Below are 42,959 nucleotides of genomic sequence, written 5' to 3'. Positions count from 1 at the left end.
TCGACGTCACCTCTTCCACCGAGAGGATCCGCACTTCTGGCGAGCTTGCGCGCAGCTCCACCTCCGGGAACACCGGCCGCATCGACGACGACCCGGGCCGCCGCACCTCCGGCGGCGCGACCGACTCCCGCGTGATCGGCCCCGACGACACCGGCGCGTACTCCTCGTGCACCGGCGGAAGCTCCATGTGCAGCGGCGGCGGCGGCGTGCTCTTCACCACCACCGACGCCTTGCGCGCCGCCCGCGGCGCATACGCCCCCGTCGGTGCCTTCATCGTCGCCGGCACGGCCTCTGGCCGCCCTTCCACGTCGAGCACCACGTGCGTCGCATCCACGCCATCCGCGTCCCCGGCGTCCCCCGCGTCCCCGGCGTCCCCCGCGTCCCCCGCGTCCCCGGCGTCCCCGGCGTCCCCCGCGTCCACCGCGTCCACCGCGCCATCCGCGTCCCCCGCGCGCGCCGCGTCCACCGAGCGTGCCGCCGAGCGCGCCGCGAGGGCCTCGCCCTCTTCCAGCGCGGCCACCACGCGCCGCGTGGACTGCGCCGAGTCGAGCTTCTCCCTGCCCACCCCCGGCACGACCGCCGCCCGCGACGTGGGCCGCGTCGCATCGACCCTCTCCCGCAGGCTCCCCACCTTCGCCGAAGACTTCCTCTCCGCACCCGGCGGCGCCTTCACGTCCCCCTTCGGCCCGCCCTTCGTCGAGCCCAGCGCCGTGATCGTCGACGTCGATGTCGACGCCGACGTCGGCGCCACGCCCTGCGCTACCACCGCGGACGCCACGCCCCCCAGCTCGAGCTTTGGCCTGGACCTCGGGGGCACTGACGCACTGCCCACCCCGGCGATCCTCGACCCTGACTTCACTGCCTTCGCGACCGACGCGACCGACGCGACCGGCGCGACCGGCGCGACCGGCGCGACCGACGCCGCCGCCGACGCTGGCGCGCCTTTGCCCTTCGTCCCCACCGGCGCGGACCCTGCAGACGCCACCGCCGGAGCCTTCCCCGCGGCCGCTTCCTTCGCCTGCGACGTCGACGAGACCGGCGCCGCCCCCGCGCTCTTCGCCTCCGGCTCCTCCGGTGCGGCCACGGCGCCCTCCGCCTCGGCGTCTGCCGTCATGGCGCCCGCCGTCTTCTCGTCCGCGAACGCCAGCGCCGCTCCATCGAACCGCCGCGTCGCCACGCTCACCTTCGCGAGCGCCTCCATCAGCTCCGCCCGCGAGCAAGGCCGCGTGGGCTCCTCGTCTGCCGAGCGTGGCCGCCGCAGCGTCGGCGGTCCATCCATGTGCACCCGCGGGAAGGCCCCCAGGATCTCCCGCGCGATCGACTCCTCGTCGTCCGGCACGTCCTCGAACCGCATCACCATCACGTCGCGCGGCAGCCCCGAGGGCTTCTTCGACGTCAACTCGACCACCAGGTCTCCCGACGCCTCCATGGTCCCATCGCACACCACCGCCGCCCACCGGACGTTGGAGCGCAGGAGCACCGACGCGATCCGCGCCGCCACCTGCGCCACGGCCGCGAACGGATCTTCCTCATCGTGGACGATGACGATCCGCCCCCGCGCCTGGTCCGGATTTGCAGTCCAGACCGGCCCTGGGGCCCCCGTCGACGGCGTGGGGATGTCCGTGAAGCTCTCCAGATACCGCCGCACCAGCGCTGGCGCCTGCAGCGGCGTGTGCGTCATGCACCGCGCGTAGGCCCGGTAGAAGGGCCGCGCCCCCCGCGAGCGCTCCCACGCCGACAGCGCCCCCGACCCTGCCACGTCGCTGCGCGGCTCTCCCGCCGCGTACCCCGCCACGTGGCTGTAGAGCGCCAGGGCCGACGACACCAGCGCCGCCGGGGTGAACTGCCGATCCACCGAGCAGATCGCGTGCGCGAACGCCGGCTCCTTGCCCCCCGGCGCCTCGATCATCCCGCTCACCCGCGTCCCGAAGATCAGCGCCACCGCGCCTTGCCCCGGCTCCCGCACGGCGTCGTCCCGTGACAGGTTCCCGATCGCGAACGCGAACCTGCTCCCTGACCTCGGCTCCAGCGACGCCATCAGCCGGGACAGGCGCGATACCCGCGTCCGGCTCAGATCCCCGCGCGAATCGGGCGCGCAGATGAAGTCGCGCCGGTGCCCGGGCACATCGCCATACAGCGCGTGCACCCACCCCGCGCCCTCGGGCGTCACATACTGCAGCGGTTCATACACCGCGACCTTGCTGGCGAGCATGTCTCCTCCGACCCGGACTGCCCCGTCTCCGCCTTCGGTCCCGGTGCAGCCTCCCCCCCCAGGGGTCCAAAAATCGGGCCGTCATCGGCCGCGCACCACCGTGCAAGGTCGGCGCGGCCTCGCCAGCCCACCGCCACTGTGATGACGCAGCCCCCGGCGGCGCTCGCTCGGATCGTACCGAAATCTTCCTTTGTCAGTGCGTGTCCCGAACGTGGATCCGGCGTGCCGAATCACACCTGCCCCGCCCAATCTCGATCTTCCTCCCTGAACCGGTGCCGCAGCGCCTCCATGTGATCCTGCGCGAGCGGCCCCTCCTCCACGATCTGCACATTGTGCAAAAGGCGCTCAAGGCTCGCTGTCCCCACCAGGCACGCGCTCACCCCGGGCTGGAACACCGCGAACCTCAGTGCGAGCGCATCCCACGCGAGCCCCCGCCTCTCGGGCGCCATCGCCCGCAGCCGCTCCCAGTACACCTCCGCGTAGTCCCCTGTGGGCCGCCCCTCGAACCGCCACGCCGCATTCGCCAGCGCACGCTTGCCGATCACCCCGAGCCCAGCCGCCGCCGCCGCGGGCACCACCCCATCCAGCACCCGCTGATCACACAGGTTCACCGACATCTGCACCGCCCCGAAGCGCCCCGACCCCACCGCCCACCGGAGCGCCTCTCCCTCCCCCGAGTACGCACCCACCCGCACCTTCCCCGCCTTCACCGCACCTTCCAGCGCCTCGATGACGTCCGAGTGCCACAGCGTCTCTGCCGGACACGAGTGGAAGTGGAACACATCCAGGTGATCGGTCCTCATGCGCCGCAGCGCCGCCTCGATCCCCGCGGTGATCACCGCCCCCGTCCAGTCCTGGACCCCGGGCACCCCGTACCCCCCCTTCGTCGACAGCACCACCCGCTGCCGCCTCCCCCCGAGATACCGCCCGATCCTCTCCTCCGCGAGCCCGTAGCTCGGCGCCGTATCGAGGAGCATCACCCCCGCATCCACCGCCCCGTGCAGCAGCCTCTCCGCCTCCGCCTCGGAGACCTCCTGCCCCCCGAGCCTCCCCGTCCCCAGCCCCAGCGGACTGACCGAGAACCCAGCACGACCGAACGCCCGCGGAGCAAAGTGAGCCATCGCCGCCATCGTCCGGGGAGACTACTCCGGCCCGCCGCGAGGTCGCTGACGATGTGAAGGTGACCGCGTCGCGGACTGCGTCGAGGATCGCGTCGAGGGCGCGCGCCCCGGTGCTGGCAGTGCCGGGGCGGCGAGGAGATGCAGGGGAGGGGAGCGCGCCGAGGGGAGGGGAGCGCGCCGAAGAGGCTCGAATCGAGGGGAGATCAGCCCGCCGGAGCCGCAGCCGGCGCTTCTTCCGCAGCGACGACGTCCGGCTTCACCGGGGCCTGCGCGGACGGCATCGCGGCAGCGTCTTGCCCGTCCCGTCCCGCCCCCCGCGCGCGCTTCCTCGACGTCTTCTCCGGCGTCGTCCCCGGCGCCTTGTCAGGCTGCGTGGGCGTGTCCGCCGCGCGCCGCTTCCCCGGCCGCAGCACCGACAGCCGCAGCACCGCCACCGTGGGATCCGTCTTCCGCGCGTCGCGCATCGCGCCCGTGAGCGCCCGCAGCTCGTGCAGGATGCGCCCATCGAGCACGTTCATGAGGTCGTACTGCGAGCGCACCGAACCGAACGCGTTCACCGCCCGCTCCCGCGACGCCAGCACCTGCCGCGCGTGCGCCCGCAGCCCCAGCAGGAGATCTGGCGTCGCCCCCGCGTCCGCCACCACCTCCTCCGGCACCACCGCCATCAGCGTCTCCAGCTCCAGCGCCAGCGTCTCCAGCGAGCGCGCCCGCGTATCCGGCCGCTCCACCTCCTCGCGGAGCTTCTTCACCCGGGCCTGCTGCTCCGCCGAGCGCCCCGACAGGTTCTTGAAGGCCCGCAGCCCTGCCCGCCGCAGCTCCCGCGAGTCGCGCAGCTCCGCGCCCCGCGCCGCGCCGGCGCCCGCCGCGTCCACCATCGTGACATCGAGCGCCGCCACCTGGACCGCGAGCGCCCGCGTCGTCTCCAGCAGGTACCGCAGCCGCAGCACCCCGTACCCGTGGAGCCGCGACGCCAGCACGAGCGGGAGCGCCCTGTTGCACGCATCGAGGCAGTCCTCGATCACCGCGGCCGACCCCACGTCGGCCCCGAGATTCCGCGCCTGATGCTCCTCGATGCGCGCGTCGAAGTACGCGCGCGCCTCCTCCGTGACCGTGGGCTCCTCCGGCAAGCGGAGCAGCACCTCGTCGACCCGCGTCGGGTAAGCCGCAAACGCGAGTGCCGGGGCATTGATATCGACCATGAGACATTCCTCCGGAAGCAACGTCGGTCGTCCATCGACCGCGCAACCTCCCTTTAGGAACCCCGCGCGCCCCGCGCCATAACAGCCTCTTTCACGCTCTTTCCCCGCTTCTGCGCCCGGCGATGGTCCTCTGAGATGCCTCCGTCCACGTCACAACGTTCGCGACGGAGCCACGCCGGCGCATGATGATCAGCCCTGCGTCCCGGAGCTCGCGGAGCGCACGCCCCGCTGTGCTCGCACTCAGGCCGCAGCGCTTCCCGAGCTGAGCGTTGGTGATCTCGCACTTCCCGTCCGCCGGGGTCATCAGCACGAGGTCAAAGGCCACGGCGCGAGCGAGACCGACCAGGCCAGCATGCCGGACGTTGTGCATCGCTGCGAAAGGCAAAAACCTGTTCTGCAACGGAATGGGACGCGCGGTCGTATCCTGTCCGAGCCCAGCGTGGTCTTCGCTTGCCTCGGACGCCCCGTCCGCGGTATCGTTCACTTCACCAGACACAGCACTACCTCCTCAGCCCCTCCGACACGCGCCGCTCAAAGCCACGTCGGGGGGGCTGCTCTTTTTGTCGCCCAGACATCGATAGGGCTACCGCGTCGCGGTGTGGCTGCGCAAGTGCGCGCGCGCGTCTCTCGCACGAGATGTAAAGCTCCGTATAAGGAGCGATCTTCTGTGGGGGCGAAGAGAAAATCTTCAGAGACCATCTGTTGCTCCCACGAGGCGATCAGTGTTTGACGTGGGGCAGGCGATGTGGGGGGCAGCCGTTGTCAGATCGCGTGCGCTCCCAGACGCCGGATCTATCGACGCTGCAGGCCTGTTTTCTGCGGAGATCCGAGATGTCAACACCGTCGATGCCAGACGTCGCCACCCCCACAGGAGCCGAGACGCCCAGCGCCGAGCTCGCGCCGCTGCGGCCTGCGTCGCTTGACCCAGCGACCGCCTACCTTCTCACGCTGCAGAGCGGGGGGTCGCGCAAGACACAGCGGTCAGCGCTGCGCGTCGTAGCCCGATTGTTCGGCCACAAGGATGAGAAGTCCATGCCCTGGGGCAGGCTGCGAGCGGTCCACACGGGACCGGTCCCCGCGCTGCTCGCTGAGCGATACACACCAGCCACGGCGAACCGCTACCTCGCGGCCCTTCGCGGCGTCCTCGCCCAGGCGCGGCGTCACGGTCAGATGACCTACGAGGAGTACGAGGATGCGACCGACTTCAAGCCTGTGCGCGGCGAGAGGTCAAAGCCTGGCAGGAAGCTCACTGGTGAGGAACTGCGGCGAATGTTCGCGTCGGCGCGCGGCGACGTGCGACGCCGCCGCGGGGCGCGGGATGCTGCAGTGCTGGCGCTGCTGAGCGGCGGCGGGCTGCGCCGCGCGGAGGTGGCAGGCCTCGAACTCGGCGGCTTCGACGGCGTGGCGGTCCAGGTGCTCGGCAAGGGCAACAAGCAGCGGCTGGTCCCGCTGCCGGACGGTGCGTTGCGAGCAGTTGAGGATTGGCTCGCGGTACGAGGCCGTCACCCTGGGCCGCTGGTGACCCATCTTCGAAACCAGAGGCGGGGGCTGTGTGCAGAGACCATCAACGATGTCGTGCAGGGGCTCGCGGAGCGCGCTGGCGTCCGGAAGCTGACCTCCCACGACGGCCGCCGGACGTACATCACCGACCTGCTGCTCGCCGGCGCCCCGGTTCGAGACGTCCAGGCCCTGGTCGGCCACGCGAGCCTGGAGCAGACGGAGAAATACCTGCGCGACAACCAGCGGGAGCAGGCGAAGGCGAGGACGGTCAAGCTCCTCGCCGTTCCGTACTAGATCCTCTGCGCGACGCCCTACGACGCGGGGGGCCAGACCAGAGACATGGCCTGCTCGGGGATGCCGATGAGGCGGAACAGCTCTTTCACCTCCTGGCTCGCGGCATGCGGATCGCGCTTCACGGCGGCGGCGCCGTACGTCGTCACCAGCATCCCCTCCACCGTCAGCGATTCCACCAGCTCGAGCGTTTCAACAGGGGGGATGGCGTGTGCTTCCATGTGGGAGTCCGCCAGTCTCTTCGCGGCTTCTGCGGTTGCACCCTCCTGGATCGCGTTGAGGATGATGGTGAAGTAGAGGGGAGCGATGCAGTCCAGGTCGGCGAGTTTCATTGTCGGACGCTACGACGCGCAGGCGCTGGTGACGACGCGCAACACGAAGGCCACCGAGCGCAACCGGCGCGCCCTCATCGCCGGCGAGGCCTGAAAACTGCCGTCCACACCTGGACCGAGCCCAGGACGAACACCAGCGACACCAGTGGTCCTGCCAGCTCCGTCACGAACGCCATCAGCGCGGCGCAGGAGGAGACGACGATGGAGAGCACCGCGAGCTGCACGGTGCGAAGCTTCTCCTGCTTCGTCGCCTCCCCGGCGGGAATGGCGTGCTCGAGCCTCGCCACTTTGACGGCGACCTCCTCTTCATCGTCAGCGTTCATTGTCGTCTCCGGGCTGTGGTGCTGGTGGCGTTTTGCCGTGTGGCCCCGATTCCTGTTTTGCGCCCTCATCTGAGGCGACGGTGGGCCAGCGGCTCACGTAGGAGACGGTGAAGCTCTCAGGCCGGACGCTTACGGACCCGACGTGGCAGGCGCCGTAGGTCACCCCCTCCGTGTGATCGACGAGCGAGAACGACTGCAGGAGGTAGCCCTGGGAGTAGGGGGCGAGCGAGGTGCGTCCGAGCGCCTCGGCGACCTCGTCGACACCGCCGGAGATCCGCAGGTACGTCGCCGAATGCAGCAACACCTGGCGAGGGGCGAGGAGGTGTGCGCGCCCTCCGACGACGGCCGAGAAGCGGTGAGCATCGTCCACTGGCGGCAGGGCGGCCAGGCTGCAGCGGCTGCACTTCAACCGCGGCTCGTACACACCGACGATCCACCCTCGGCCTTTGCACACCCCGCATGCCCTGCCATCGTACGCGTGGAGGACTCGCCGCACGCCGTCATGAAGCTCCCGCTCCCGCGGACTCTCGGCGTGGTCGAGAAGCTGCCGCAGCAGGGTGATCAACACGGCGGCCGCGCGCTCGGCGCTCTCCAGCGACGACTCGCGCAACTCGTCCGACCAGCGCACCCGTGCGAGCGAGTCATGCAGGGCGAAGAGCTGGTCAGCCGTCACGACGTCGCCGGCGACGAGCACGAGCTCCTGGTCGTCCCCGTCGCGGCCTGCGCACAGCTCCAGGCGCGTCACGCGCCGACCCTCGCCGTGGGTGACCCGCTGCCAGATGCCGCGGCGCCCGTCCGGAACCACCACGGGCTCGAACCCCTCCTGGAGGTGCCTGGTCACGCCGCGGCCGAGGCGACGAGCTGACCGGCGATCTCCAGGCGAGACAGCGCGCGGATCACGGCGAGCGGCTCGCCGTTGCAGGCGCGGAGAGCCGAGAGGATGACCTCCGGCCCGTGGGTCGCCCCGACGCTGTCCAGCATCGTGAGCACCGCGAGGCTCAAGCCCGACGGGGCGACTTTCGCGTTCTCCCACAGGTTGACGGTCGACACCGAGAAGCCGAGCAGCATTCCGAACTGGAGCTGGGTGAGCCCGAGGTGCTGTCGATTGGCGGCGATGCTGGTGCTTGCGTTCATGGCTTGCACATTCGCTCGCCAGGGGCGTCGAAGTCATTCCGCAACATCGACGACCGCGGCCGCAACACGAGCGGCGTTGCGAGCGACCGTCACGCATGGAGCGTGGCTGGGCGCCGACACCCAACAGCAGCACCCCCAGCCTGTGCCGCCGGCGCGAGCACGCACGATGCGCCGCCGCCGCTGGAGACCCGGCGCGGGGGGATGCAGGCAGCGGCGCGGCGCCGTGGCCGAGCGTGGCGGGAGTAGCGCACGGGCTGGGTCTGCGCCGTCTCGATCAGGATGAGCTGGGCACTCTCGAGGTCTTGAGGGTCGCGGCCCTGGGCTTTGGCCCAGAGGTCGCGCAGGCACCGGAGCATGTCCCACGTCACTCGCCCCCCCTTGGCCTCGAGGTCGCGGAGCCGCTGGCGCACCGCCTCACCGCAGACCTCGAAGCACTCCCGCAGGCTCAGGGCCTGCCGTCCGTGGTCGGTCCCGCATTCACACCCTCGGGGGAAGATGTCGAGCAGCTCGCTGCGGGGCATCGCCGCGAGCGCCGCGGCGCGCGAGGTGATGGGGCCGGAGAGGAGCAGGGTGAGCTCCTCGGCGGTCCCACCGAAGACGGCCGGTAGACAGTGAGGGCGCGAGGCGCAGACCACGAACCGCTCGTCGGCCAAGGTCAGGCAGTACTTCACACCTTCGAGGGACGGGTCTTGAGCGAGGAGGGTACGCACGCGCATCCCCACAGCCTACGAGACCGTGTCCGGCGGCTTCCAGGGGTGCGGTAGGGGGCAGCCGTGTTGCGCTTCCGGGCCCCTCCTGGTTGTGCACAACCAAGGTGCCCTGAACGCCCAACCGCGGCCGTCCGGTGTTGCAGGTCGATGACCGCGAACCGGTCCGGCATGGTCTCGGCATGGCAAGCACGACGACGGCCGCTCTGGCGCGGACCAAGACAGGGGCAGCGAATGTGATCCGCAAGGTCGCATCTCCATTCCGATCCCCCCTTTCGAGGGTGGGGCGGGGTGTGGCGACGGCGGGCGCGAGGGTGGGCGAGGCGATCAGGGGCGACGCAAAGCGCCTGCTGGCGCAGCGCGGCAAGGACGCCGCGGCGACGTTCGGCGTGGCCGCAGCCCGCGAGAGCGCCGCCGGGGCGAAGGTGGCCGCCAAGCTCGGCATCGAGCTCGACGTCCTCCTGGCGGGCCTCGCAGGCGCGGCGCTCTTCGTGGCGCGCGGCAAGCGGGTGCGCGGGGCGGCTGAGCACCTCTGCGTGGGCTCCCTCCACGCGGTCGCGGCGCGGATGGGCACGGCCCTCCCGGCGAAGATCGAAGCGGCGACTGCGGCCGTCGCCCCCCAGCGTCTCGCGGGCGCCGACGGCGGTGCGGACGTCGAGGAACCCGGCGAGGCCGGCTGAGCCAACAACAGGTCCCTGGCGTCACGCCAGCCCGAAAGGAAACACGGAACATGTCTCAGCATCTCAACATGCACTCCTCCGGCGGGAGGGACGCGGCCGCCATGCTCGGCGCCGCGCAGGTGGAGCTCGGCCAGGCGCGGGCGAACCTCGCCAAGGCCGAGAAGGAGCGCGACCGCGCGGTCGGGGGTGGGCGGGCCATCCTCGGCGCAGCGAAGGCCATGGGGGAGTACGCCGGCGCCATCACGGCCGCGCTGGGGGCCACGACCGCGGCGGGCCCGCGGAGGTTCTCGCAACGCGTGGTCACCCCGCAGGCGCTGGCGAAGGTCCGGGCCGCGGCGCAGCAGAGGATGCCGCAGCAGATCCCGGCGCAGCTCCAGCCGCTTTGGGAGGCGCTCCAGGCGAACAACGCGGCCGTGCAGACCGCGATGGACGCAGCCATCCAGCAGCGGGTGATCCTCAACTCCGAGCGGGCCCGCAAGCCCACCACCGCCGCGGGCGTGCTGCTCCAGATCCCCGCCGGTGGCGAGGCGACGGTCACCTTCCAGACGCCCTACGACGGAGAACCGTGGGTGATCACGGCGATGCACGCCTCCGGCGGTGGCGTGTTCGCCACGACCCCGTGCGTGCTGACGGCGGTCACGGTGGCCGGCATCAACCACTGCGCCAACTCGGGGGTTAAGTCCGTGGAAGGCGCGGGCGTGACGTCGGTGCCCAATGTGTGGACGCTCGACATCTTCTCGGCCACCGCGACGCGGCCCGCCGCGAAGCCCGAGCTCTCCCTGACTCCGTGGGCGCTCCTCAAGGGTTCGGCCCTGGCCCCCTCGGCGACGGTGGTCTTCAAGATCCTGAACCCCGGGAGCGTTACCCAGACGGTCATCCTCAAGCCCATGATCCAGGCCTCTCCCTGCGGTGGGCTCATCCGCAAGGAACACGCCCCGCAGATCCTGCCTCCCTCGGTGGGCTACCAGCTGTCGCGGCGGATCACCTCCGCCAAGCGACTGCTCGGCGGGTGGGACGAGGCGGACGTGACCACCGCGCTGCGGAAGTACGTCGCCGGTTCGGCCGGCCTCGACCTCGGCGAGATCGACGACTTCGACCTCGACTACTGAGGCCTGACTGGCCCTCTCACGCCTGCACGACGGAGGAGGCGATGCCGCTTCTCGACATCGAAACGGATCTCGACGGCTGCGTCGCCTCTCTCTGCGGGCTGGCTTTGACCAACCAGGTGGACGCCTCGAAGGACGAGGCGATCCGAAGGGCCCTGACGCGCCTGGTGGCGCAGCACGGCTACGGCGCCCCGGCGGGGTCCGAGGTGGTGCGCTGTCGGCGTGGAGACGTCGGGTGCAAAGGCGTGCTCTACGAGCTCGACCAGGGCCCCGACCGTTGGTCGAACTGGCGTGCAGCGCTTGCCCGCGCCGCGGGCGGCGTGATCGTCGTCGACTGTGAGGACCTGAGCGCCGCGGGCGTGGCGGGTGAATACATCCTGGCCGCGCAAGGCGGCTACGAGATCGAGTGCGAGCTGCGGATCACGCAGCCCGAACCCGGGGCGATCGCGCACGCGTACTACGCGACGCGAAGGCCACGAGACCGTGAATGGCGAATCGTCGATCTGAGCGTCGCAACCGGAATGGCCGACCCCGGATCCCATTGGTACGAGCGAGGCCAGACAAGCCGAATACCCGTGCCACAACTGATTTTGACGTGACGTACGAGAAAGGTGTGGAGCAATGGCAGCGACATTGGGAGCGACGTTTGGTGAGCTTGCCGTCAAGGCCTTGCTCGGAGGCGCCGCGGCGGAAGGGGGGCGGCGCGTCGTGCGTGCGATCTTCGACACCACGCCGCCGCAGGGACAGGTTGCCCTCGGTGCATCGGCGACGCCGCAGAGCGTGACCAGGGGCATCGCCAACGGCTTCCTCGATGTGTTCAGGCCCCGGAAAGAGCCTGCGCAGCGAGCTGCCGCCCCCACCGTGTTCGTGGTGTCCGCGCCGGCGGCGGCCGCGCCGCCGCCCCCCTCCTCGAGTGAGCCGCGGGGTGGGCGCCGCAACGCTCCCCCAGACGACGACGATTACGAGTACGTGCGGGTGCGGAAGACCGCGGCGCCGCCCCCCCCCGCCCCGCCCTCGGAGCAGGCCCAGCAGCAGCCGCTGCGGGTGAAGCTTGAGTGCCGCCAGGTCGAGCCGGGCCTCGCCGGCGTCCAGGATGTCGCGGCGCAGGTGCGCCACCTCGAGGCCGCTGTCGCCCGGACGAGCATGGCCACGCCCAACACCGGCTGCGCCACGGGGTGCAAGTGCGGCGGCGGTGGCGGCGGGTGCGCGTGCGGCGGCGGGAAGGAGCTCGGCAACGCTCATCTGGTGGCGCGGACGGCGAACAAGGCGAAGCGCCAGGCCGCCACGGCCAAGGCGAGCAAGGCGGCGGCGCACCGCGCAGACAAGGCTGAAACCGCGGTGCGGGAGCTGCAGCAGAAGATCTCCGACCGCGACGCGAAGGAAGCGGCGGACAAGCGTCTGCAGGCCACCAGGCTTGCCCTGTCGCGCAAGGCGAAGGCGAGCGACGAGAAGTCCGCCGCGGAGATCGCGGCACGCGACGCCGCGATCGCGGAACTCGAGACGAAGGTGAAGGAAAACGAGCTGTTCGCGCGACAGGTGGCTACGCAGTCGTCCGACCGCTTCGCCCTGGCCCTGGAGCAGATCGCCCAGCAGCGCGGGGGCACCCCTTCCGCGGTCCAGTACGCGGTGCCGCCGGCAAACCCTGCCCTGTGGGGGCAGTACGGCATGACCCAGCCGCCGTGGGCCGCGCTCGCAACCAACGTGGGGCCGTGGACGCAGGGCACCTACCCCGTCCCCGCCTACGGGTTCGACCCGTACGCTGCCCAGTACGCCCCTCAGGGGCCCGCCTACGGGTTCGAGCCCTACGGCGCGCAGTACCCCGGGCAGGGGTTCGACCCGACCCTGTCGATGCCCTACGCCCCCATCGACCAGGCGTCGGAGCTGGACACCCTTGATGCCCTCGCCGCGTCGATGCTCGCCGGGGCTGAGCAGGACCATGACCCCTTCGGGGCCGGCAGCGGCCTCGGGGAGGCCGAGGGCGGCCTTGGCGAGGCCTACGAGGACGTCGACCCCTTCGGGGCCGGCAGCGGCCTCGGGGAGGCCCTCGACCCTCTCGACGACGGCGCCGGCTGCGGGTGCGGCTGATGTCGCGCCCCGCCCGCGTCGGCTGGATCATCGGTCCGTCGGAGTCGGAGGTTTCGCGGCGCGGGGCGCTTCGCGATGCGTGGGCGCGGGCTGCGGATGTTGCGCGGAGGTTGCGCCTTGCGACGGCCAGCGACAACGCCGAGACTGCAGTGGTCAAGGCGTGGCCAAGCCTGCGGCTCCAAGCGGAGGAGTGGTCACGACTTGAGCGAGAGTGGGACGGCGGGATCATCCCAGGGTCCGAAGTTGCTGGCCGTCTAACTGGCGCAGAGGCCGACGTGCGGGTGGTCCTGGAGACGGTCCGCAGCGACGGGCGGGTCGACGCTGCATCCGGCGCGAAGGTGCCGAAGCAGGCCGACCCGCAAGGTGCGGACGTCGAATTGACGGACGCATGGACGAGAGCCGGAGCGCAGGCCCCGGCGATCGAGACGCTGCCAGAGCACGTGGCCGAGGCAGCACGGAAGGCCGACGCGGCGATCCCAACGAGCGCCAAGGTCGGCGTCGTCGCCGCCGTGTTCGGCGTCGGTGTGCTCGCGGTTGTCGGCGTTGCGGCCTACGCGCGGGTGGTTCTCCCCGGGTGGAAGTGAGGGACGACGATGCGGCTCGTGACGATGAAATCGCTGGTGGAGATCGCCCGCGCTCAGTCGCAGATCATTCGCCGCAACGCCTCCCCCACCGGTGGAGTGGGCAACGCCGTCGACCGCCACATGGTCGTGATCTTCCAGTCGCCCGACCAGCCGGAGATCCAGATGCTCGGCAGCGAGTTCCTGGAGTCCGAGGTTAACGACCTGCCGTTCGGAACCTACACCCTGATCGTCTACACGCTGGGCATCCCCGCCGACGGCGCGAGCCTCGCGGACGCGGCCGAGAATGACAACGTCGCGTGGTGCGGCCGGTGGGTGGAGGGGAACGCCGAGCGCGAGTCCGGCGGCGGCAGCGCGCTCGACGGCGTGAAGGCCTGCGTCGCCGCGAATGGGCTCCTTCAGCACACGCTGGTCACGACCGACCGAATGTTCAAGTCGGCCCAGAAAGCCCTGGCAGAGGAGCGAGAAGCTCTGCGTCACACGCACCGAGAGCTGCACGACGCGATGGTGCGGATCGACGACCTGACTCGCGAGGTCGAGGCGGCACGGCGCGAGGCTGCAGAGAGCGCGGTCTTGGTGCCCGATCGTGCGTGGGACGTGCTTATGAGGATCGCCGCTGCGTGGGGCGTCGACCTCGGGGATGGCGAAGGCGACATCCCCGAACCCATCATCACCTTCGTGGACGCCGCAGCAGCGGCCGCCAGGGAGGATCGGGCGGTCCGTGACGCGCTGCTGCGCCACGGCGCGCGCGACGGCCTGCGGCAGCTCGGTCTGCTGGAGGGAGACACGCCATGATCTACCGGCGCACGTGGCAGGGAGGCGGTTACATGGGACTGCCGGCGTGTGTCGCCCGGCCAGGTGACCTCCTGGTCGTCGAGTTCCAGGTCATCAGCGGTTCCGCGGCGACGAACTACGACACCGCCACCGGCCTCGGGCCTCACGTGGTGTACGAGCCGCGGTACGAGGCCGGCGCGACGCGCGACGACCACCCCGTCGGCTGGACTGGGCAGCGCGACGGCACGCAAAGCCCGACGAAGGGCCACCGCTTCACGGTCGACTCCCCTTTCGTGGTGCCGGTGGACGGCACGCTGGGGGTCGACGGCGGGCCGTCCGGCCCGGTCTACGGCGTCGTGTACAGCGTCTACCGCGCGCGCCAGCACGCCGTGGCGCCGCCGAGCATCAACCTCTTCGGCGCGCTGACCGCGCCGAAGCCGCTCCCGCACGGCACCTACGCCTTGCAGGCCGGCGCAGACGTGCGCGTGCGGCTCGAGAACGGCGCAACCGTGCAGGAGATCGACCTGCCACCGGGCTTGTTGGTCCCCATCGGGGCCCTCCATACGAGGGTCGACGGCGCCCCCGCGACCATCGAGCAGGTCGGCGGACGAGACACGCAGATCACCGCCTACCTGCTCCTGTGAGCGAGGCGAAGGCACCAGAAGGAGACGATGTCATGGGACTCTTGAAGCAGATCACCCGGAACCTGAAGGCGGGCACGCGCCTTCTCGACGCTCGCGCCTCCGAAGTCGAGGCCGCCCTCGAGGCCCGCCACGCGCACCGGGTGATGTCCGTGGCCGGTTTCGTGATCCGCGTCATGGGTCATGAGCACGCGAGCTCGGGGGACCTCGGTCTCGACAAGCTGGCGGACCAGGTTCGGCTCACCCTCCCCGTCGCGTGGCTGCAGGCCCTGATGCCGAGTCACAGCGACGTCCGGGCACTGGTGAAGCGGGTCCTGCCAGCGGCCGGAGTGCCGTTGGACGTGGCCCGGTCGGCTCTTGAAGCGTGGGACTGGGCCCTCGTCCATTCGCCCCGTTTCGGCGGCCCGCCGGGCGCGCCCGAGGCGGAGCAGGAGGAGTTCCGGGCGCGCCTGGTCCGCGTCCGCGACTACCTCGCGGGACAAGGGCTGACGCCTGCGTCTGACGATGCGCTCGCGCGTCAGGTGCTCGTCGCGACCATCTACCACACGCCGGGCACCCAGCTCGAGATCCCGTTCCTCCTGGGCCGAACCCAAGCGGGGACCCTGTGCGTGCGCACCTACGTGGAAGCCGGGGCGCCGTGAAGAATGCGATCATCCCTGCGGTCGCTGCCGTCGCCGGCGGCGTGGCTGGCATCGCTGGCGTCAAGCTCGCGCTCTCCGCGCGGGCGCAGGACGCGCGGGCGCACAAGGGCGATCCACGGTCGGGCAGCCAAGGGGCAGCCCCCTCTCCCGCGAGAGCCGAGGGCGATGTGCCGACGGCGCCCGCCGGAGCGTGCGAGGAGTATCCGCTCGACGCGGCGGTGAAGGTGCCCCCGAACTACGCCACGGCGGTCATCCGCTCCGCCCCGGTGATCCACGAGACGACGAAGATCGGCCTCCTGGAGCCTGGCACCCGGGTGGCCGTGGGCGACGTGGTGGTGATGCCGCCCGGCGAGCGCTGGATCCGCGTCCGCAAGCAAGACGGCCAGGAGGGGTTCATGCACGCGAACGTGCTTGAGCTCCCGGACGCCTACGCCACGCTCGGCGCCGCCAGCAGCATGCCCTCTTGGTGGCCCGCGGACCTGCCTCCCGACCACCGCTACAACTGGTCGTCCACGCCCGCGCCGGCGCCCCTCGAGGTGATCGAGAAGTGGAGGCGCCGCGGCGTCGTGCACTACCTCCGGGAGATCGGCGGGCAGGCCGCGGAGTTTGCCGAGCACGTCCTCGCCCACCAGCTCGCGGAGACCTCGGGCCGTGCTGGCAGCCCGCTGAAGGTCAGGGAGGGACACATCCCCTTTCAGATCGCCGCCCACTACGGGGGACGGCTCGCCGAGCTCGCCGCCCTCAACCCGGGCCTCGCGGCCAACAACTGGGCGGGGTGGCAACCCGGGAAGCTCCTGCTGCTCCCGCCGTCGTGGCTCTCCGAGGTCAAGCCGTACCCGCCGCGCGCGGGGGGGTCCGTCGCGCTCGGTGGAGGGGGGGCGTCGTGATCGACGACGATGTCGACATCGAGGGTGCGCCGAGCCGTTCTGGGGTCGGCCTCGGCGTGGTCCTCGTCGGCGTGGGCGCGCTCGCCGCGCTCCTCGCCGCCGCCGGCGCGTTTCTCCGCCGCCCCGGCGCGTTCGGGGAGCCTGCCGGCGCCGTCGACATGAGCCCCGCGAAGTCCGCGAGGCACAAGAGCGAACGCCAGGTGATGCGCGACGCCGCAGCCGCCATCCTCAAGAGGCCGCCGACTCTTGCGGAGATTCTTTACCTGCACGCCATCGCCGACCTCGAGTCGAGCTACGGCCGCGGGTGGAAGGGGGCGATGGTGGGCAGCAACAACTATGGCGCCGTGCAGTGCTCGGCATCGCAGGCGCGATCGGCTGGCGTCAGCGTCGCTGGAATTCCGCCGTGGCGCGCTGGCGGCGCGATCGGCGCAGCGCTCGGTGGTTTGCCGCAGGAGCGGCGCCTGGTCACCGGCCTGGTCACCCAGCACGCGCTGCACGCCGCCGCCGAGCGTGGCGACCTCGTCGTCTCCGAGCGTGTCGAGCTCGGCGCCGCTGGCGGCTCGGTCCGCTGCGTCCTCTACGAAGACAGCAGGGCCGACGGCTCGAAGTACTCCGTGTCGTTCAGGGCCTACGACACCCCGCTCGACGGCGCCACGGACCTCGCGAGGCATGTCTTCGGGCTGCGCCCGAGCGTTGCTGACGCTCTCTCGTCGCCTCAAGCAACCTGCTTCCGTGCGAGCTTCGCCATGAGGCGCGAGAAGTACTACGAGGGCTTCTGCCCCGCGGCGACGAAGGCGCACGGCGCAACGAACGTGCGGAAGAGCCTCGGCAACCCGGACGCCGACGCGGCGACGAAGGCCTGCGAGCAGGAAGCCGTCACCGCTCACGCCAAGCGCGCCTACCAGCTCGTCTCCGAGGCGGCGTTCGCCGCCGGCGACGCCAGGCGGATCCCTCTCGGCACGTTCGAGGACGCTAAGACCTGGTGGACGAAGCGCCGCGCGGCCGCGGGGGCGGGCAAGTGATCTCCTTCGTCGCCGCGCTCCGCCGAGCCGTCGCCTGCGCTATCGAGCCGGGCCCGCCAGCGGGTCCTCCCGTGGAGGGCTCCAGCGTGGGCTTGCTGGCCGACGCCGTGCGCGCCGGTGGGCACGACGAGCCTCGTTGGCTGCGGGTCCCGTGGTCCGCCGCCGGCGTGACCGTGGAGATCGGCGCCGCGCCGCTCTCGGTGACGGCGCCAGGCCTGCCGCGATGGCTCCCGGTCTCGTGGGACGAGACGCTGGAGATTTGCTCGCTGCTCGGGTGGGTCCCCTTCGCGGCCGACCTGGCGGACGCCGTGCACGCCGCCGCGGAGCTCAAGCTCGAGCCGGTGACGTTGGTCCGAACGGCCTCCGACGACACCGCGAAGTACATGCAGGCCCTCTCGACGTGCCGCACCTACAACGACCGGATGCGGGCGCAGATCCCGTGCGGCTTCCAGGGGCTCATCGGCTCCTGGGGAAAGCACTGGATCCTCAGCAATCGCAACCGCCACCTCCACGGTCGCGCGGGCACCACCTACGGCTGGCACCGCGCCAACGGGTCCCCCATTCAGGGACTCGGACCGGACGGCAAGGCACCGGCTCACGACGCCGTGTGGACCGACTACTCGCAGCTCCTCGTGCCCCTCCGACGCCACTGCACTGACGGCGACGGCCAGAGGCGCGAGCTCCTCGACGTGTACACCTCGCGGGGCCTGTCACGTGACGTCGCCTCGCGCCTCACCTGGAAGTGATCATCATGAGACCCAACATCCTCCCCATCCTCGCCGTCCTCTCCGAGATCGTCTGCATCGTCGCGATCGTGGTGCTATCCCTGGCCAACCTGTCGATCCCCGCTGCAGTGCTCGCGCCCATCCTGCTCACCCTCGCCGGGCACGTTGCAGGCGCCGGGCGCAACGCCCGGACGCCGAACGAGGCACCCCCGCCCGCGAGCAGCTCGACGCCGACCGTGGGCGGCGGCGGACGCTCGTCCCGGCGCGGCCCCCGCTTGCTCATGCGCGAGGCCTTCGCCGCCACCGGGCTCGGCTCTCTCTGCCGAGCGGTGGCGGGGACCCGCGGAGCTCGCGGGGCCGTGGTGGGCGCCGCCATGGCGTTCGCGGTGGTAGCCCTCGGCGCCGGCGACGCCCTCGCCGGCCCCACCGACTGCATGATCTGCAAGGCGCCGGACGGAACGCCGGCCCGGAACTTCGAGCCGTGCAACGACCACGGGGTCTGCGTGCAGGGGGTGTGCTGGCAGTTCTGCCAGAGCCCCAGCCTGTGCGCGGCGTACCCCCGCGGCGACGCCCTCTGTCACGAGGATGTCTGCGGCTACCACAGCCTCGAGGCCTGCCCGAGCCCGCCGGCGCCGCCGAGCTCGAGCTCGCCGGCGCCGCTGAGCTCGAGCTCCCCTCCGAACTCCTGACCCATCCGCCGTCCAAACGTTTCCATCCCTGCTTACACCCGCACACGCACAAGGATCACGCCATGCCCACCATCACTCTCACCCTGCCCGCCGCATTGGGATCCTCCAGCGCCGTGGACGCCACCGCCCTTGGGCCCGAGCGGCAGTTCACGTGGAACCCGTCCTCTGCGGAGGACCGCGTGGTGCTCGAGTCCTCAGCCAACGCGGCCTCCGGCAACAACTGGGCGCCTCTCGTCACGCTCGACGCGCAGAAGCGGGCCTGGTGCGCCACGGACCTGAGCTGCCACTACCGACTCACGCGGATCAAGGGCGCTGGCACCGGGGGCATCGTCCAGGTGTTCGGCCTCGCCCTCGACTGACCCCTCACCTCCCATCGAAGTTGCGCAGGACCGCCACAGTGTTGCGCGTTGTCCTGCGCGCCGTCGGCGGTGAAGCTGCCTTCACACCCCGCTCGACATCCGAAGGAGACACACCGTGAACCCGATCACCATGTACCTGGCCGCGTTCTGCGCTGCGCTCGAGGCCCTCGCGCCGCCCGCTGACGCAAAGCGGGCCGCCGAAGCGCAGCTCGTCCACGTCAACCTCCCGATCCCCACCGCGGCCGAGCTGCGCGACGGTGTCGAGCCCGGCGAGATCTACTGCGCCGTCTACCGCGTCTTCGCCGGGCAGCGCCCCTCCGACGCGCACCGGCTCGCGGCGAGCGCCGTGCAGGCTCTCGGCCTCGAGGTTCCCGCCTTCGGCCCATCGCCGGCGACGGTGGCAGCGTGAAGGGCGCCGTCGTCTTCCTCCTCTCGGCCCACGCCGTCGGCGCGCTCGCCCGCAGCGCCTGCAACGTCGCCATCACGCTGCACCGCCTGGGCGCCTTCGACCTCCGGCGTTCGTCCCTGGACGAGGCCTTCGGGTACGCGCAAGGGCAGGTCAGCTACGGGCCGCCCGACCAGCCTGACGCCGCTGACTGACCCCCTCCCTCCAGCACCACAGCAATCCGCGGGACTCGCGTCTCGCCCCCGGCGCCAACCACCCGGCCGCGAGGGAGGCGCATGTCCGTGGCGCACGTTACCCGGAGCGTCGTCGCGGTGGCACCGACGATCTCCACGTCGTACGTCACGACCCCGTGCCAGCCCACGACCCGCAACTTGCCGCGGTCAAAGTTCGAGGCCTCTACCTTGCTGGGTGAACCTTTCAAGCGCTCCTCCTCGAGGCCTCGAAACCCTGCCACCACCTGCGCTCAGTCGATGCGCACGAAGTGGAAAGACCACGTATCGCTGACCGTAAGCTCCGACTCTCTGACCGCTCGCGGCGGCATCGCCTCCACCAGGTCGGCGCGGGACAAGCTCACCAGTTCAGCCCTCTGCGCCCTGAGCAACTGCTGCTTGAACCTGGGCAGTTTGGCGCGCGTCTCCACCCGTCGCGTCATCTCCTCGTGCACGGCACAGATAAACACCTTGGCCCTGCCAAACACGACGCCTTCCCACTTCCGCTGGTGCTGCCCACCACGCCTCGCCTGCCGCAGGAGAGACTTCGCGCTGGCGTTGACCAACTGGGCGAATTCCTTGAGATCCTCGCCCACCTCCTCCATGTCACCCTCCACCACGGCCGGCTTTCTGGGCGGCAGCGGTTGCGGCGCGACCGACCTAGCGGGCGGCTTCATGGGCCTTGCCCTCCATGACGCAATCGTCCTCTCGCGAGTCGTCCACCAGCTCCGGCGCGCCGCCACTTCGAGCCGGTTTATCTCGTTTCGGTGCGTTCATTGCCACGCTGGACCTCCTTGCAGTTGAAGCTTAGGGCGAGCAGGTTTCGAGGCCTCAAGGCCTCGAAACCCTGTCACCACATGCGCTCAACCCACGCGCACGAAGTGGAACGTGGAGTCCCGATGCGTGATCAGGGACTCCGCCACCGCCTTGGCTGGCATGTGTTCCACGAGATCGGCCCTGGTGAGCTCCAGAAGGCCAGCGAGGTGCGCCTTCAGGAGCTTCTCCTTGAAACCCGGGAGCTGGGCCCGGGTCTCCACCCGGCGCACCATCTCGTCGTGGAGGGCCGAGACGAAGACCTTGTAACGGCCGTGCACGATCCCCGACCACTTCTTGTCGCCGCTGGCGGCCGGCCCAGCCTGCTTCACCAACGAGCGCGCGCTCGTGGCCACCAAGGTCGCGAACTCCTTCAAGTCCTCGGGCACCTCGTCGCTTGCGTACGCCTCTGCCATCCGTTTCTCGTGGGCGGACAGGCGCGGATGGACCGCCACCGGCTTGTGGGCCTCGAGCGCACTTTTTCGCACCGCGCGCGCCGGCTCCTGGAGTTCGTGAGACGGCGACCGCTTCGTCGCTGCCCCGGCACCATGCGCGCGGAGCCGCTCCTCGAGCGCCTTGGCGCGCGCCTGTCGGTCCGCTTCATCCCGCCGTTTCCGCTCTTCCCGCGCGCGCTCCTGAGCGGCGACCTTCTCGGGCGGCGCCTGCCGCTTCGGGATCGGCTCTCCTACATCTTTCGGCAACTTCGTTTGTCGAGGTTTCGGACCATGGTCATCGATTTTTTGAGACACGTTCGCCTCCATCACGGCCTCTCGGCCGCGACCTTCCAGTGAGCTGGGAGCGACGCCGAACCGCCGGCGGCGCTCGCTGCGGCGGGGAAGGCCCCGCCCCCGTTCGTCAGCGCGCCGCCGCCGCTCCCTGCGCGGTGCGCCGCCGTCTGAGCGCCGTGCACAGGCCCGCCCACCGGACGCGCTCGGGCTCAGAGCGATGCTGCAGGATCTCGTTCGCCCTGCGCAGCGTGGGGGCGACCCGCGGGTCGCCGTGGTCTCGGAGGAGCACGAGCTGCTCGACCGCGAGCTCGTATAGCCTCTCGACCACCAGGACCTCGACGAGCGCGACGACGCCTCGCGGCGGCGGCTCGACGCCAGCGCCGACCGGCGCGTGCTCCGGGCACCGCCAGCGGAGCCGGCCGTGAGTCCAGTCGTGCGCCCAGCCCGCGACGTAGGCGTTCGGGAACCCGCGCCAGGTCTTCACCAAGTCGCACTCCACGCACACGATGAGCCGTTGCCGCTCCGCCTTCTGCCGGAAGATGTCCGCGTAAGCGCGCCGCCCTGACTTCAGGGCATCCACCGCCGCCTTCCGGGTGGCCCTCATGTGCCCCCCTCGTCGTGGAGCGAACAAGGGCTGTCACCGGCCTCCCACTGGCACTGGCACCTCGACGACCGCGAGCCCTCGCGGCGCGCCTCCCGCTCTCGCTTCCAGCGCGTCAACTGCTCGCCGAGCTCGTCGGCGTCTCGCGCAGAGATCACGAAGCCCGCTCCCCGCCGGTCCCCCAGGAAGACGGAGCCCCCGATCCCACGGACCTCTTCTGAGAGTTCGTTCGTAACGGCGAGCACGGGCCCGTGGTCCCGCACGTCGGCGAAGTAGACCTTCATCGGTCACCCCCCTGGCGTGAAGGGGCCGGAGCGAGGAGATCTGGAACCTCCGGGGGTTCAGCCGCACCGCCGAGCGCCGCGCGCTGCTCGGCAATTTGCCCATCGACGACATGGTCCCTCCACGCCTCCCGGAGCTCCGCGAGCAAGACGGGCGGCGGCAACACGGCGTGGATGATGCGCACCGCCTCTCGCTGCGCTTCCCGCGCCCGCTCAGGCTCGTGGCCCTCCATGATCCCGTACAGCCTCGTCAGCGCCTCGACCGACCTCTGGACAGCCGCCTTTCCTCTCATCACGGCTGCTTGGTGGTCCCACACCGCGTCGTGTGGCGGCGCGCCGACGGACAGAACCCACCGCCACGACGCCGACACCGCGTGGGCGATGGCGTCGAGGCACGAAGCGTGAGGGAGGGCGTCCGCCCCTTCATCTCGCTCAATGACGATGGCTCTTCTCGCCGCCTCGTCTGCTTCACGTTCCCAGTCCTGGAGCAAGCGGCAGGCATCGCCTTCACGCCAGTCCTGCGCTCCACGAAGCGGACGCGTCTCGTGCCGCGTCAAGAAGCCCGTCGCCGCGTCCGCGACAGCAAGCACGGCACGCGACACGAGGAAGGGCGGGACGAAGCCTGGGGCGCGCCGTCGCAGGGCGCGTGCGGCGAGCAGCCCAGCCAGCACGATGAGCAGCACCGCATCACAGGTGGTGAGGAGGAATCCCGCCGCGCTCTTCGGGAGGACGCTCCCGCCCGTGCCGCTGTATTCGGTCCTGCTCGGTCGGAGCAGGGGCAATCCTTGTGGGATCTCGCTCGAGATCAGGCCCACCGCCTGACACTCGGCCTCCAGGAGCTGCACGTGATCCCGCAGGTCCCCTTGGGTCCGCGCGCTCACCACGGCACCCCGGCACTTTCCGCCGCGCGCCTCGACACCGCCTCGACCTCCGCGACGATGACCTCAACGGGCAGCTCGCGCACGAACGTCGACCGGAGAAGTCGTCGCCGCTCTGGGTTGGCGGCCAGGAGCCACGCGCCCTGAAGCGCCGCCCGGCCACGGGCCACCCCGATGCGCGTGATGCCGCCGTCGAGAGGTCCCCCTCGGTTCCACGCCTCAGCCGCGATCAAGGCGTCAGCGATCGCGGCGTGACGCACGCCCACGGTGCTCACCGGACTGCGTGCCCTCTCGTGATCCGCCCAGCGGAGGCCGGCGAATGGGTCACCGACCCGCCAACGCAGCGCGGCCTCTAGTGCGTCGTCAGGCTCTGCCAGGGTCGCCGCGGCGACCACCCGCAGGACAGCACGCCCGACCAGCCATGGAGTCACGAAGCCTCGCTCGCGGCTGTTCACGGCGCGCGCCGCCAGCAGCGCGACGACGCCGAAGAGTTCCTCGAGGGCGCACGAGCTGAGCGCCGCGTGGCCACTCATGCCGGGGAGGGTCGGAAGCCGATCCAAGACGGTGCCTGCCTCTCTGCTCGACTCCTGCAGGTCTCGCAGGATGCGCACCATCTCCGCCGCGGTGAGCCTGTCATGCTGGGGCCAGCCCACGACGGCGCCGAGCGTCGACCGCGCCTGGGCCCATGCGTGCCCAACGAGCGCTTGGTCGACGGCGGCGAGATCTTCCCGCAGCCTGTCCGCCGCCGCGAAGATCTCCGCGCGAGACGCTTCCGCCTCCGGAAGGCGTCGGAACCAGTCGTCGATCAAGTTCGTGAGGACGCGCCTCTCCTCGGGGGAAGCGTCGTGCCCTGGGTGGGGGTCCTCATGCGCCCTCGCGGCCGTGAGGACCGGGGTCCCGCCGCAGAAGCCACAGAGCCCCGAGTCGTCCCCCCGCGGGGCGTAGTCGCAGGTGCAGGTCACGCACCCCGCGCAGGGCTCGCCTCGGTGTTCGCGGGGGCGGGGCGCCTCGAGCTGCTCGACGCCTTCGAGCACAACCCGCTCCGGCGCGCCGCCATCCGTTGCCCGATCATCTCGTTTCGGTGTAATCATCTCCACGCTGGATCTCCTTTCAGTTCCGGCCACGCCCCCGGGTGTTTCCGCACCGCGGGGGCTCTTCGTTTCTCGACGCGATCTGCTCATGCGTCCCTCGCCCTGCGCGGCGCCGTCGGCGGCCCGCGCCCCCGAGCTGCTCCCAGGCACGGCGGCGAAACCTCTTGCGGCGTCCGTCGTTGCTGTCCGCTTCACCCCCGGGCCAGAGTTCGCCCTGCGCTGCCCCCTTGTCCGCGCCGCGGGCGCGCCGGCACCCAACGACGCGCGCCAACGAGAAGCCGCCCGTGATGCCCGACAGCAGGATCACAGGGGTCCCGTCGCCGAGCTGCCAGGGAGCGCTGCGCGCCACGGTGTGCATCACCTCGCCCCCGTCCCGCGCCACCAGCACCTCGCGACCCGTCGCGAAGCCCGGGCGCGACATCCGCGCGATGGCCACGAAGAGCGAGGCTGTGCGGCAAGATGCGCGGTGCGCGGCCTCGAGCGGCGCGCCGCAGCAGGGCCAGAACTTCACCCGCACCGCCGGGCAGCGGCGCCCCGTCGGAGCGCAGATGGAGCAGGGGTCGCTCATGACGCCCTCGCGTGGCGCCATTGGGTCTCTCGGTTGTTCACGATGCACCGCCCTGGTCGGTCAGCGACATCGCGCGTTGTTGCTCCTCGACTTGAGCTTCGATCTCCCTCGCGGGCTGTTCGAGAGCGATCTGGCGCTCGGTCACCTCACGCGCCGTGAGCGACTTGCGGCCGGCAGCCTCTCGGCGGACGTTCAACGCCGCGAGTGCATTCCACAGGGTCTCCTCGTCGTCGTCGCAAGAGGAGCCGTTCTGCAGCGACGCCAGATCCCAGACCACCTCGACCAGATCCGCCTTGCTCACCATCCCCGCGAGCACCGCGGCAACGCGGGGGACAGCGGGTTTCCTCTTGGTGCCGCTCATCGCTGCACCTTCCGGCCGTCGAGGAGTTCGACGCTGAGCCGCAGCCGCGCTCGCCCCCCCCGCACCCAAGGCACGAGCTGCGAAGCGAGGTCACCGAGTTCGGTCACCCCGCTCTCCGCTTCGCCGAGCACGCCATCTGCCCCCGTGAGGACCATCAGCACGCCACCGCCGGCGCCGCCGAGCTCACACGTGCCCAGGTCCAGCGCCGCCCTCGGGGCGGCTCGCCACTGGAGGATCAGCCTCTCCACCCTGGCGCGCTCCGTCGCCGTGAGGTCGGGGGCCGGGTGCGGATCCCCCGCCGCGTGCAGCACCGGCCGCCCTCCGCAGGAGACACACCGTCCCCCGCTGCCCACGTCCTCCGGCGCGATCGCACAGACGCAGGACACGCAATCGGGGCAACGCTCGTGCCCGGGCGGGCATTCGCCCAGCGGCAGCGCGCCGCCCTCCAGGAGCTCCTGCAGCTCGCTGATCGCCCTCCGAGCCCAGGCCGACGCCTCATCCCGGAGCAGCGGCGACGGGTGCGGCTCGGCCACACGACGACGGGCCGCCACCGCGGGCACACCACCGCATCGCCGACACAGGCCGCGGAGCATGGGAGGGTCGAAGGAGCAGACGCAGGTCACGCACCCGTCGCAGGGGCAACCCAGCGCCAGGGCCCTCCGATCGTCGCGGAGCTCCAACGCCGCATCACACCAGGCCAGCGCGTGATGCTGGCCGATCTCCACCAGCCTCGCGTGTCGGCGCTCGTCCCAAAACGGGTGCCGGACCATGGAGGCTGCCGCGTCCATGTACTTGTCGGCCGTCGCACGCGCGCTCGCCACACGCGCCTCGAGCGCCTTCACTCGGAGCGCGAGGGTCCGCCGGTTGGCGTCCGCGTCGCCGGGAGGCAACTGGAGCTGCTTCATCGGCTCACCTCGTTGACTTCCAGGTTGTCAAAGCGGGTGTACGACGCCGTGAACCGCAGCCAGACGCTGCCCGTCGGGCCGTTGCGCTGCTTCGCGAGGATCGCCTCTGCGCGCCCCTTCGACGTGCTGGTCTCCGGGTTGTAGTACTCATCCCGGTGGATGAAGATCACCGTGTCCGCGTCCTGCTCGAGGGCGCCGGATTCACGCAGGTCCGAGAGCTGGGGGCGCTTGTCGGCACGTGACTCAACGGCGCGGCTGAGCTGCGAGAGCGCGATGACGGGGACCCCGAGTTCATTCGCGAGCTGCTTCAGGCCCCGAGAGAGCTCGCTGACCTCCTGCTCCCGAGTCACCGCGCCGTCGCGGCCCTTCATGAGCTGGAGGTAGTCGACGACGACGAGGCCGACGCGCCGGCCGGTGACGCCCGGGGCTTCGGCGCGGTTGAACTCCGCCTGGAAGCGGCGCACCTTCGCGCGAAGCTCGAGCAGCCCGAGCGCTGGTGGTGCCTCGATCCGAATCGGCAGCCCAGCGAGGTACGTCGACGCGCCCGTGAGACGCCGCCAGTCCTCGGGGGTGAGCATCCCCTGCCGCACCTTCCCGAGGTCGACGCGCCCCTCCGAGCACGCCATGCGCTGGGCGAGCTGGTCCGCCGGCATCTCGAGCGAGCAGATGAGAACGGCCTGGTGCGGAAGGGCTCCTGGGCTGTCAGGCCCGCAAGAGGCCACGTTCACGGCGAGGTCGAGGACGAACGCGGTCTTGCCCATCCCGGGACGCCCAGCGACGATCGTGAACTCGCCGTCGTGCAGGCCCGCAGTCAGCGCGTCGATGCCGTGGAAGCCGGTTGAGGTGCCGGTGATGCGGTCGCGCCGTTCAGCCGCCGCTACGATTCGCGCCAACGCTGTGGTGAGGGCCTCGCCCATCGTGTGCGCGGACTTCTGCATCGACGTCCGCGCAAGCTCGTAGATCGACTGCTCCGCACCATCGATGAACGCCTCCGCGTCACCGACGTCTCCGTAGCCTTCCGCCGCGACACGCTGGCACGTCGCGATGAGCTGGCGCAGGCGCCACTTCTCCCGAACAATCGCCGCATGCGACTGCACGTTGGCGACGGCGGGCGTGGCGTCCGCGAGCACCGCGAGGTAGGCAGATCCGCCAATCTGGACCAGCCGCTCGCGGTCGCGCAGCCAGGACGCGACGGTGACGGTGTCGAGGGCTCGACCTGCGAGGGACAACTCCTGAGCCGCCTCGAACACCCACCCGTGTGCCCCGTGATAGAAGTGCTCCGGCTTCAGCACCTCCAGCACCTTGTCGAGAGCGCTGCGGTCGTTGAGGATCGCCGACAGAACCGCGGCCTCCGCGTCCAGGTCGTGCGGGGGCAAGCGCCCGGCGACCGCAACGGGCTTGAGGTGAGACGCCGTCCCCGCGCGTCGCCCGCGGGACTGCACTGCCACGGCGCCGTTCACGCCGCCCTCGCTGAGGCGGCGGACACCGACGCCAGTGCCCGGCGACCGTCGGCCGCGCTCCGCTCAGGGTCGTAATCACGCGGGGGCTCGGCGGAGGCGATGGGGGCCTGAACCAGCGTCGCCGGACGGCAGACCGTGATCGCAAGCTCACTGGTCACACGGTCGAGATCGCGCTCGAGTTCGTGGAGCGGGTGGCGCCGGTCCGACAGGTAGCCCCGCGCCCCCGGCTGGCCTATCCACCACCGGAACGCCGCGTCGCACACCCGCTCGAACGCCGCCCCGAACCTCTCGTCCTGAAGCTGCGCCCTCGCAGCGAGCAGCTCGAACCTCGCGAGGATCCGCGCGCGGGTCGAGTCCGAGATTCGCGACAGGTCAGCGACGACCTCGGCTGGGATCTTGTGCGCGCGCTCCCGCTGCGCCGCCCACGTCCGGGCGACGATGCCCCAGAGCTCAGCGGGCGAGAATGTGTCGCCCTCTGACGACCCTGCTCCGACGTGTACCGACGTGTCGGATGCACCCCCGAGAAACGCTCTTTCACGCGATAACACCGGGCCCTATGTGACCATATGTTATGCATGTCGAGGTGCGCCCGCCTCCCACCTCGTCCCAGCATGGTGCCAATCGGAGGCCCGCGCAGATTCACGAGCTGTTCTCCGTGCTTGGACCCGCATCCTGGAGCCATCCGAGGAGAGGCCCAGCCCATTTCGCGACGGATCCGCGACCACGCATGGGGGACCTGGCGACCACGCATGTGCGACCTGGCGACCACCCAAGGGCCACCTGGGGTGGTGGCCTACTTCGGCCACCCCGTCATCTGGGCCGCGTTGGGTCGGGCCCGTCGGGGAAGAGGGAGAGCTGGACGGGACGGCCGGTCTTGAGGGTCACGGGCTTGGCCGTGGGCGTCTCCGCGGCAGGCTCGGTGAGGAGCGCGGCGAGCAGCTCCTCCACGGTCCACACGTGGTCGGTGATGCCCGCTCGCATCGCGGGGCTGACCCGCAAGGTCTTCACCACGCGCGTCCTCGCGCCCGACGTCGCCGCGCTTCTCGAGGATCCTTCGCCCTGCGGGTGATCCGGCGGGCCCAGGAGCCTTTGCGCGCTCGCTCCCCTTCTCAGGTCGGCCTTCTCCAGCGTTGCGGCCATCCTCCCCCTGCCGGCCGAAGGTCGCGTCTCCGCTCTCGTCCTCCTCATTCTCTCCGCCGCCTGCGCGAGCGCCGCGAGCACCGGCCCTTTCGGCAGCTCCAACTCCACCCTGGTGTCCTCGCGGCGACGAGGTCGATCCGCGCGATGACGGGACACGCCGTGAGCCGCTCGGGCGCCTTCGCCATGAGCGCTGCGCCTTTCGCGACGGAAACCTCGTTGCATGTGCCCATCGGCCGCTCGGCCGGCGATACGCTCGACAGCGTTGGCGACGTGCACACGCATGGACGCCGCGCCCCATAAGCGCCGCCTATTGATCCATAAACAGAACGAAAGGGTGGAGAGGGCGGGCCACTGTTACAACACCTCTCGCCACGACGTGTGGTGCGCAGCGCGAACGCCTGGCAAGCGATCTCGCGGCGATCGCCCGCACCCACGCGATGCTCCATTCAGCATCGCGGGGGGGTGGTGATCTGCTGGTTCACGGGGTGATTCAACAGATCACTCTTCGTGTGATCTTGCAAATCGCGCTGACTACAGAGTTCGTCCAAATAAGCTGATTCGATACCGAGGAGAACACCACGATGAAGACCATGAAATTGCTTACGGGCATCCTCTTGTTCACGGGGTCCGCAACCATCAATGGCTGCTCGACGGCGGAACTCTCCGACAGCGCAGACGATGCGCTGGAACCGATCGGAGAGGCGAATCAATCCCTCCTGGGTCGTCCGCTGATCTATGGCCAGACCTACTCGATCAAGAACGGGCACGCCAGCTTCACGGGAGGCTATCTCGACGTCCGCGGGTCCGGCTGCAAGGAGAACAAGCTCTGCGTCTCGACGTCGGTCACTTCCACGAGAGACAACGGGAGCGGCACCTGGAAGATCCTGTCCGCGACCGGCAAGCAGGACGGCACCCAGGTGATGAACGGCGATCTGGTCCATTTGTTCAACATGTACGCCGGCAACGGTGGGTACCTCGACGTCCGTGGGTCCGGCTGCAATGGGAACAAGCTCTGCGTCTCGACGTCCGAGTCGAGCGGGCGAGACAGCAACAGCGGCACGTGGAGGATCTCGGTCGACGCCGGCGTCGGCACCGGCCCGGTGACGGAGAGTCAGGACGTCCACTTCCTGAATGCGTACAACAATTTCGACGGAGGCTACCTCGATACGAAGGATTACGGTTGTATGGGCAACTGGGAGTGTGTGTCCACCACCGCGAACTATGAGAGAGACAGCCTCAGCACACATTGGAGGGTTGAGGTGCCGGGAGACTACTCGACGAGGGATATCGCCGCCAGGTTCGCGCCGCAGCTCCGTTTCGACGGAGGCGCGTCGAGCTTCCCGATGTCGGCCAAGACCTACTACGATGAAGTCGTCGCCCATGGGAACGTGTCTGGCGACAACATGGAGAATACGAGCCTCGACCTGACGGCGCCCACGTACTACAGCGTGCAGACCAGCAGCACCGGCAACGTCCGCCAGACTCGAATCCTGTACTGGTGGTTCTACGGGCTCCAGCACTCCTGCTCAGGCGACGTGGCCGGCGGGGACTCGACGAATGGTGATTGGAACGGTTACCACAACGGGGACTGGGAGCGGGTGATGGTGACCCTTGGCGAGGACATGAGCACCATCGCGGCGGTCACGTACTGGCAGCACAGCGGGCGTTACACCAGGCTCGCCGCGCAGTCTGGGTTCGAGCTCATGAACGCCTCACACCCTGTCGTGTACGTCGGAAAAGTGAGCCACGGCAGCTATCACGACCAAGGCGGCAACGGCACCTGCCCCTACTACAAGGACTATCGCAACAACACCAACGCGAGCCTGCGCCTCGGCCCCCCCTACAACAATCTGGTCGACCTCAATCCCACGGAGCAAGGCAGCTACAGCGAGAGTTGGATGATCCGCGATGGTAATCCCAATGAGGAGTTCAGCTGGGGATATCGCGGGGTGAGCACCCACCCTGTGCGCCAAAGCCAGAATGCCTTCGACGTGACCGCGTGCGAGGGGTTGGATGGAGAGTGGGGCACACGGGGGTGCATGGATGGGAAGTCAGACTGCAGGTTCGGCGATGAGCCAGGGGCGCCGGGGCTGTGTTTCACGCCTTGCACGACAGGCTACCAACAGTACAGCTACGAGGATGAGATGGGCGTCACGTCGTATATGTGCCTCACCGGGAACCCAACACTTCATCCGCTCGCCTATCCTCGGAGGTATGCCAGTTACTATCAGATCCCGAGGACCGACGTCGGTCTCCTGAAGCAAGGCCACGAAGGCGCCGTCCCGTAGCGGCGCCCTCCCTCGGATCCACACCTCGGCGCCCGGCCGATCCGCCTCTTTGATCGATGGGCCCGAGGCCAGATTCAGGCAAAACCGGCCACCACCCCACCTGGCGACCACGCATGTGCGACCTGGCGACCACGCATGTGCGACCTGGCGACCACGCAAGGGCCACCTGGCGACCACGCATGGGGGACCTGGCGACCACGCATGGGGGACCTGGCGACCACGCATGGGCCACCTGGCGACCACGCAAGGGCCACCTGGCGACCACGCAAGGGCCACCTGGCGGCTAGCCCAGGAGGTCCGAACCTGGCGCGAACTGGTCCATGAGCAGTTCAAAGACCACCCACGTCACTCCGTAGGAGATCTGTACGAAGCCGCTGCTACTTCTTCTGACGTATCGTTCCCGGCTGCTGCTTTCGCGGACCTGCACTACCCCGAGGCTTGCTGGACGCCGACCCAGTCGGGGTTTTTACTGGAACTGCCTTCCTGGGAAGACGGATGCGGTACCTGGTGGTCGTCGTGGGGGCCACCATTCGATCCAGGAGATTTTGCACCTCCTCCGGAGCTTCACAGGGTCTCCGACCGAGTTTCTCGCAGCGTCCACGATGAGATCGATCAGGCTGCCTCGCACCGCGCGGCGTGCCTCCTTGGGGAGCCCGCTCCGGACCTTGTCGAGGATGAACGCCGCGCGCTTCTTGCCACGGTGCCACGTCTCAGGGGCCTTGCGGATCTCTTCGAGCGTCCGTTTCCGAGCCTCCGGCTCTGGAAGCGTCACCTTTCGCCTGGTCGTTTCCGTGAGGAGCTGACCGTCCTTGGTCCGGCGATGGAACGGGTAGCGACCCTCGTACGCTTCTTCCTCCAGCCCGCGGTCGGCATCGGCCTCCTCGATGGCCTTCGTGACCACCTCCTGCAAGGCGTCGGCTTTGACGACGTGCTCCGGGACATGCTCCCGCAGCCAGGCTGTGAGGCATTCGGCGTCGAGGAACAGCGACTCGATGCAGTTGCGCGACCAGACCGCCTCGATCGCCTCGAAATGCGGCGCGTCGCTGCTCGACGTGAGCTTCGGCGCGCGCTCGTAAACTCCTCGCCCACGTCACCCTGGAGGCGCGGGTGCAGGTGGGCCTCCGGCTCGTCGAGCAGGAAGACGACCGGCCGACGGGTGCCTTGCGCACGCTCCTTCCGGATCCGCTCCAGCGCGGCATACAGCGCGACGAGGCTCACCAGGCCCGCGCCCGCGGAGGACAGCTCCAGCTCGCCGTTGGAGTCGCGGTACGTCACCACCAGATCGGCACGTGCCTCTGCGTCGATCTGTGCAGTACGCTGGACGATCCGCGTCTGGAGTGTTCGTCCCAGGAACTCGTTCATGGCGAGGTGCACCCCCTCGCCCACGGCTGCGTCCCTGAAGATCTGGCGCCAGTCGGCGAGAGGAATGAGGCGCGACGGGTCGTGGACGACCTCCTTCGTGCACACCTCGATGACATCGTCTTCCTTGCGCACCCGCGGCTTGATGCTCTCGTCCGCGAGCGCGAGCCTGAAAGCTTCGCTGACCACCCGGACCGTGTGCAGGACCGAGGTCTTCCCGGCGCTGTTCTTGCCGATGATCCCGGTCACCGCGCCGCAGGGCACGTCGAGCGCGCTGAGCCCGCGAAAGTTCGAAATTTCGATCCGACGGAGCATGCCGGCGCCACGCTACCACGCTGCTGTTTGCTTGCGCAGGCTCCGCCCTTGCGCTGGCATGCCCCCTCATGCTCCCCGCTCCCGATCCTGCCGCCGCGCCTCTCCTCGCCGACCTCCTCCCGCGCCTCAAGCTCGGCCTCACCCAGGCCCGCGCTTACCGGGGGCACCTCCTCGGGCACTTCGGCCCGCCGGATGCGCTCACGCCCGAGGAGAGCTGGCACGTCGACCTCACGGAGCCTTCCTTTCACATCTACGACAACCACAAACCGCGCACCGACTTCGACGTGCAGCTCGTCGGTACCTGGTCGGGCAGGGATGGCTCCTTCGTCTGGGGGCATCACAACCCGAGCATCGCCAGCGTGGGCACCGAGCGCCTCGCCGCCTGGCTCGACCAGCAGCCCGACCTCGCGCCCCTCGCGCGCATCCCGCGCTTCCACCTCTCCAGGGAGGACGCCGACGATCTCACCTGCTGGATCACCATGCTCTTCGGCTGGATCGGGCCCTACCCTGGCGCGACCGGAGATGTCGTCGCCATGCTCGCGGTGAAGCCCCTCCCCCCACGGGGCAGCGCGCACCCGCTGCTCTGGTGCACCTTCTGCGGCAAGACCCAGCGGCAGGTGCAGAAGCTCATGGCCGGGAAGCTGTGCAACCTCTGCGATGGGGACGACTGCCTCGGGCTCTTCGCCGAGGTGCGCGAGACCATCGAGACGCCGAAGTCCGAGCGCACGGTGATCCCCCCCGGACTCGGCTGCTGTCTCTGTTACGGCGAGAGCCGGCCAGTCATCCAGCACAGGTACACGGGGGTCTGCGTCGACTGCATCGACCTCGTGAACGAGATCCTCACGGGGTGATTGCGCTGAGCGCGCGCGCCCTCGCGGAGCGTCCCCGCCTCAGTCCGCGTCGTGCCCGTCCACGAACGCCACCAGGCGCTCGATGTAGAGGGGCTCCACGATCGACGTGAGGTGCGTGCGCTTCGGGAGGATCACGTTCTCGAAGTCCGCAAGCTCGCGCTCCATCCGCGCGGTCTTCGAGTACGGGAAGTCGAACTCCCCGTTCACCGCCTGCACCGGGAAGTCGATGGCCGTCAGATCGATCGGCTGCGGCCACCAGCTCTCCCACGCGGCGGCGATCGCCCCCTGCACCTCGGTGTCCGGCTGCGGCATGTCCTCCTGGGCCTCGGCGAAGGCCGCCAGGATCTCCCCCTCCTCGGGATCGGTGCCCACCGGGTCGCGCGCCTCCGCCTCGGCCTTGAGCGCTTCGTCGGTCTCCTCCACCCCGCCGCCCCCGAGGTGCGCCGTGATGAACCGCCCCGGCACCCGGGCCATCAAGACCCGCGTCATGGCGCTCCCCATCGAGTAGCCGCCGAGGTGCGCCCTGTCGAGGTGCAGGTGATCGAGCAGCTCGACGACATCCGTGACCATCCGCTCCCCGTACGCCTCCGGCACGCGGGGCTTGTCGCTCTCCCCGTGCCCCCGCTGATCGAGCAGGATGACCTGGTGGCGCGCGCCGAGCGCCTCCGCCGCAGGGGTCGGCGTACCGGGTTTTTCCGGCTCCGAGGCGCAGCCAGCGAGCGTGACGAGGGCCATTGCAGAGGCGACGACGAATGCTTTCACCATGCACATCTCCAGTCGTTTTCCAGGCGCCATTTTCCAGGCGCCATGGGGCAATGAGGCCGATCGAGCCGACACGCAGTGGCGAACCCTCACGCAATGACGGACCGAGGGCCTCGGGGTGCTCTCCCCGGCGCCGCTCTCTTCAAGCCTTGTGCCTGACCGAGCGTGCAACTTTTCTGACCGATCGTACAGAAAGAGGAGCCACAAACCTGGCCGATCGGTCAAAACAGGGACGCGCGCGGCCACCGCCGGTGTGAACGCGCGGCCACCATCCCCTCCCAACGCGCGAACACAGTGGGCTGGCGCGCGCGGCGGGGGGCGGCGGTGCGCCGCTCCCCGGGCTCAGCCTTCTGGTGCTGCAGGGGCCGTCGGGGCGGGCTTCTTTCCGAACCTCTCCACGAGGAGCCGCTCGACCATGTCGCTGAACACATCCCTGTCGAGCCGCCCCTCGTCCCCGAAGAAGTGCGCCCCCACCCGACCGTCGAGCGCGTGGGTCGCGAGCAGCTCGAACGCGCTCTCCTCCGTGAGCGTCGCCTCCGAGGCGAGCACCCGCTTGTCCGGGCGGAGATCCTCCTGGTCGAAGCGCCCTTCCCACCGGTCGCCGAGCACCACCGAGAAGTACTGGAATGCGGCATTCCCGAGGCGCGCCGCGTGCGACACCGCCACCACCGCCAGCATCTGGTCGTGCTCCTCCGGCGTCATCTCGGACCTCCAGCGCTCCATCGTGGCGTGCATGGTGTCGAGCTGATCCCGCGCCGCCCCCTCCAGGTTCTGCAGCACGACCGGCATCTGCTCCCGGACGTACGCGATCAGCGCCCCGCGCGTGAGCCCCGCCTCCGCGTCGGCGAGCGCCCGGTCGAGCATCGCCAGCGCGCCCTCGAAGAGCCGGAGCTGCCCCGGGAGCTCCGCGGCCGTGAAGGTGCGGTGCGCGGCGTCGGCGTGCCCCGCCACGATCCGCGTCCGCAGCGCTTCGATCCGCGCCCGCGCCTCCTCGTCGAGCGGCGCGCGCACCCCGGAGAGCGCCAGGTACACGGCGAGCGGCAGGTGGCTCATCGCCTTGAAATCGTGGTATCGCCGCGTGCGCGCCGGCCCCTCGAAGCGCTTGCCCCGGAGGCGCAGGACGAGGCTGTCGTCGATGTTCGCCACGAGGGGCCCCATGCGTTCCAGCGTCTCCGCCCGCCGCGCCGCGTACGCCTCGTGGAACGCCTCGTCGATGGCGCCGAGCGGATCGGTCGGATCGAGCCCGACCTGGATCAAGGCGCCTTCTCCGTGTCCACCACCGCGTCCGCCTCGATCTCGATGAGCATCGCCGGATCGATGAGCCCCTTCACTTCCAGCATCGACGCCGCCGGCGGGTGCCCGGCGAAGAAGTCGCGGTGCGCCCTGCCGAACTCCTCCCACCGTGAGATGTCGGTGACGAACATGCGGGTGCGCACGATGGCGCGCCGATCGGTGCCGAGCTTCCGCAGGGCCTGCTCGATGATCTCCAGGCACCGGCGCGCCTGCGCCTCACCATCGCCGGGCGCATACACCCCACCGCCCTCGGCCACGGCAGTGGTGCCCGAGATGTAGATGTGATGGCCAGCCCGGACAGCCCGGCAGTAGCTGATCCTCTCCTCCCACGTCGCCCCCGAGAACACCCGCTCGAATGCCATGGGGCGACCGTAGCATCGGCGCCCGGCCGCTGGCGCGCTCGGTGCACGGCCGGTGCATGACCGGCACCCGGCAGGCGCGCGGCTGGCGCGTGGCGCGGGGAGGACTTACGATCACGGTTCGCATGCGAGCCCGCCCGCCCCGCTCTGCCCGCACCGCGGAGATCGCGGCCGTGCTCGTCGCGGCGGCGCTGCACCTCGGGGTGATGGGCGTGGGGCTGCTGATCGAGGGCCAGCGCCCGCTCCTCGCGCGCTCCAGCCACGAAGGAGATGCCGACACCTGGCTGGATCTCGAGCCGCTGCCCGCGGACGCTCCGCCGGCCGGCACGCCCGAGCCCTCACCGGCGCCTGCCGCCCTCGCACCACCCTCGCCTGCAGCTCTCGGGGGGTCGGCACCCGCCGCGGAGCCAGCCACACCTGCCGCCGCGACGCCCGAGCCAGCCGCACCTGCCGCCGTGACGCCCGAGCCAGCCGCGACGCCTGCCCCGGAGCCTCCTCCAGCCGCAGAGCCGCCCCCGGCCGCAGAGCCTCCGCCGCCCTCTCCTGCGCCTGCCGCGCCCGAGCCGGTTGCGCCTGCGGCCCCCGAGCCTGTCGCCGCAGCCCCTGCGCCGCCTGCACCACCTGCACCACCTGCGCCGCCTGCATCCCCCGAGCCCGGAGCTGCCTCCGAACCTCCTTCCTCTCCGGCAACGGCCCCTCCGGATGCGCCGGCGGCGCCTGCGCCGGGGAGTCCCGACGAGTATGGCAGCGCGCCGCTTCCCGACGTCGCCGTCGCTCCGGGACTCGGCGGTACGCCCATCTGGTCGGTGCCAGGGGTCATCGCTCCGAGGGCCGCGTCGACGGCGGCGCCGACCACCGCGCCCGCCGCGCGTCCGGTGGACACCGCGGTCGCGGGCAAGGTCCTCAACGCCACCCTGCAGACCCGCGACAAGGAGCTGGGCTTGCAGATGCCGGCCGCGGGGGTGGTGGCCAGCTCCCTCGCGGATGTGGTGCGCAACTCCACGGCGCCGCTCGACGCGCGCGCCAAGTTCGAGGTCAAGCTGTCGGGGGATGGTCGCGTCCAGGGGGTGAAGGTCCTCAGCGCCACCTCGGGCGATGCGGCGCACTGGGATGACGTGGCCAGGAAGACCGCCGCGGGCCTTGCTTCGCGCACCCTCCAGGTCGGGGAGGCGGGGCGCGAGGGGGTCACCGTGGTCGTCAAGATCGAGTCCAAGGTGGTCTACCCCGCGGGCACCAAGGAGAAGGTCGACATCGAGCCGGTCTGCGCCGAGGACGTGCTGCTCGAAGCGATCCAGAACATGGAGCAGCTCGGCTCCAGCTCGAACAAGACGCCTCCCCGCATCCAGCTTCCCGACGGCAGCTTCTGCATCCCCATCGGCATCCGCGGCCGCGGCGACGTCGCCAACATCGGGGCCGTGCAGCAGCGGGTGGTCAGCTCGAGCTTCGACGTGGTGCTGCCCGGCGCGATGAAGCTCCAGGCCGAGGAGGTGCTGCCCGTCGACACCCGGGCCCCCTGGCTGAAGAACCTCCCCTCACGGGGCCCTCGCCTGCCACCCCCGAAGAAGTGGCAGAAGAAGCCGAAGAAGAAGAAGAAGACCTGAGGGCGGGGAGGGGCGAGGGAGCGCGCGTCCCGTCGTGGCGGCTCTTGCACGCGGCCGGGGACAGTGTCCGCTTCCCGAGGCGACGGGCGTCAGGCCCGAAGCGGCAAAGCGCTCTGGAAAGCTCGGGTGGATCGCGGGGAGTGGGGCTCCGCCGGGATTCACTCCCGGCGGGGCGAGGGGACGCGAGTCCCCTCGTGGAGACTAGAAGATGCGGTTCAAGCCGTTCAAGGCGGCGACGCGGTAGGCCTCGGCCATGGTCGGGTAGTTGAACGTGGTGTTCACGAAGTAGTTGAGGGTGTTGGCCTCGCCCTTCTGGCTCATGATGGCCTGGCCGATGTGGATGATCTCGGCGGCGCCGTCGCCGAAGCAGTGGATGCCGAGCAGCTCCAGCGTCTCGCGGTGGAAGAGGATCTTCAGCATGCCCACGGTGCGGCCGGTGATCTGGGCGCGGGCGAGAGATTTGAACTGGGCCTGGCCCACCTCGTAGGGGACACCGGCGGCGGTCAGCTCGCGCTCGGTGCGGCCGAGGGAGGAGATCTCGGGGGAGGTGTAGATGCCGGTGGGGATGTCCTCCACCAGCTTGTGCTCCAGGCGGCCCTCCACGATGAAGGTTCCGGCGAAGCGGCCCTGGTCGTAGGCGGCGCTGGCGAGGGAGGGAGGGCCCACCACGTCGCCGACGGCGAGGATGTGGGGCACGGAGGTCTGGTAGGCCTCGTTCACCTGGAGGTTGCCGCGGCTGTCGATGGTGATGCCGAGCTTCTCCAGGCCCATGTCCAGCGTGTTGCCGGAGCGGCCGTTGGCCCAGAGGAGCACGTCGGTCTTCAGGCGCTTGCCGCTCTTCAGCTCCATGACCACGCCGTCGGGCAGGGTCTCGACGTGCGCCATCTCCTCGTTGTGGCGGATGAGGCAGCCGAGATCGCGCAGGTGGTAGGAGAGGGCGTCGATGATCTCGTCGTCGAGGAAGGAGAGGAGCTTGTCCCGGGTGTTGACGAGGTTCACCTTGACCCCGAGCATCCGGAACATGCTCGCGTACTCGCAGCCGATGACGCCGGCGCCGTAGATGGTCATCGACTGGGGCATCTCCACCATGCCGAGGATGGTGTCGGAGTCGAAGATGGCCGGGTGGGAGAAGTCGATTTCCGGCGGGTGGTACGGGCGGGAGCCGGTGGCGATGACGAAGTGCTTGGCGGTGAGGACGTCGACCGCGCCCTTCGGCTGGATCACCTCGATGGTGGTGGGGTCGACGAAGCGCGCCCGGCCCTCGACGACCTCCACCCGGTTGCGCTCGTAGAAGACCTCGCGCATCCCGGACTGCTTCTTCATCACCGAGCCCGCGGTCTGCGCGAGCTCCTTGAAGGTGGGGCCAGCGGCGGTCGCGGCGCGGTAGCCAGGGAAGTGGCGCATGTCCACGAGGCGCTGGATGGCGTGGCGCAGCGTCTTCGAGGGGATGGTGGCGGTGTGGGTGCACGCGCCGCCGACCGAGGTGCGGTCCTCGATCACGCACACGCGCAAGTCGGCCTTGGAGCACTTCATGGCGGCACCTTCGCCCCCAGGGCCGGTGCCGATGACGACGACGTCGAAGGGACGGATGCTCATCAGGATCGGCATCCTAGTCGCTCGACCCCCGTTCCCCAAAGTACTCCCCGCGTACTCCCCGCGTACTCCCCGCGTCATCCCCGCGCCGCCCCATGCGCGAGGCGGGCCGTGCCGGCGGATCTCCAGGGCAGATCTACAGGAACGAGCTGCCCACGGGGAACACGAGGCCCGCGCTGAGGGTGAAGCCGAGGCTCGACGCCTCCCACTGCCGGACGTGGTTGATCCACACCTCCGGCTTGCCGATCACCAGGTTCGCCTCGAGCGACGTGCGCAGCGCGAGGCGCGAGAGGAACACCAGGTCGAAGCCCGCGCGCGCGCCGATCGCGACGAGCCACGGGCGCACCGTCTCCACCGGCACGTCGCCGTCCGTCGCTGCGTGCAGCTCTCCGATGCCCAGCGATCCGCAGGCGAACCACCGCCCGCCGTAGCCGCACGCCGAGGGGACGGCCATCACCAGCTCGGCCCTGCTGCGGAGGCCGTTCACCACCCACGCATTGTCGAGCGTGAACAGCGCCCGCGCCTCGATCGCGACGGACAGCGTCGGCCAGCGGTAGCTCGCATACGGCGCCATGCCCAGCGCCGGCGCGGGCAGCAAGCCGAGGGCGAAGAGCGACGAGGTGCTCAGCTCCGCGCGAGGGAAGCGCGCCTCGGTGGCCTCTTCCGGGACCGGAGGCCACACGCGCGGCACCTTGCGAGGGCGTGCCCCGCGCTCCAGCGGCGGCGCGGGCGTGATGCTCGTACTTGCAGGGGTGCTCTTCGCAGGCGTGTTCGTCGAAGGAGGGCTGCCTTCGGCCGCGCTGCGCTCGGAGGTCGCTCCTGTCGATGCATGGAGGACCGTCGCGAGCGCCGCTGGTGCAATCAGCAGCTTCACGGGCGCACCTTAGGTCGCCACCGGGGCTGCCTGGAAGGTGCTTGGTTACGCACCGCAGCGCATTTGACACCATTGTGCTGTTCGTATTTTCTTTGCCACAATTTTCATTGGCGTACCCGTGGCGAACTCCAGACGAAGGGTCGCGCGCGATACGCGAAGACCTCTCCGTGCGACATCGCAAACCGTGGCAAGTCCGCGGACAGCACCGCCAGTTGGCCCCTCCCGTTGGCCAAACCACCGCTCTCCGAGGGGGGCCGCGATGGGGAAACGAGGCATGCACCTGGACCATGGGTCGTCAGGGAGTCATGCGAATTCTGGATGGTCCGGGGTGGGTCATGCGGCGCGATGCGGCGTGATCTGCGGAGGAACGCGACGGCGGCCGCGGGAGCCGGGGAGCCCCGGTAGAAACCCCATCCGCTGGCCGGAATTAAGCTGGGTATGAGGCGTGCTCGCCGCAAGCTCAGCCAGAATGGGCCCCTGGACAAGGACCGGGCCTTCCAGGTTCTGTTTCGCAAGAAGACCTTCGCGTCGGTGTGGCACTGGCTGGAGCGGCTCGGGGTGCCCATCCGGGACCGCAGGGACGTTTCTCAGGAAGTGCTGATGGCCGCGCACCAGAGCTTTCACACCTACGACCCGATGCGGTCGCGGCCCGAGCGCTGGCTGAACAAGATCACGGTGCACGTCGCCGCGCACTACCGGGACCGCGCCCAGCACCGGCGCGAGGAGCTGACACCCGACGACGCCTTCGAGGTGATCGACGAGCAGCCCGGACCCGACGAGCAGATCATGCTGGAGCAAGATCGCCTGGAGGTGATCGACGTGCTCCAGACGCTGGAGGTCGATCTGCGCTCGGTGCTGATCGCACACGACATCGACGGCATCCCGATGATGGAGATCGCCGACCAGCACGGGATCCCTCTGTCCACGGCCTACAAGTGGCGGGCACGCGCAGTGACGGCCTTCAAGGCCGCCGTGGAGCAGCGACGCCGCGAGGAGAACGAGCGCATCGGCAGCGGGGTGGTCATGGTGCCTTTCTTCGGTCTGGGGGCGTTCTTCACGAAGCTGCGGGCCACGCTGGGAGGTCTGCGCGCACTGCCAGGCAAGGTGGCCGCAGCGCCGCTCGGTCTGGTGGCGAAGGTCGCGCCAGGGTCGTTCGTGGCACTCGGGGTGGCCATGGCGCTGCTGTCGTCAGCGCCAGAGGAACCTGCGCCGCCCCCCCTGTCCCTGCGCGACGAGAGGGTGGCTCACGACGACATGCCAGCTCCAGAGCCTGCGCCGTCTCCTGTTCCGCCATCGACGAGCCCCCCCGTGGTCGCTCCCCCCTCCGGAGGGGCGCTCCTGCCGTCCACGCCCGCGAGCAACGCGAGCAACGCGATCGCGTTCACACCCTCGCGCGCGCTCACCTCCTCGCGTGCTCTCCAGGGCTGGGCCAGCGCGAGGGCACAGGCACGCGCAAGCTCGGCACCTCTCTCCGCAGCGCCCGAAGCAGCAGCGCCCGAAGCAGCGCCCGAGGTCGGTGCAGCCGTCCAGCCCACCATGGGGTCCAGCGCCTCTCCAGCCCGCGAGGCCAACGGGGCAGACGCCAGCCAGACCGCGCGCGACCACGACTACGAGAGAGCAGCACGTCGCGTCAGGCTGCTGGACTCGGCCCGCAGCGCGATCAAGAGCGGCAACGCCGAGGAGACCCTCGGGGTGCTCGCTCGGTACGAGAGCGAGTTCGGCACAGACAGCTTCGCCCCCGACTGCATGCGTCTGCGGGGAGAGGCGCTGCTGCTCCTCGGTCAGCAGCAGGGGCAGGGGCGCCGCGAGGCCCAGCACCCGGTGGGGGTCTCTCCGATCGAGAGAACGCGGCCTCAGAGCAGGGAGCTGCTAGGCAGCAAGCCCTGAGCCCAGCAGCGGCGATCCCGGTGGGCTGGCGTCACACCCCACCGGGCTCGGCCCCCGTCTGGATCCCAGAGCGATGGTCCCGGGAGCTGTGTTAACGTGCCAGGATGCGTCCCCCGGTAGTCTTGGTGTGGGCTGGGATGGCAGCCGCGATCGTGTGCGCTTCCAGGCCAGCAGCGGCGTATCTCGCGTATGCACAGGCCATCCCGAACGGGATGGACCAGAACGGGCGCTGCGACTACTGCCACGTGGTCGGGACACCCGGCGGGACCGTCGGAGGCGATCAGAGCGACTTCGGGAAAAATTTCGTGGGCTCCGGCAACGATACGAGCAAGGCCTTCTCCAAGTGGCGGGCCGCCTCGCAGCTCAACGACGACAACGACAAGCAGACCAACGGGGAAGAACTCGGCGACCCGTGCGGGAGATGGACGATGGGCGGTACCCCCGAGCGCACCACGGACATCACCGACCCGAGCAACGCGCAGGAGTTCACCGATCTTGTCTCGACAGAGGAGTGTGTGATGGGAGATAGCCTCGGCGCCGGCCCAGCCACGCCACACCCCGAGTTCGAACAGGGCTTCTGCTCCCTCAGTACGGGCGGTCCCGGCACCCCCGGCACCGGCAACACCCCGTGGCTTCTCCTCGGCGCCGCCTCCGCCCTCGCCACCCTCATCGTCCGTCGCCGGTACTGCGTACCCTAGTGCAGGGACCTCCGGTCCCTACGCTCCCGATGGTCGCTACCCCGCAGAGAAGAGGAATGGGGGGGCTGCGAGCAGGAGCGTCAGCCCGACGTTCCTGATGGTCGCTACCACGCAGAGAAGAGGAATGGGGGGGCTGCGAGCAGGAGCGTCAGCCCGACGTTCCTGATGGTCGCTACCCCGCAGAGAAGAGGAATGGGGGGGCTGTGAGCGGGAGCGTCAGCCCTTGGGAGGGGTAGGGGCGGGGCGGGGCTTGCGGGCGTCGTAGCGGACGAAGACCACGTGGCCATGGCCGTCGCTGGGGCTGGTGTTGAGCGCGAGCTGCTCACCCGCGACGAGCTTGCGGAAGCCCGCAGCAGGGATGAGCACCGCGTGGGAGTGGGAGGCAATGCCCTGGATGTCGTAGGTGCGATCCTCGGGGCTGGCGAGGTGCGCTTCGGGGATGACGAACTCGTGCTCGTCCTTGCCGCCGATCTCGATGGTGCAGGCGTTGATGCTCTCCGGCGGCTCGACGGTCGGGGCACAGCGGACCAGGAGGCGGTGGATGTGGCCACCGACGCGGGTGCTGGTGGTGCGGAGGATCTCGCCCTTGCCGAGCCGCTTGAAGTCGTCGGCGCTGAGGGTGACGGCGT

General features: G+C 70.1%; 49 protein-coding genes and 1 pseudogene (1 of these 50 cut by a window edge). 21 read left to right on the top strand and 29 right to left on the bottom strand.

Annotated elements, in window-relative coordinates:
* The 4 genes from CAP_RS09830 to CAP_RS55685 form a co-directional block, all read right to left on the bottom strand.
* A partial coding sequence (locus CAP_RS09830) for a hypothetical protein (protein WP_044238932.1) occupies positions 1 to 2,212 on the bottom strand: 2,212 nt, incomplete at its 3' end.
* 230 nt (positions 2,213 to 2,442) lie between these two features.
* Positions 2,443 to 3,333: an aldo/keto reductase gene (locus tag CAP_RS09825; RefSeq protein WP_044239037.1), complete on the bottom strand. Its 891-nt coding sequence runs from the start codon at positions 3,331 to 3,333 to the stop codon at positions 2,443 to 2,445.
* A 203-nt stretch (positions 3,334 to 3,536) separates the two neighbouring features.
* Positions 3,537 to 4,532, bottom strand: coding sequence for a hypothetical protein (locus CAP_RS09820; RefSeq protein WP_044238931.1), 996 nt, complete (start codon positions 4,530 to 4,532; stop codon positions 3,537 to 3,539).
* 91 nt (positions 4,533 to 4,623) lie between these two features.
* On the bottom strand, positions 4,624 to 4,836 hold the full coding sequence (locus tag CAP_RS55685; RefSeq protein ID WP_370865972.1) for a winged helix-turn-helix domain-containing protein: 213 nt from the start codon (positions 4,834 to 4,836) through the stop codon (positions 4,624 to 4,626).
* A gap of 728 nt (positions 4,837 to 5,564) precedes the next feature.
* On the opposite strand from CAP_RS55685, the gene CAP_RS09810 reads away from it, so the two are divergent.
* Entirely contained in the window at positions 5,565 to 6,326 is a 762-nt protein-coding gene (locus CAP_RS09810) for a tyrosine-type recombinase/integrase (RefSeq protein ID WP_197041098.1), read from the top strand.
* A 17-nt stretch (positions 6,327 to 6,343) separates the two neighbouring features.
* Here CAP_RS09810 and CAP_RS09805 read toward each other — a convergent pair whose 3' ends face one another.
* The 5 genes from CAP_RS09805 to CAP_RS09785 all read right to left on the bottom strand — a co-directional run bounded on the left by CAP_RS09805 (position 6,344) and on the right by CAP_RS09785 (position 8,828).
* Positions 6,344 to 6,655: a hypothetical protein gene (locus tag CAP_RS09805; protein ID WP_044238926.1), complete on the bottom strand. Its 312-nt coding sequence runs from the start codon at positions 6,653 to 6,655 to the stop codon at positions 6,344 to 6,346.
* 74 nt (positions 6,656 to 6,729) lie between these two features.
* Positions 6,730 to 6,978, bottom strand: a complete 249-nt coding sequence (locus CAP_RS09800) for a hypothetical protein (RefSeq protein WP_044238924.1) — start codon at positions 6,976 to 6,978, stop codon at positions 6,730 to 6,732.
* Complete coding sequence (locus CAP_RS09795; RefSeq protein WP_044238921.1) at positions 6,968 to 7,819, bottom strand: hypothetical protein; 852 nt, start codon at positions 7,817 to 7,819, stop codon at positions 6,968 to 6,970. Before CAP_RS09795 ends, CAP_RS09800 begins: the two co-directional genes overlap by 11 nt.
* A complete protein-coding gene (locus CAP_RS09790) occupies positions 7,816 to 8,112 on the bottom strand; it encodes a helix-turn-helix domain-containing protein (RefSeq protein WP_044238919.1) in 297 nt (98 codons plus the stop codon). Before CAP_RS09790 ends, CAP_RS09795 begins: the two co-directional genes overlap by 4 nt.
* An 89-nt stretch (positions 8,113 to 8,201) precedes the next feature.
* Positions 8,202 to 8,828 (bottom strand): hypothetical protein, encoded by a 627-nt coding sequence (locus tag CAP_RS09785; protein WP_044238917.1) that lies wholly within the window; start codon positions 8,826 to 8,828, stop codon positions 8,202 to 8,204.
* Between the two features lie 284 nt (positions 8,829 to 9,112).
* On the opposite strand from CAP_RS09785, the gene CAP_RS09780 reads away from it, so the two are divergent.
* The 15 genes from CAP_RS09780 (at position 9,113) to CAP_RS09710 (ending at position 19,609) form a co-directional block, all read left to right on the top strand.
* Positions 9,113 to 9,499, top strand: a complete 387-nt coding sequence (locus CAP_RS09780) for a hypothetical protein (protein WP_044238914.1) — start codon at positions 9,113 to 9,115, stop codon at positions 9,497 to 9,499.
* 50 nt (positions 9,500 to 9,549) lie between these two features.
* Positions 9,550 to 10,608: a hypothetical protein gene (locus tag CAP_RS09775; protein ID WP_044238912.1), complete on the top strand. Its 1,059-nt coding sequence runs from the start codon at positions 9,550 to 9,552 to the stop codon at positions 10,606 to 10,608.
* Positions 10,609 to 10,649: 41 nt separating this feature from the next.
* The gene (locus tag CAP_RS09770) at positions 10,650 to 11,204 is read left to right on the top strand and encodes a hypothetical protein (RefSeq protein WP_044238910.1); all 555 of its coding nucleotides are present in this window, start codon (positions 10,650 to 10,652) and stop codon (positions 11,202 to 11,204) included.
* A 22-nt stretch (positions 11,205 to 11,226) separates the two neighbouring features.
* The gene (locus tag CAP_RS09765; RefSeq protein WP_156040653.1) at positions 11,227 to 12,690 is read left to right on the top strand and encodes a hypothetical protein; all 1,464 of its coding nucleotides are present in this window, start codon (positions 11,227 to 11,229) and stop codon (positions 12,688 to 12,690) included.
* A 275-nt stretch (positions 12,691 to 12,965) separates the two neighbouring features.
* Positions 12,966 to 13,274 (top strand): hypothetical protein, encoded by a 309-nt coding sequence (locus CAP_RS50170; protein WP_156040652.1) that lies wholly within the window; start codon positions 12,966 to 12,968, stop codon positions 13,272 to 13,274.
* 9 nt (positions 13,275 to 13,283) lie between these two features.
* The gene (locus CAP_RS09755; protein WP_044238903.1) at positions 13,284 to 14,066 is read left to right on the top strand and encodes a hypothetical protein; all 783 of its coding nucleotides are present in this window, start codon (positions 13,284 to 13,286) and stop codon (positions 14,064 to 14,066) included.
* Entirely contained in the window at positions 14,063 to 14,689 is a 627-nt protein-coding gene (locus CAP_RS09750; protein ID WP_044238902.1) for a hypothetical protein, read from the top strand. Before CAP_RS09755 ends, CAP_RS09750 begins: the two co-directional genes overlap by 4 nt.
* A gap of 41 nt (positions 14,690 to 14,730) precedes the next feature.
* The gene (locus CAP_RS09745) at positions 14,731 to 15,327 is read left to right on the top strand and encodes a hypothetical protein (protein ID WP_156040651.1); all 597 of its coding nucleotides are present in this window, start codon (positions 14,731 to 14,733) and stop codon (positions 15,325 to 15,327) included.
* Positions 15,324 to 16,214 carry an SH3 domain-containing protein gene (locus tag CAP_RS09740; RefSeq protein WP_044238899.1) on the top strand — a complete coding sequence of 297 codons (891 nt, stop codon included), beginning with the start codon at positions 15,324 to 15,326 and terminating at the stop codon, positions 16,212 to 16,214. The genes CAP_RS09745 and CAP_RS09740 overlap by 4 nt, the downstream gene beginning before the upstream one ends.
* Complete coding sequence (locus CAP_RS09735; RefSeq protein WP_044238897.1) at positions 16,211 to 17,236, top strand: hypothetical protein; 1,026 nt, start codon at positions 16,211 to 16,213, stop codon at positions 17,234 to 17,236. Before CAP_RS09740 ends, CAP_RS09735 begins: the two co-directional genes overlap by 4 nt.
* Positions 17,197 to 17,982 (top strand): hypothetical protein, encoded by a 786-nt coding sequence (locus tag CAP_RS09730; protein WP_044238896.1) that lies wholly within the window; start codon positions 17,197 to 17,199, stop codon positions 17,980 to 17,982. Before CAP_RS09735 ends, CAP_RS09730 begins: the two co-directional genes overlap by 40 nt.
* Positions 17,983 to 17,987: 5 nt before the next feature.
* On the top strand, positions 17,988 to 18,650 hold the full coding sequence (locus CAP_RS09725) for a hypothetical protein (protein WP_156040650.1): 663 nt from the start codon (positions 17,988 to 17,990) through the stop codon (positions 18,648 to 18,650).
* A 62-nt stretch (positions 18,651 to 18,712) separates the two neighbouring features.
* Positions 18,713 to 19,009 (top strand): hypothetical protein, encoded by a 297-nt coding sequence (locus CAP_RS09720; protein WP_044238892.1) that lies wholly within the window; start codon positions 18,713 to 18,715, stop codon positions 19,007 to 19,009.
* Between the two features lie 115 nt (positions 19,010 to 19,124).
* A complete protein-coding gene (locus tag CAP_RS09715; RefSeq protein ID WP_044238890.1) occupies positions 19,125 to 19,418 on the top strand; it encodes a hypothetical protein in 294 nt (97 codons plus the stop codon).
* Complete coding sequence (locus CAP_RS09710) at positions 19,415 to 19,609, top strand: hypothetical protein (protein WP_044238887.1); 195 nt, start codon at positions 19,415 to 19,417, stop codon at positions 19,607 to 19,609. Before CAP_RS09715 ends, CAP_RS09710 begins: the two co-directional genes overlap by 4 nt.
* Positions 19,610 to 19,878: 269 nt before the next feature.
* On the opposite strand, the gene CAP_RS09705 is transcribed toward CAP_RS09710, so the two are convergent.
* The 12 genes from CAP_RS09705 to CAP_RS50155 form a co-directional block, all read right to left on the bottom strand.
* Positions 19,879 to 20,301, bottom strand: a complete 423-nt coding sequence (locus tag CAP_RS09705; protein ID WP_156040649.1) for a hypothetical protein — start codon at positions 20,299 to 20,301, stop codon at positions 19,879 to 19,881.
* Positions 20,302 to 20,487: 186 nt separating this feature from the next.
* Positions 20,488 to 21,138, bottom strand: coding sequence for a hypothetical protein (locus tag CAP_RS50165; protein WP_156040648.1), 651 nt, complete (start codon positions 21,136 to 21,138; stop codon positions 20,488 to 20,490).
* A gap of 154 nt (positions 21,139 to 21,292) precedes the next feature.
* Entirely contained in the window at positions 21,293 to 21,769 is a 477-nt protein-coding gene (locus CAP_RS09690) for a hypothetical protein (RefSeq protein ID WP_044238878.1), read from the bottom strand.
* Positions 21,766 to 22,050 carry a hypothetical protein gene (locus CAP_RS09685; protein WP_044238875.1) on the bottom strand — a complete coding sequence of 95 codons (285 nt, stop codon included), beginning with the start codon at positions 22,048 to 22,050 and terminating at the stop codon, positions 21,766 to 21,768. Before CAP_RS09685 ends, CAP_RS09690 begins: the two co-directional genes overlap by 4 nt.
* Entirely contained in the window at positions 22,047 to 22,928 is an 882-nt protein-coding gene (locus CAP_RS09680; RefSeq protein WP_156040647.1) for a hypothetical protein, read from the bottom strand. Before CAP_RS09680 ends, CAP_RS09685 begins: the two co-directional genes overlap by 4 nt.
* Entirely contained in the window at positions 22,925 to 24,022 is a 1,098-nt protein-coding gene (locus CAP_RS50160; RefSeq protein ID WP_231511263.1) for a hypothetical protein, read from the bottom strand. The genes CAP_RS09680 and CAP_RS50160 overlap by 4 nt, the downstream gene beginning before the upstream one ends.
* Positions 24,023 to 24,035: 13 nt before the next feature.
* Entirely contained in the window at positions 24,036 to 24,584 is a 549-nt protein-coding gene (locus CAP_RS09670) for an abhydrolase domain-containing protein (protein WP_156040645.1), read from the bottom strand.
* 37 nt (positions 24,585 to 24,621) lie between these two features.
* Positions 24,622 to 24,945: a hypothetical protein gene (locus tag CAP_RS09665; RefSeq protein WP_156040644.1), complete on the bottom strand. Its 324-nt coding sequence runs from the start codon at positions 24,943 to 24,945 to the stop codon at positions 24,622 to 24,624.
* Positions 24,942 to 25,850, bottom strand: coding sequence for a hypothetical protein (locus tag CAP_RS44150; protein WP_052374642.1), 909 nt, complete (start codon positions 25,848 to 25,850; stop codon positions 24,942 to 24,944). Before CAP_RS44150 ends, CAP_RS09665 begins: the two co-directional genes overlap by 4 nt.
* The gene (dnaB, locus tag CAP_RS09650; RefSeq protein WP_231511261.1) at positions 25,847 to 27,310 is read right to left on the bottom strand and encodes a replicative DNA helicase; all 1,464 of its coding nucleotides are present in this window, start codon (positions 27,308 to 27,310) and stop codon (positions 25,847 to 25,849) included. Before dnaB ends, CAP_RS44150 begins: the two co-directional genes overlap by 4 nt.
* Positions 27,307 to 27,858 (bottom strand): hypothetical protein, encoded by a 552-nt coding sequence (locus CAP_RS09645; protein ID WP_044238855.1) that lies wholly within the window; start codon positions 27,856 to 27,858, stop codon positions 27,307 to 27,309. The genes dnaB and CAP_RS09645 overlap by 4 nt, the downstream gene beginning before the upstream one ends.
* Before the next feature lie 262 nt (positions 27,859 to 28,120).
* Positions 28,121 to 28,318, bottom strand: coding sequence for a hypothetical protein (locus CAP_RS50155; protein WP_156040643.1), 198 nt, complete (start codon positions 28,316 to 28,318; stop codon positions 28,121 to 28,123).
* A 713-nt stretch (positions 28,319 to 29,031) separates the two neighbouring features.
* Between CAP_RS50155 and CAP_RS44145 the strand changes: the two genes are divergently transcribed.
* The gene (locus tag CAP_RS44145) at positions 29,032 to 30,738 is read left to right on the top strand and encodes a hypothetical protein (RefSeq protein ID WP_052374640.1); all 1,707 of its coding nucleotides are present in this window, start codon (positions 29,032 to 29,034) and stop codon (positions 30,736 to 30,738) included.
* Between the two features lie 466 nt (positions 30,739 to 31,204).
* Here CAP_RS44145 and CAP_RS53485 read toward each other — a convergent pair whose 3' ends face one another.
* Together CAP_RS53485 and CAP_RS56080 are read right to left on the bottom strand one after the other, a co-directional pair.
* Positions 31,205 to 31,648 carry a hypothetical protein gene (locus CAP_RS53485; protein ID WP_044238851.1) on the bottom strand — a complete coding sequence of 148 codons (444 nt, stop codon included), beginning with the start codon at positions 31,646 to 31,648 and terminating at the stop codon, positions 31,205 to 31,207.
* 161 nt (positions 31,649 to 31,809) lie between these two features.
* Positions 31,810 to 32,412, bottom strand: a pseudogene (locus tag CAP_RS56080) (ATP-dependent nuclease); the annotation flags it as partial.
* A 68-nt stretch (positions 32,413 to 32,480) separates the two neighbouring features.
* On the opposite strand from CAP_RS56080, the gene CAP_RS09630 reads away from it, so the two are divergent.
* Entirely contained in the window at positions 32,481 to 33,263 is a 783-nt protein-coding gene (locus tag CAP_RS09630; protein WP_044238848.1) for a DUF6882 domain-containing protein, read from the top strand.
* Between the two features lie 39 nt (positions 33,264 to 33,302).
* On the opposite strand, the gene CAP_RS44140 is transcribed toward CAP_RS09630, so the two are convergent.
* The 3 genes from CAP_RS44140 to CAP_RS09615 form a co-directional block, all read right to left on the bottom strand.
* On the bottom strand, positions 33,303 to 34,028 hold the full coding sequence (locus tag CAP_RS44140) for an alpha/beta fold hydrolase (protein WP_197041096.1): 726 nt from the start codon (positions 34,026 to 34,028) through the stop codon (positions 33,303 to 33,305).
* 339 nt (positions 34,029 to 34,367) lie between these two features.
* Positions 34,368 to 35,282 (bottom strand): hypothetical protein, encoded by a 915-nt coding sequence (locus tag CAP_RS09620; RefSeq protein WP_044238844.1) that lies wholly within the window; start codon positions 35,280 to 35,282, stop codon positions 34,368 to 34,370.
* Positions 35,279 to 35,680: a RidA family protein gene (locus CAP_RS09615; RefSeq protein ID WP_044238840.1), complete on the bottom strand. Its 402-nt coding sequence runs from the start codon at positions 35,678 to 35,680 to the stop codon at positions 35,279 to 35,281. Before CAP_RS09615 ends, CAP_RS09620 begins: the two co-directional genes overlap by 4 nt.
* A 122-nt stretch (positions 35,681 to 35,802) precedes the next feature.
* On the opposite strand from CAP_RS09615, the gene CAP_RS44135 reads away from it, so the two are divergent.
* Positions 35,803 to 37,278 carry a hypothetical protein gene (locus CAP_RS44135; RefSeq protein WP_052374636.1) on the top strand — a complete coding sequence of 492 codons (1,476 nt, stop codon included), beginning with the start codon at positions 35,803 to 35,805 and terminating at the stop codon, positions 37,276 to 37,278.
* A 201-nt stretch (positions 37,279 to 37,479) separates the two neighbouring features.
* On the opposite strand, the gene sthA is transcribed toward CAP_RS44135, so the two are convergent.
* Positions 37,480 to 38,874: a Si-specific NAD(P)(+) transhydrogenase gene (gene sthA / locus CAP_RS09605; RefSeq protein ID WP_044239027.1), complete on the bottom strand. Its 1,395-nt coding sequence runs from the start codon at positions 38,872 to 38,874 to the stop codon at positions 37,480 to 37,482.
* A 133-nt stretch (positions 38,875 to 39,007) separates the two neighbouring features.
* Positions 39,008 to 39,745: a hypothetical protein gene (locus CAP_RS09600; RefSeq protein ID WP_044238837.1), complete on the bottom strand. Its 738-nt coding sequence runs from the start codon at positions 39,743 to 39,745 to the stop codon at positions 39,008 to 39,010.
* 438 nt (positions 39,746 to 40,183) lie between these two features.
* Between CAP_RS09600 and CAP_RS44130 the strand changes: the two genes are divergently transcribed.
* A complete protein-coding gene (locus CAP_RS44130; protein WP_052374634.1) occupies positions 40,184 to 41,632 on the top strand; it encodes an RNA polymerase sigma factor in 1,449 nt (482 codons plus the stop codon).
* 137 nt (positions 41,633 to 41,769) lie between these two features.
* Complete coding sequence (locus CAP_RS09590) at positions 41,770 to 42,330, top strand: hypothetical protein (protein WP_044238834.1); 561 nt, start codon at positions 41,770 to 41,772, stop codon at positions 42,328 to 42,330.
* Positions 42,331 to 42,546: 216 nt separating this feature from the next.
* Here the strand turns inward: CAP_RS09590 and CAP_RS09585 are convergent, their stop codons facing one another.
* Positions 42,547 to 42,959: the 3' portion of a hypothetical protein gene (locus CAP_RS09585; protein WP_044238831.1), read on the bottom strand. 226 nt of this gene lie beyond the right edge of the window; the window shows 413 of its 639 coding nt (coding positions 227–639); the start codon falls outside the window, past its right edge; its stop codon occupies positions 42,547 to 42,549.

The organism is Chondromyces apiculatus DSM 436 (assembly GCF_000601485.1).
Classification (GTDB): Bacteria; Myxococcota_A; Polyangia; order Polyangiales; family Polyangiaceae; genus Chondromyces; species Chondromyces apiculatus.
Note: the sequence above shows the minus strand (reverse complement) of the source record. Positions and strands in the feature narration are given on the sequence as shown.

Bases quoted from the DNA above. Each gene is read 5' to 3' on its own strand.
- CAP_RS09685 (WP_044238875.1), bottom strand. From the start codon at position 22,050: ATGAAGGTCTACTTCGCCGACGTGCGGGACCACGGGCCCGTGCTCGCC.
- CAP_RS09750 (WP_044238902.1), top strand. From the start codon at position 14,063: ATGATCTACCGGCGCACGTGGCAGGGAGGCGGTTACATGGGACTGCCG.
- CAP_RS09590 (WP_044238834.1), top strand. From the start codon at position 41,770: ATGGCAGCCGCGATCGTGTGCGCTTCCAGGCCAGCAGCGGCGTATCTC.
- CAP_RS09725 (WP_156040650.1), top strand. From the start codon at position 17,988: ATGAGACCCAACATCCTCCCCATCCTCGCCGTCCTCTCCGAGATCGTC.
- CAP_RS44135 (WP_052374636.1), top strand. From the start codon at position 35,803: ATGCGAGCCCGCCCGCCCCGCTCTGCCCGCACCGCGGAGATCGCGGCC.
- CAP_RS09805 (WP_044238926.1), bottom strand. From the start codon at position 6,655: ATGAAACTCGCCGACCTGGACTGCATCGCTCCCCTCTACTTCACCATC.
- CAP_RS09800 (WP_044238924.1), bottom strand. From the start codon at position 6,978: ATGAACGCTGACGATGAAGAGGAGGTCGCCGTCAAAGTGGCGAGGCTC.
- CAP_RS09670 (WP_156040645.1), bottom strand. From the start codon at position 24,584: ATGAGCGACCCCTGCTCCATCTGCGCTCCGACGGGGCGCCGCTGCCCG.
- CAP_RS09810 (WP_197041098.1), top strand. From the start codon at position 5,565: ATGCCCTGGGGCAGGCTGCGAGCGGTCCACACGGGACCGGTCCCCGCG.
- CAP_RS09770 (WP_044238910.1), top strand. From the start codon at position 10,650: ATGCCGCTTCTCGACATCGAAACGGATCTCGACGGCTGCGTCGCCTCT.
- CAP_RS09775 (WP_044238912.1), top strand. From the start codon at position 9,550: ATGTCTCAGCATCTCAACATGCACTCCTCCGGCGGGAGGGACGCGGCC.
- CAP_RS09630 (WP_044238848.1), top strand. From the start codon at position 32,481: ATGCTCCCCGCTCCCGATCCTGCCGCCGCGCCTCTCCTCGCCGACCTC.
- CAP_RS55685 (WP_370865972.1), bottom strand. From the start codon at position 4,836: ATGACCCCGGCGGACGGGAAGTGCGAGATCACCAACGCTCAGCTCGGG.
- CAP_RS44150 (WP_052374642.1), bottom strand. From the start codon at position 25,850: ATGAAGCAGCTCCAGTTGCCTCCCGGCGACGCGGACGCCAACCGGCGG.
- sthA (WP_044239027.1), bottom strand. From the start codon at position 38,874: ATGAGCATCCGTCCCTTCGACGTCGTCGTCATCGGCACCGGCCCTGGG.
- CAP_RS09825 (WP_044239037.1), bottom strand. From the start codon at position 3,333: ATGGCTCACTTTGCTCCGCGGGCGTTCGGTCGTGCTGGGTTCTCGGTC.
- CAP_RS09765 (WP_156040653.1), top strand. From the start codon at position 11,227: ATGGCAGCGACATTGGGAGCGACGTTTGGTGAGCTTGCCGTCAAGGCC.
- CAP_RS44140 (WP_197041096.1), bottom strand. From the start codon at position 34,028: ATGGTGAAAGCATTCGTCGTCGCCTCTGCAATGGCCCTCGTCACGCTC.
- CAP_RS09820 (WP_044238931.1), bottom strand. From the start codon at position 4,532: ATGGTCGATATCAATGCCCCGGCACTCGCGTTTGCGGCTTACCCGACG.
- CAP_RS09705 (WP_156040649.1), bottom strand. From the start codon at position 20,301: ATGAAGCCGCCCGCTAGGTCGGTCGCGCCGCAACCGCTGCCGCCCAGA.
- CAP_RS09690 (WP_044238878.1), bottom strand. From the start codon at position 21,769: ATGAGGGCCACCCGGAAGGCGGCGGTGGATGCCCTGAAGTCAGGGCGG.
- CAP_RS44145 (WP_052374640.1), top strand. From the start codon at position 29,032: ATGAAGACCATGAAATTGCTTACGGGCATCCTCTTGTTCACGGGGTCC.
- CAP_RS09720 (WP_044238892.1), top strand. From the start codon at position 18,713: ATGCCCACCATCACTCTCACCCTGCCCGCCGCATTGGGATCCTCCAGC.
- CAP_RS44130 (WP_052374634.1), top strand. From the start codon at position 40,184: ATGAGGCGTGCTCGCCGCAAGCTCAGCCAGAATGGGCCCCTGGACAAG.
- CAP_RS09790 (WP_044238919.1), bottom strand. From the start codon at position 8,112: ATGAACGCAAGCACCAGCATCGCCGCCAATCGACAGCACCTCGGGCTC.
- CAP_RS09615 (WP_044238840.1), bottom strand. From the start codon at position 35,680: ATGGCATTCGAGCGGGTGTTCTCGGGGGCGACGTGGGAGGAGAGGATC.
- CAP_RS09785 (WP_044238917.1), bottom strand. From the start codon at position 8,828: ATGCGCGTGCGTACCCTCCTCGCTCAAGACCCGTCCCTCGAAGGTGTG.
- CAP_RS09665 (WP_156040644.1), bottom strand. From the start codon at position 24,945: ATGAGCGGCACCAAGAGGAAACCCGCTGTCCCCCGCGTTGCCGCGGTG.
- CAP_RS09755 (WP_044238903.1), top strand. From the start codon at position 13,284: ATGCGGCTCGTGACGATGAAATCGCTGGTGGAGATCGCCCGCGCTCAG.